The organism is Mesorhizobium sp. WSM2240 (assembly GCF_040438645.1).
In the GTDB taxonomy this organism is placed as follows: Bacteria; Pseudomonadota; Alphaproteobacteria; order Rhizobiales; family Rhizobiaceae; genus Allomesorhizobium.
This window is the reverse complement of record NZ_CP159256.1, coordinates 225,106-281,093: the sequence shown is the minus strand read 5'-3', so window position 1 is coordinate 281,093 and position 55,988 is coordinate 225,106. Positions and strand designations below refer to the sequence as shown.

At 62.4% G+C, this 55,988-nt stretch carries 54 protein-coding genes and 3 pseudogenes (2 of these 57 only partly in view); 31 read left to right on the top strand and 26 right to left on the bottom strand.

Annotation, left to right across the window (positions count from 1 at the left end; genetic code table 11):
• From ABVK50_RS31020 to ABVK50_RS30985, 8 genes are all read right to left on the bottom strand, one after another.
• A protein-coding gene (locus ABVK50_RS31020) for a DUF1398 family protein (RefSeq protein WP_353646764.1) crosses the window boundary here: on the bottom strand, nucleotides 1-438 show its 5' portion. The gene continues 39 nt to the left of window position 1, outside the view; only the first 438 of its 477 coding nucleotides appear in the window; its start codon is at nucleotides 436-438; the stop codon falls past the left edge of the window.
• Between the two features lie 37 nt (nucleotides 439-475).
• Nucleotides 476-937: a MarR family transcriptional regulator gene (locus tag ABVK50_RS31015; RefSeq protein ID WP_353646763.1), complete on the bottom strand. Its 462-nt coding sequence runs from the start codon at nucleotides 935-937 to the stop codon at nucleotides 476-478.
• A gap of 219 nt (nucleotides 938-1,156) precedes the next feature.
• Nucleotides 1,157-1,288 (bottom strand): hypothetical protein, encoded by a 132-nt coding sequence (locus ABVK50_RS31010; protein WP_353646762.1) that lies wholly within the window; start codon nucleotides 1,286-1,288, stop codon nucleotides 1,157-1,159.
• Nucleotides 1,289-1,350: 62 nt separating this feature from the next.
• A complete protein-coding gene (locus ABVK50_RS31005) occupies nucleotides 1,351-1,674 on the bottom strand; it encodes a DUF736 family protein (RefSeq protein WP_353646761.1) in 324 nt (107 codons plus the stop codon).
• A 978-nt stretch (nucleotides 1,675-2,652) separates the two neighbouring features.
• Nucleotides 2,653-3,003: a hypothetical protein gene (locus tag ABVK50_RS31000; protein ID WP_353646759.1), complete on the bottom strand. Its 351-nt coding sequence runs from the start codon at nucleotides 3,001-3,003 to the stop codon at nucleotides 2,653-2,655.
• A gap of 72 nt (nucleotides 3,004-3,075) precedes the next feature.
• On the bottom strand, nucleotides 3,076-4,014 hold the full coding sequence (locus tag ABVK50_RS30995) for a DUF2493 domain-containing protein (protein ID WP_353646758.1): 939 nt from the start codon (nucleotides 4,012-4,014) through the stop codon (nucleotides 3,076-3,078).
• A 244-nt stretch (nucleotides 4,015-4,258) separates the two neighbouring features.
• Nucleotides 4,259-5,296, bottom strand: a complete 1,038-nt coding sequence (locus tag ABVK50_RS30990; protein ID WP_353646757.1) for a toprim domain-containing protein — start codon at nucleotides 5,294-5,296, stop codon at nucleotides 4,259-4,261.
• A 14-nt stretch (nucleotides 5,297-5,310) separates the two neighbouring features.
• The gene (locus ABVK50_RS30985; protein WP_353646756.1) at nucleotides 5,311-6,756 is read right to left on the bottom strand and encodes a hypothetical protein; all 1,446 of its coding nucleotides are present in this window, start codon (nucleotides 6,754-6,756) and stop codon (nucleotides 5,311-5,313) included.
• A 397-nt stretch (nucleotides 6,757-7,153) separates the two neighbouring features.
• Here ABVK50_RS30985 and ABVK50_RS30980 point away from each other — a divergent pair, with 397 nt between their 5' ends.
• Genes ABVK50_RS30980 through ABVK50_RS30970 form a run of 3 tightly spaced genes read left to right on the top strand, consistent with a single transcriptional unit; the run spans nucleotide 7,154 to nucleotide 9,145 of the window.
• Nucleotides 7,154-8,344, top strand: coding sequence for a DUF1173 domain-containing protein (locus ABVK50_RS30980; protein WP_353646894.1), 1,191 nt, complete (start codon nucleotides 7,154-7,156; stop codon nucleotides 8,342-8,344).
• Between the two features lie 7 nt (nucleotides 8,345-8,351).
• Nucleotides 8,352-8,711, top strand: a complete 360-nt coding sequence (locus ABVK50_RS30975) for a hypothetical protein (RefSeq protein WP_353646755.1) — start codon at nucleotides 8,352-8,354, stop codon at nucleotides 8,709-8,711.
• 29 nt (nucleotides 8,712-8,740) lie between these two features.
• The gene (locus tag ABVK50_RS30970; RefSeq protein ID WP_353646754.1) at nucleotides 8,741-9,145 is read left to right on the top strand and encodes a hypothetical protein; all 405 of its coding nucleotides are present in this window, start codon (nucleotides 8,741-8,743) and stop codon (nucleotides 9,143-9,145) included.
• Between the two features lie 274 nt (nucleotides 9,146-9,419).
• On the opposite strand, the gene ABVK50_RS30965 is transcribed toward ABVK50_RS30970, so the two are convergent.
• From ABVK50_RS30965 to ABVK50_RS30940, 6 genes are all read right to left on the bottom strand, one after another.
• Entirely contained in the window at nucleotides 9,420-10,616 is a 1,197-nt protein-coding gene (locus tag ABVK50_RS30965; protein WP_353646753.1) for a DUF932 domain-containing protein, read from the bottom strand.
• 531 nt (nucleotides 10,617-11,147) lie between these two features.
• Nucleotides 11,148-13,223, bottom strand: coding sequence for a ParB/RepB/Spo0J family partition protein (locus ABVK50_RS30960; RefSeq protein WP_353646752.1), 2,076 nt, complete (start codon nucleotides 13,221-13,223; stop codon nucleotides 11,148-11,150).
• Nucleotides 13,224-13,553: 330 nt separating this feature from the next.
• Nucleotides 13,554-13,994, bottom strand: a complete 441-nt coding sequence (locus tag ABVK50_RS30955) for an AraC family transcriptional regulator (protein WP_353646751.1) — start codon at nucleotides 13,992-13,994, stop codon at nucleotides 13,554-13,556.
• Between the two features lie 273 nt (nucleotides 13,995-14,267).
• Entirely contained in the window at nucleotides 14,268-14,882 is a 615-nt protein-coding gene (locus ABVK50_RS30950) for a cold-shock protein (protein WP_353646750.1), read from the bottom strand.
• A 555-nt stretch (nucleotides 14,883-15,437) separates the two neighbouring features.
• The gene (locus ABVK50_RS30945; RefSeq protein WP_353646749.1) at nucleotides 15,438-15,680 is read right to left on the bottom strand and encodes a DUF6074 family protein; all 243 of its coding nucleotides are present in this window, start codon (nucleotides 15,678-15,680) and stop codon (nucleotides 15,438-15,440) included.
• A gap of 816 nt (nucleotides 15,681-16,496) precedes the next feature.
• Nucleotides 16,497-17,390: an AraC family transcriptional regulator gene (locus ABVK50_RS30940; protein ID WP_353647080.1), complete on the bottom strand. Its 894-nt coding sequence runs from the start codon at nucleotides 17,388-17,390 to the stop codon at nucleotides 16,497-16,499.
• A gap of 192 nt (nucleotides 17,391-17,582) precedes the next feature.
• On the opposite strand from ABVK50_RS30940, the gene ABVK50_RS30935 reads away from it, so the two are divergent.
• Entirely contained in the window at nucleotides 17,583-18,326 is a 744-nt protein-coding gene (locus ABVK50_RS30935; protein ID WP_353646747.1) for an SDR family oxidoreductase, read from the top strand.
• A 275-nt stretch (nucleotides 18,327-18,601) separates the two neighbouring features.
• Nucleotides 18,602-18,935, top strand: a pseudogene (locus ABVK50_RS30930) (DUF2391 family protein); the annotation flags it as partial.
• Nucleotides 18,936-19,011: 76 nt separating this feature from the next.
• Here the strand turns inward: ABVK50_RS30930 and ABVK50_RS30925 are convergent.
• Nucleotides 19,012-19,221 carry a hypothetical protein gene (locus tag ABVK50_RS30925; RefSeq protein WP_353646746.1) on the bottom strand — a complete coding sequence of 70 codons (210 nt, stop codon included), beginning with the start codon at nucleotides 19,219-19,221 and terminating at the stop codon, nucleotides 19,012-19,014.
• A gap of 409 nt (nucleotides 19,222-19,630) precedes the next feature.
• On the opposite strand from ABVK50_RS30925, the gene ABVK50_RS30920 reads away from it, so the two are divergent.
• The 5 genes from ABVK50_RS30920 to ABVK50_RS30900 all read left to right on the top strand — a co-directional run bounded on the left by ABVK50_RS30920 (nucleotide 19,631) and on the right by ABVK50_RS30900 (nucleotide 23,862).
• Complete coding sequence (locus tag ABVK50_RS30920) at nucleotides 19,631-19,915, top strand: hypothetical protein (protein ID WP_353646745.1); 285 nt, start codon at nucleotides 19,631-19,633, stop codon at nucleotides 19,913-19,915.
• Nucleotides 19,908-20,126: a hypothetical protein gene (locus tag ABVK50_RS30915; protein WP_353646744.1), complete on the top strand. Its 219-nt coding sequence runs from the start codon at nucleotides 19,908-19,910 to the stop codon at nucleotides 20,124-20,126. Before ABVK50_RS30920 ends, ABVK50_RS30915 begins: the two co-directional genes overlap by 8 nt.
• 331 nt (nucleotides 20,127-20,457) lie before the next feature.
• Entirely contained in the window at nucleotides 20,458-22,155 is a 1,698-nt protein-coding gene (locus ABVK50_RS30910; RefSeq protein WP_353646743.1) for a formate--tetrahydrofolate ligase, read from the top strand.
• A gap of 46 nt (nucleotides 22,156-22,201) precedes the next feature.
• Entirely contained in the window at nucleotides 22,202-23,134 is a 933-nt protein-coding gene (folD, locus tag ABVK50_RS30905; protein ID WP_353646742.1) for a bifunctional methylenetetrahydrofolate dehydrogenase/methenyltetrahydrofolate cyclohydrolase FolD, read from the top strand.
• Between the two features lie 95 nt (nucleotides 23,135-23,229).
• Nucleotides 23,230-23,862, top strand: coding sequence for a response regulator transcription factor (locus ABVK50_RS30900; RefSeq protein WP_353646741.1), 633 nt, complete (start codon nucleotides 23,230-23,232; stop codon nucleotides 23,860-23,862).
• 131 nt (nucleotides 23,863-23,993) lie between these two features.
• Here ABVK50_RS30900 and ABVK50_RS30895 read toward each other — a convergent pair whose 3' ends face one another.
• From ABVK50_RS30895 to ABVK50_RS30885, 3 genes are all read right to left on the bottom strand, one after another.
• Entirely contained in the window at nucleotides 23,994-25,079 is a 1,086-nt protein-coding gene (locus ABVK50_RS30895) for a hypothetical protein (protein ID WP_353646740.1), read from the bottom strand.
• A gap of 214 nt (nucleotides 25,080-25,293) precedes the next feature.
• Nucleotides 25,294-25,983, bottom strand: coding sequence for a GntR family transcriptional regulator (locus tag ABVK50_RS30890; protein ID WP_353646739.1), 690 nt, complete (start codon nucleotides 25,981-25,983; stop codon nucleotides 25,294-25,296).
• Nucleotides 25,980-28,937 carry an FAD-linked oxidase C-terminal domain-containing protein gene (locus ABVK50_RS30885; RefSeq protein WP_353646738.1) on the bottom strand — a complete coding sequence of 986 codons (2,958 nt, stop codon included), beginning with the start codon at nucleotides 28,935-28,937 and terminating at the stop codon, nucleotides 25,980-25,982. Before ABVK50_RS30885 ends, ABVK50_RS30890 begins: the two co-directional genes overlap by 4 nt.
• A gap of 98 nt (nucleotides 28,938-29,035) precedes the next feature.
• Between ABVK50_RS30885 and ABVK50_RS30880 the strand changes: the two genes are divergently transcribed.
• From ABVK50_RS30880 to ABVK50_RS30790, 19 genes are all read left to right on the top strand, one after another.
• Nucleotides 29,036-30,235: an aminotransferase class V-fold PLP-dependent enzyme gene (locus tag ABVK50_RS30880; RefSeq protein WP_353646737.1), complete on the top strand. Its 1,200-nt coding sequence runs from the start codon at nucleotides 29,036-29,038 to the stop codon at nucleotides 30,233-30,235.
• Nucleotides 30,236-30,293: 58 nt separating this feature from the next.
• Nucleotides 30,294-31,277: a TRAP transporter substrate-binding protein gene (locus ABVK50_RS30875; RefSeq protein WP_353646736.1), complete on the top strand. Its 984-nt coding sequence runs from the start codon at nucleotides 30,294-30,296 to the stop codon at nucleotides 31,275-31,277.
• Nucleotides 31,278-31,382: 105 nt separating this feature from the next.
• A complete protein-coding gene (locus tag ABVK50_RS30870) occupies nucleotides 31,383-31,931 on the top strand; it encodes a TRAP transporter small permease subunit (RefSeq protein ID WP_353646735.1) in 549 nt (182 codons plus the stop codon).
• Entirely contained in the window at nucleotides 31,928-33,211 is a 1,284-nt protein-coding gene (locus ABVK50_RS30865; RefSeq protein WP_353646734.1) for a TRAP transporter large permease, read from the top strand. The genes ABVK50_RS30870 and ABVK50_RS30865 overlap by 4 nt, the downstream gene beginning before the upstream one ends.
• 13 nt (nucleotides 33,212-33,224) lie before the next feature.
• On the top strand, nucleotides 33,225-33,656 hold the full coding sequence (locus ABVK50_RS30860; RefSeq protein WP_353646733.1) for a heme-binding protein: 432 nt from the start codon (nucleotides 33,225-33,227) through the stop codon (nucleotides 33,654-33,656).
• Entirely contained in the window at nucleotides 33,653-34,453 is an 801-nt protein-coding gene (locus ABVK50_RS30855; RefSeq protein ID WP_353646732.1) for an enoyl-CoA hydratase, read from the top strand. Before ABVK50_RS30860 ends, ABVK50_RS30855 begins: the two co-directional genes overlap by 4 nt.
• Before the next feature lie 4 nt (nucleotides 34,454-34,457).
• The gene (locus ABVK50_RS30850) at nucleotides 34,458-35,666 is read left to right on the top strand and encodes a CoA transferase (protein ID WP_353646731.1); all 1,209 of its coding nucleotides are present in this window, start codon (nucleotides 34,458-34,460) and stop codon (nucleotides 35,664-35,666) included.
• A gap of 431 nt (nucleotides 35,667-36,097) precedes the next feature.
• Complete coding sequence (locus ABVK50_RS30845; RefSeq protein ID WP_353646730.1) at nucleotides 36,098-36,412, top strand: hypothetical protein; 315 nt, start codon at nucleotides 36,098-36,100, stop codon at nucleotides 36,410-36,412.
• The gene (gene otsA / locus ABVK50_RS30840) at nucleotides 36,409-37,782 is read left to right on the top strand and encodes an alpha,alpha-trehalose-phosphate synthase (UDP-forming) (protein WP_353646729.1); all 1,374 of its coding nucleotides are present in this window, start codon (nucleotides 36,409-36,411) and stop codon (nucleotides 37,780-37,782) included. The genes ABVK50_RS30845 and otsA overlap by 4 nt, the downstream gene beginning before the upstream one ends.
• A gap of 485 nt (nucleotides 37,783-38,267) precedes the next feature.
• Entirely contained in the window at nucleotides 38,268-38,615 is a 348-nt protein-coding gene (locus ABVK50_RS30835; RefSeq protein WP_353646728.1) for a DUF982 domain-containing protein, read from the top strand.
• Nucleotides 38,616-39,370: 755 nt separating this feature from the next.
• Nucleotides 39,371-39,973, top strand: a complete 603-nt coding sequence (locus ABVK50_RS30830; RefSeq protein WP_353646727.1) for a GNAT family protein — start codon at nucleotides 39,371-39,373, stop codon at nucleotides 39,971-39,973.
• 119 nt (nucleotides 39,974-40,092) lie between these two features.
• The gene (locus tag ABVK50_RS30825; RefSeq protein ID WP_353646726.1) at nucleotides 40,093-43,005 is read left to right on the top strand and encodes an autotransporter domain-containing protein; all 2,913 of its coding nucleotides are present in this window, start codon (nucleotides 40,093-40,095) and stop codon (nucleotides 43,003-43,005) included.
• Nucleotides 43,006-43,603: 598 nt separating this feature from the next.
• Nucleotides 43,604-44,314 carry a GntR family transcriptional regulator gene (locus ABVK50_RS30820; RefSeq protein ID WP_353646725.1) on the top strand — a complete coding sequence of 237 codons (711 nt, stop codon included), beginning with the start codon at nucleotides 43,604-43,606 and terminating at the stop codon, nucleotides 44,312-44,314.
• A gap of 2 nt (nucleotides 44,315-44,316) precedes the next feature.
• A complete protein-coding gene (locus tag ABVK50_RS30815; RefSeq protein ID WP_353646724.1) occupies nucleotides 44,317-45,360 on the top strand; it encodes an ADP-ribosylglycohydrolase family protein in 1,044 nt (347 codons plus the stop codon).
• Nucleotides 45,357-46,331 carry a PfkB family carbohydrate kinase gene (locus ABVK50_RS30810; RefSeq protein ID WP_353646723.1) on the top strand — a complete coding sequence of 325 codons (975 nt, stop codon included), beginning with the start codon at nucleotides 45,357-45,359 and terminating at the stop codon, nucleotides 46,329-46,331. The genes ABVK50_RS30815 and ABVK50_RS30810 overlap by 4 nt, the downstream gene beginning before the upstream one ends.
• A gap of 28 nt (nucleotides 46,332-46,359) precedes the next feature.
• Nucleotides 46,360-47,421: an ABC transporter substrate-binding protein gene (locus tag ABVK50_RS30805; protein ID WP_353646722.1), complete on the top strand. Its 1,062-nt coding sequence runs from the start codon at nucleotides 46,360-46,362 to the stop codon at nucleotides 47,419-47,421.
• A 28-nt stretch (nucleotides 47,422-47,449) separates the two neighbouring features.
• Nucleotides 47,450-48,313, top strand: a complete 864-nt coding sequence (locus tag ABVK50_RS30800) for an ABC transporter permease (RefSeq protein ID WP_353646721.1) — start codon at nucleotides 47,450-47,452, stop codon at nucleotides 48,311-48,313.
• Complete coding sequence (locus ABVK50_RS30795) at nucleotides 48,313-49,101, top strand: ABC transporter permease (RefSeq protein ID WP_353646893.1); 789 nt, start codon at nucleotides 48,313-48,315, stop codon at nucleotides 49,099-49,101. The genes ABVK50_RS30800 and ABVK50_RS30795 overlap by 1 nt, the downstream gene beginning before the upstream one ends.
• On the top strand, nucleotides 49,101-50,162 hold the full coding sequence (locus ABVK50_RS30790; protein WP_353646720.1) for an ABC transporter ATP-binding protein: 1,062 nt from the start codon (nucleotides 49,101-49,103) through the stop codon (nucleotides 50,160-50,162). Before ABVK50_RS30795 ends, ABVK50_RS30790 begins: the two co-directional genes overlap by 1 nt.
• Before the next feature lie 161 nt (nucleotides 50,163-50,323).
• Here ABVK50_RS30790 and ABVK50_RS30785 read toward each other — a convergent pair whose 3' ends face one another.
• The 3 genes and pseudogenes from ABVK50_RS30785 to ABVK50_RS30775 all read right to left on the bottom strand — a co-directional run.
• Nucleotides 50,324-50,509 (bottom strand): PfkB family carbohydrate kinase, encoded by a 186-nt coding sequence (locus tag ABVK50_RS30785; protein ID WP_353646892.1) that lies wholly within the window; start codon nucleotides 50,507-50,509, stop codon nucleotides 50,324-50,326.
• Nucleotides 50,510-50,541: 32 nt separating this feature from the next.
• Nucleotides 50,542-50,919 (bottom strand): hypothetical protein, encoded by a 378-nt coding sequence (locus tag ABVK50_RS30780; RefSeq protein ID WP_353646943.1) that lies wholly within the window; start codon nucleotides 50,917-50,919, stop codon nucleotides 50,542-50,544.
• 18 nt (nucleotides 50,920-50,937) lie between these two features.
• Nucleotides 50,938-51,138 (bottom strand): annotated as a pseudogene (locus ABVK50_RS30775) (ABC transporter ATP-binding protein); the annotation flags it as partial.
• Nucleotides 51,139-51,282: 144 nt separating this feature from the next.
• On the opposite strand from ABVK50_RS30775, the gene ABVK50_RS30770 reads away from it, so the two are divergent.
• Together ABVK50_RS30770 and ABVK50_RS30765 are read left to right on the top strand one after the other, a co-directional pair.
• Entirely contained in the window at nucleotides 51,283-51,720 is a 438-nt protein-coding gene (locus ABVK50_RS30770) for a MucR family transcriptional regulator (RefSeq protein WP_353646719.1), read from the top strand.
• Between the two features lie 272 nt (nucleotides 51,721-51,992).
• Nucleotides 51,993-52,202 (top strand): hypothetical protein, encoded by a 210-nt coding sequence (locus tag ABVK50_RS30765; protein ID WP_353646718.1) that lies wholly within the window; start codon nucleotides 51,993-51,995, stop codon nucleotides 52,200-52,202.
• 569 nt (nucleotides 52,203-52,771) lie between these two features.
• Here the strand turns inward: ABVK50_RS30765 and ABVK50_RS30760 are convergent.
• The 5 genes and pseudogenes from ABVK50_RS30760 to ABVK50_RS30740 all read right to left on the bottom strand — a co-directional run.
• Nucleotides 52,772-52,885 (bottom strand): hypothetical protein, encoded by a 114-nt coding sequence (locus ABVK50_RS30760; protein ID WP_353647083.1) that lies wholly within the window; start codon nucleotides 52,883-52,885, stop codon nucleotides 52,772-52,774.
• A gap of 63 nt (nucleotides 52,886-52,948) precedes the next feature.
• A pseudogene (locus tag ABVK50_RS30755) lies at nucleotides 52,949-53,098 on the bottom strand (Tn3 family transposase); the annotation flags it as partial.
• A 376-nt stretch (nucleotides 53,099-53,474) separates the two neighbouring features.
• Nucleotides 53,475-54,569 carry an SMP-30/gluconolactonase/LRE family protein gene (locus tag ABVK50_RS30750; protein WP_353646717.1) on the bottom strand — a complete coding sequence of 365 codons (1,095 nt, stop codon included), beginning with the start codon at nucleotides 54,567-54,569 and terminating at the stop codon, nucleotides 53,475-53,477.
• Nucleotides 54,570-54,653: 84 nt separating this feature from the next.
• Complete coding sequence (locus ABVK50_RS30745) at nucleotides 54,654-55,556, bottom strand: dihydrodipicolinate synthase family protein (RefSeq protein WP_353646716.1); 903 nt, start codon at nucleotides 55,554-55,556, stop codon at nucleotides 54,654-54,656.
• 26 nt (nucleotides 55,557-55,582) lie between these two features.
• Nucleotides 55,583-55,988: the 3' portion of a ribonuclease activity regulator RraA gene (locus ABVK50_RS30740; protein ID WP_353646715.1), read on the bottom strand. 305 nt of this gene lie beyond the right edge of the window; 406 of the gene's 711 nt are visible here — the last part of the coding sequence; its start codon lies off the right edge, out of view; the stop codon is at nucleotides 55,583-55,585.

Genomic DNA, 55,988 nt, shown 5'->3' with positions numbered 1-55,988 from the left:
CAGGATCTCGGCCGTATTCACAGCTCGACCGCAGGCTGCGTTCCAGGGAAGTATTCGGTGTAGGTCTCGTGTGCGGCCATAGTAGAGCACGCGCTTGCCGACGAGTGAGACTAGGTAGCCGGCACAGCCCGCTCCCGCCACCTTGGCGCAGAAGCCCTTGTAGGTGTAGCCCGGAACCAGCACCTGGGCCTCGCGGATCGCCTCCTTGACCGCGGCAGGGTCGAAACGCTGGGCCACCGGTGCTAGCGTTTGCTCCGTCTCCAGCTCGACCGCTTCGCCGTCCGGCATGTAATAGGTGCGGGTCGAGTGACGGAAATCGACCGCGTAGCCGTCGAAGCCAGCTTCCATCAGCATACGCACGCTTTCGGGGAAGGTCATCTCGCCGGATTCGGAGCCTTGAAGCGTGGCGCGGGCGACATCTTGCCAATTCGAATTCATGTCAGTGTCCTCTTGTGGGGTTGAGGAATGTCCGCCATCAATCGATGGGCAGGGATTTGAGGCCGCGTTTGTCGACGACTTCCCGTAGGATGCGGAGCAGCGCCGCACGGTCCTTCGATGTCAGATGGTCGAAAAATTCAGCATCATTGGCATCGGCCAGCGCGGCCAGTACGGGCACCAGGTCGCGGCCAGCGGACGTGAGGGCGAGTGTCTGCGCCCGCCCATCTTTCGGGTCGGCGGCTCGCTCCAGCATGGACTTGGCTATCAGTCGGTCAGCCAGCTTGGAGATGGCGCCGCGCGTCATGCCCATGCGGTCGGCAAGGCGGCTTGGAGCGAGGACCTCCTCATCGAGGAGCTGGCGCATCAGAACCCATTCCGCCACCGTCACGCCATGCGCCTCCACCCTGCGAGCGAAGGCCTGCGAGACATGGTTGGAGACATAGCGCAACCAATAACCGAGATGGGCGGTCAGGTCGGAGGCGGGCTGGGTCGATGGCATGGGGGCTCCTTAATTGACTAGGCAACTACCACAATAAAGTTTCCTAGTCAACCAGTACGGCGACGCTCCGGCATGAAGACCGCTACCCTCCAAGCTTCAGTCCGAGATGAAGCGTTCTGGACAGCCCGGGCGTTCCCCAGCGCCGTCGTTCACGGGCAGCGGCATGAAATCGTCGTCTTGAGCGATGGCGTGTATGAAGCGGGTCGAACTCGCGAGTGTTCATTCCGAGCCAAAAGGCGAACTCGCCCGCCTCGTCAGGAACCGCTGGAAATACCTCCCAGCGGTGGTCGTAGCCGATGACGGCGTGTCGGACAGGCCGTCGCCTGCGACGATGATGGTGGAGCGGCTCATGCAGACCTCCCGTCGTATCAGGATGAGGGAGCCGGCCCCGCTTGGGGCCGGCCAGTCTCGCGTCATTCCGGGTTGTTCCAGAGGATGACCTTCCTGTTCTCCTCACCCCCTGGGGCGGGCGCGACGTTGCCGAAGATCACGCCGATCTCGGGGGCTTCGAGCTTGATCGAGAGATATTCCTCTCCCGTGCGCTGCGAGGTTCGATACCAGCCTGCGCCGATCTCGAAGCCGGAGCGCTTGTTGACGATCCGGCAATCGGGGGCGTCCTCGCGCGACTTGTTCTTGTTCGGGATGACGGCGATCGGGGCGTTGATCCGGAGCGTGGCGAAGACGCCTTCCATCGAGCCGTCGGGCTTGGTGGTCAAGTTTGCGATCGTGGTGGCCATGGGTATTTCTCCTTCGGTTACATCGGGACCATTCCCGATGGCGCCAAAGAAGAGGGCCGTCCTGCTGCGGTCATCGCGGCGAAAATTCTGGAAAATTCTATTTCGCCTTGAACCCGCGGGCCGCACTTGTCCGAACCCGCGGGGAGGAAAGTGCCTGGGCCCGCAACAAGCGATCAGAATCGAATTTTTCTGAATTTTCGCTAAGAGTACCCCTTGGGGTTGACCGCAGTAAGCAGGCGGTCCTCTACGAAGGCGACAGGACAGAGGGAATGGTCCGGATGCGGCCGCGCGAGACGCCTCACCGGCCGCCATCGCAGCCCTGGCCTGCAGAGCCGACGGCCGACGGAATTGCCTCGGGCCCCAACTGCGTCGACGCGGCGAATTGCGTGAACTCCGAACGCTGCAGGACCGCGCGGGCGCTGCAAAGGGGGCCGCCACACGAGCGCCGGCATTTGGTCCGAGCCGGTTGGTAGCGGATGTCATTGCTGTGGGAGCGACCATGTCGGCAGGCTCCAGGCACAGCTTTGCGGTTGCGCCTCGATCTTCTCGCGCCCGGCCGCGGCGGCGGGAATTCCTGGAAGTTCTTCCTCTGGCATGATCGGGCGTCCCACGATCGGCCCGCGCCGAAAGGGGGCCGCTTCCTCCCGAGACATGGCGAGAGCGTGACAGCCCAAGGCGGGAACCGGGTGAGAGCTAGGGGTTTCCGAGGCGCAGCGGCTCGCGGCCGAAAAGACGTGTGCAAGCGTGAAGGGCGTCGATAGATGGCCGAGGACATTGGTGGCCGGCTCCAGCAGCGATCACGCAGGCAACGTCAGACGCTCGTCGCGTGTCATGCGGGCCTCGACCTGCTGGCGGACACCCGCCCCCGCATTGTGAAGTATCGCCCGCCAACCGGCAATGTCGTATGTGGTCGCCACTCTGCCCCGCAGCAAGTCGTAGGTCACACATGGCTTGTTCGCGATGGCAAGCCGCAGCACGTTAAGGACGGTGCCGGGGCTCTCGCCGTCCCAGATCCTGGCCGTAGTCAGCGCGCGCCGCCATCTCGCGATCCTTCGCGACACGATCGGCGAAGCCCTGTGCACCTTCGGGCGGCGGCACAGGATAGACGGTCCAATCACCAAGATTGTTGCGTGGCTTCCCGCCGGTGCAGAACACACCCACATGCTCATAGCCATAGCCCATGAGCAGGCCCTGCACCTCGGAATCGACGCCAGGCGCATCTCCGATCAGCACGCCATGCTCGGCTGCCACAATCGAGCCGATGCGCTCGGTCGCGGGTTCTGGCAAGGCGAGAATGTCGCTCGATCCGCCTATGAATATCATCGACATAGTGGCTTTCCTTTCTGGTTGAAGCACTCCCCACCCGGCCCCGCCTCCTTCGCTTCAACCGAAGGACGGCACTCACGCGCCGTCCTCGGTGAACCGCCAGACCGGGATGCCCAGCCTGCGCGCCTTGTCGGCCAGGTTCTCATTGATGCCGGAGCCCGGAAAGACGATGATGCCGGCCGGCATGACCGAGAGCATCTGATCGTTGCGCCGGAATGGAGCCGCCTTGGCGTGCCGGTTCCAGTCCGGCTTGAAGGCGATCTGCGTCACCTTGCGGCTCTCAGCCCAGCAGGCGGCGATGCGCTCGGCGCCGCGCGGACTTCCGCCGTGGAGCAGCACCATGTCGGAATGCTTCTCGCGAGCCTTGTCGAGGGCGCCCCAGATGCGCTCGTGATCGTTGAAGTCGCCGCCGCCGGTGAACGCGATCTTGGTGCCGGCGGGAAGGAGCACCTCGGTCTCGGCGCGGCGACGGGCCGCGACGAAGTCGCGGCTGTCGATCACCGCCGCGGTCATCGCTTGATGATTGACCTTCGAGCCGGTGCGGGGGCGCCAGGCCGATCCGGTATGCGCCTCGAACAGGTCGGCCGCCTCGTCGCGCATGACCTCAAAGACGTTGCGGCGCTCGACGAAGGTAATGCCCTCGGCGGTGAGCCGTTCCAGCTCCACGGACTTGACCTCTGAGCCGTCCTGCTCGCCCTGGCTCGCGCGCTGGGCATCCTCATTGCGGTCGAGTTCGCGCGTGACCCGCTCGGCGGCGCGATGGAAGAGGTTGACGGTCGACCAGAGCAGCTCTTCGAGGTCAGGCTCCAGCCTGGTGTCGCCCACCATGCCGGCGAAGGTGTCGAAGATCCCCGCCAAACCCGCCCGGATGGCTGTCTCATCCGGCAGCGGCCGCGGGTCGGGCTCGTCCTGGTGCGGACGGTGTCCGTACATCTGAAGCTCGAGGATGACGCGGTCGGTCTGCGAGGATGCGTGGTGCTCGTAGGCGTTGTCGAAGGGAAGGTCGTAGGTCATGATGTGTCTCCGTCCGTTGCGGCCGCGCCAATCGCGGCCTGACGGCGCAACCCGGCCGCGCGCCGGCCGCGGCCGCACCGAAGGCCGGAGCGAAGCGGAGGACGGCGCAGCCGTTGCGGCCGCGGATGGTCCGTGGCAGGGGACGCTCCCAGACAGGCCGCGGGCGCGGCCTCTTCAGCTGGGACACCATCACGCCTGCCTTCCCGTGGCGACGCTTATGGTAGCACCGCGGCCCTGCCGACCCTCAGCCAGGCTGCAGAAGAAGGCCGACATCTTCCGGGACGAGCTGATCGCGCAACCACGCGGCGAGCCGGGCGGCTCCGAACTGGCGAAGATCGTCGTTGAAGTCGCCGAGCTGCGGGCGAAGCACCAGCGCGAGAATCCCGGCCTCCCCGGCTCGTTGGCCGAGCCGGTCAATGCCATGCCGGCCTGCCGCGTCCGCGTCGGCCGCAATGTACAGGCGCTTGCAGCTCGGCGGGAGGGACAGGCCCGCGAGGTGATTGGCCGAGGTGGCGGCGACCACCGGCAGTGAAGGCATTGCGATCCTGAGCGAGGCCATCGTCTCGAGGCCTTCGCCGACGGCCATGAACGCGACAGGCATCCCGGGGTCGAGTCCCAACCAGATGCCGTTTCCAAGAAGGTGTCCCATTGACCGACGCGGATCAGCGACATGAGCCTTGCCATCGCCGCCGGGATCGAGCCAGGTGCGCTGCAACCCGGTGACGCGGTCATCGTGATCGGTGACAGCGGCGATCAGCGCGGGAAGCTTCATTGTCTCGCCCGTCACGAAATCCCGATAATAGCAGCCTGGGTGGAAACGAAGGGCGCGCTCGTGATCGCCAAGCAGAATGCCTCGGCCGGCGAGGTAGCGCTCCGCAAGCGTGCCGGCAATCGGCTTCGACATTGCAAATATGCGGCGCGCAGCATCAGGCGAGCTACGCACCGCCGGAGGCTCGCGCTCGGCGTTAGCCGATTCTAGGCGCGGCATGGCGAGGAAGCGCCGGGCTTCGTCGGCGACGTCGCGAAACCCCGCCAGGCCGCAGCTGTGCCCGATGACGTCGAGAAGATCGCCGTGCTCGCCCGTCGCCTCGTCGACCCATTTGCCTGCGGATCCCTTGGCGTTCTCTTTCAGACGCACATGCATGGAGCGGCCGTGCGAATTGAGCACGTCTCCGACGATCCAGTGGTTCCCGGCGCGGCAGCCGTTGGAGAGATAGACGCGGCACACCGCCTCGGCATGCTCGGCGAGGCGGCGCGCCAGCTCGGAAGCAGAGCTGGTCATGACAACCTGCTCCCTTATGTCGCGGCGCGATCGGTGACGGCAATGAGCGCATGGCGCTTGAGGAGCCTGGCCAGAATAGCCGGTCCTTCGATACTGGTCGGGACGAACAGCCTTAGCTCCCATGAGATGATCTCAGAGATCAGCTCGAGCGCCTTCAGCCGTGGAACCATCGCGTTGGTGAAGCCGATCAGCTCGACACGATAATCGTTCATGACGCGGCTGCGGCGAAGGCTCAGCCCATCCGCGAGCTGCATCCCGATCAGGCCCTCGATAAGGCCGGTCCACGCTTCATCCATGGACACAGACGGAGCATGGTCGAGGCCTAGGTTGCGAAACAAGGTCGCCACGAGCGCAGGAGCAATGTGCCGGCCGATGATGCGCTCGCCAGAATCGGTTTGAATCCGGTAGACGCGGCAATCGTCGTCCGGCAGCCTTCGCCAGATCGGCAGAAGAAGACCCGTGACGACGTGGAAGGTGCTCGTGGTGAACTCGGGGACCGCCGCCACCTCGGCTTCCCACATTTGGGCGAAGATCTCCCGTGTCGTGGGCTGCCAATGTGTTTCGGCCGAAGCGTCGAGACCGAAGCGCAGCTCATCGGCTGGCCGCACCAGGCGCAGACGATGCTCGACGGTTCCGTCAGGGGGCCACGTCTCCGATGCGGCGTGGCGGCACCTTTCTTCCGCCTTTGCGCGACTTCGTCCCGGCGGCCGCCTGGCCGACATCACCGGGACAGTCCTTTCTCCGGAAAACCCCAAATGGTGGCAGTGCTTCACCCCACTGCAAGAGCAGGGCACGGTGAAAGGCGGATTCATCAGTATGACGGAGGGCTTAATGATGGCGTCGAGATGATCATCGATATTCGCTGCGGCGTGGCGAAAGGTCGGAACGCGCGGGAACAGCAGACGGAGCAGATCGGCACGCATCCCCGAAAATTCATTGAGCGCAAGTGAGGCTTGGGCAATTTCGGCATGGACGGCAAGAAGGCCAGTTTCGGCGGAGGGCTCGAGCACGAGGTCAGCAGAGACGATCGCGGCGGCTCGGGCGGTGATGAAAGCGAGCGGCAGAGGTGTGGAGAGCTGCTGCATGGCCCGGCTCTCGTCCGAGCGCCGCGTATGCGTTGGTATCAGTTGCGCGATTTTTCTCATCATCGCCAACACCGCCTGCGGTGATTGCGAGCGCGATATGATCGCGGGGCCGAACTTCTTGAGGAAAAGGACCTGTGCGGCTTCGAGGGCCTCGTATGCATCCTTCCAGATCCAGAATCCTTCGGCGTTCGTGCCGCCGAAGTATTCGACCATGATCGTGCGAAGGGCGTTCGTGCCAATTGGACAACCGGATTCGCGGGAAGGAACAAGGCGGCCTGCGGGTCGCAGGACCGCCTCAATGTGGTCGGCGTGCTCTGGGGCGGGTGCGGAAAGGGCGGTCGCACCGGCGGCCGATGCGGTACTGAGAACGTTCATGGGAGTTCCTGTCGAGAGCGAGAGAGGGCTGCCCGCCGGCACCCTCTCTCTGCGCCGCCGGGCCGAACTCCTCCCGGCCCCGCTCTCCCTCCGGCGTGACCTGACGCCTGGTTCAAGGTCGCCCAAAGCGAACGTTCGACGTCCTTGCGTCTGACCATCTATGATGGTCAGGGATGTCTGCTTTCCATCAAGGTTGAAATTACTCACCGCCGGCGCAAGGTAAGTTCACGCTATTGCCGACATTCGTGGCTTTCCACGGCGGGCAATGCCCCCGGCGTGATCTGTTTGACCTCCAGGTCCAAGCGAAGTTCGAGCCCTAGCAGCGATGGGTTGATTCACGGAGAATCTCGTGACTCAATCCTCAGGAATGCGGCGGCGATCTGGAGCGATGGAGGTGATGCGGCGGTTCAGGATCGGCGGAGGCGTCTATGAAGATGAAGGGCGGGATCTGCAGGCGGCGCTGGCGGGCGCATACGCGCGCAGGGAACGTCCGCTATGCCTGTGTCGAGAGCCAGGCTGCCCCATGTACATTGCGCAGATTGGCGAACTTTATGTCGTCAAGCGCATGCCACTCAGCGGCGACGGACATGATCCGGCCTGCGACTCCTATGAAACGCCTTGCGAACTCTCCGGCCTCGGCGCGCTGATGGGCAGCGCGATCCAACTCAATGCGCAAAGCGGTATGGCCGCGCTGAAGCTGGAGTTCAACTTGTCGAAGACAGGACGCCGAGCAGCGCCTGCACCGACGGGTGAACGTTCCGTCAGGGTGTCGGGAGACCCGAGGAAGTTGTCGCTGCGGGGCTTGCTGCACTATCTCTGGCACGAAGCCGAGCTGACTGTGTGGACCTCACGATGGAGCGGCAAGCGGCATTGGTGGACAGTCCGATGGCACCTTCTCGAGGCTGCAAAGCAGATGATTGTCAAGGGCGGGCTTCTCTCGGACGTGCTTTTCGTGCCCGAACCGTTTCGGGCCGACAACAAGGACGCGATCGAGCAACGCCGGAGTGCTGCCCTTGCCCCGGCACTCCCGCCGAAATCAGGACCACGCAAGCTGATGGTGCTCGTTGGTGAGGTGAAGGAGTTCGCGACGACGCGATTGGGCCAGAAGCTCGTGGTCAAACACCTGCCCGGCTTTCCCTTCCTACTGGATGATGGCCTACATCGTCGGCTGCAGGCGCGGTTCGAAGGGGAGTTTTCGCTTTGGGCGGCAGACCAGGCTTCCCACCTCGTCGCGGTGGCCACGTTCGGGCTCAACCCAGCGGGATTGGCCGTCATCGAGGAGATCGCGCTGATGGTCGTCACCGAGAACTGGATCCCTTACGAATCGATCCAGGAGAAAAGACTGGTCGATAGCCTCGCCAGAATGCGGGAAAAGAGCGTGAAGGGCTTACGTTACAACCTTCAGCCCCAACAGCCGATCGCTAATGTGCTGTTGCAGAACAGGGAGAGCCCGGTTGCGCTCTACATCGTCCCGGCAGAAACGGATGAAATATTCGAGGCCAATCTTCAGGACATGATCGCCGGGCGACCGGAGATGGATACTTGGATGTGGCGCGTAGGTGACGGCGACATGCCACCGCTGCCATGAGCGTGCAATGCGGTTTTTCGGGACAATCATCAACACTGTGAATCGGTTAGGCGAGACGGATTCGCACGATGCGTTGGACATCGAGGCAAGTGACTTCGATCATGCCGCAATGGAGAGCGGCGAACGTCGTCTGGATTTCAAGTTGAGCATGCTGCGGCTCTTGAGAGAACCGTCGCAGAGCGATGGTGTCCGGCTGTTCGTCGTGCCGGTCGAGGTTGGAATGCTGGGCGATGTGCCCGGTCTCTCGAGCGAGTTCCAGGGCGAACCCCTCGATATCTGGCTTGCTCGCCGGCGGTTGATCCTGGCGCAAAACTCCGGGATAGACGGTGAGGCGCGGCCGAAGTACACGGCCACAGAGATCCGTTGAGCGGATCGGTTCTCATCAAAGGAAAGACCATGAGGCAGAAGACCCGACCGTTTGTCGTGGAGCTCAAGCGGAAGCGCGCGGTGAGGCAGAACCGCTCGATCTGGGGCGATGTGGACTTGTCGGCTATCGCCGGCGAGGCGATAGCGACGCCTTCCACCGCTGAACCGGCAGTTGCGGCGCCACCCGGCGACAGGCGGCCCTCGGCGCTGGACGGAGGGATTGCACCGCCCGTCGCAGAAGCAGCTGGCGAAGCCGACAGGTGCCCCGAAACGCACGAAGCCGGTGTCGCAGATGAAGTTGAACGGGTCGAAACGCCGACCGATGACCGAACCCCGCGGCGAGCAGCGCGAGTTCGACGGCGGCCCGAGCGGGCCTTGCCGCGAGGAGAACGTTGGAAGCTGCGGCTGCCCAAGGTTCTGCGCGACAAGAGATAAGGTTCCGCCATACTTCCGCGCTCAATGACAGGCGCCTTGCTATTGTTAGCGGGCGCGTCTCGGAACAGATCGCGGTGCAAATTTCATGGATTGGAACGGCATGGCTTCCGCCATCAGTAGATGACCGGAACCCGGGACTGTGCGCTGAAGATACTTCAGCAGACGGTGCCCTCTACTCAGCGTGTGCTGCTCTCGCCCCGGACGACGTGGCCGTAGAGGAAGGAACAGCACGACGCCGGAGAAGCGAGTGCCCGCGTCGCCGGCGCTGCGGGGATCAGGCTGCGAGATCGAGGAGCTTCTTCGCCTTGCCCTCTATGTCCAACCGCGCATCCTGATGCGGCTTGTCTCGCGCGAAGCGCGTAATGCCTTGTACAAAGTCGAAGACGCTTTCCGGGGGACGACCTTCCTCGACCAGGACGGTCTCGATGATCTTCATGGCCTCGGCTTTCGAGAAGCCACGTTTGCGGAGGAACGCTGTTCGGTCTTCGTCATTGCGGGCGACGATCCGCTCCCGCGCCGCCCTGATGCCGTTAACAAACGGCATGGGCGAGGAGTCGGCGAACTGGATCAGGGCCGGTTCCGCCTCGGATGCGAAACGCGAGGCGGCGTATTTGGAGTGCCGAATGGTAATCTCCTCGAAATCTTCCACGCCCCAGAGATTGCGGTTCTGGCATACGGCACGGAGATAGAAGCTGGCGATTCCGAGCGTGCGGGCACCGACTTCCGAGTTCCAACAGTAGAACCCCCGGAAATAGAGGTCGGGGGAGCCATCCGCCAGCCTACCGGCTTCGATCGGATTGAGGTCGTCGACCAAAAAGAGGAAGATGTCGCGATCGGATGCATAGAGCGTCGTCGTGTCCCTCGTGATGACGGTGTGCGGGTTGTAGATCCGTGTCGACCAATCGAGAACGCCAGGCACCTTCCATCGGGTATCGCCTGTGCCGTTACCGGCAATGCGCTCCACGGCCTCGACCAATTCGTGGTCGAAAATGCGGCCATAGTCCGGGCCGGTGATGGCACGCAGCTCGACTCGGCCCTCTTCGATCTCCAAGGTCTTCACCTGTTCGACTCGGTGCGTTGTGAGTCCGTATTGGAGATTGATGCCGGCGAGCGGAGCCGGCAGCTGGCGCAGATAGGCGGCCGGAGCGCCAACCAGGCTGGCCAGTTGCCCGAAGCTCCAGTGGGTCGGCGCAACGGGTTCATCCGCGCCTGCCAGCATGAGCGTCAGCCGTTCGGCGTCGTCGCGGCTGGCTTCGACACGGATCGCTCCGCTCTCCAATATCCGGGTGCGGCTTCGCTCGGATCGGGTTTTCACCGAGTTCTGGAGTTCCGCTAAGGACAAAAAGCGTTCGTCGGCCGGGCGGTTGAACCATTCCGAGGATACGCGTCCGATCCGTTGGCCGCGTCGCACATCCACCTTGTAGCCGGTGCGCGCGCTCCGCATGGGAGCCTGAATTTCCATTTCAGTCATGAATTTCACTCCGCGACAGGTGCCGGGAGCCTCTCTCCAAGCCGTCGACCTGTCGCGGCACGCCGCTCCGCCCTCTCGCTCTTCCTGCGCTTCTCCGTGCCTGCTGAGGCGGTGACGCGGCGGCTGCGCCCTGCATCGGGAGACTGGCTGCCAGATGGAGTAATCGCCGATATTGCGCAACGCGCGAAAATGCCGATCGAGGGCGTTCGATGATTCGAAGCTAAGGTCGCCATCGACTGTGAAGGTCCGTGCTGGTCGTTTTCGCTTGCGCGCCGGGGGTAAATGCGGGGATACGAAAGCGACATATGCCGGTGTTACCGCGCCCTCCGCTCAAAGTTAGGGCCCTTCCGGATCAGGAGCCCCGACATCATTCCTCTAAGCTTTGAAAAGCAGCCGTTTTGCTCCTTCGAACTGTGCCGGCGGCCAGTGCGCCGTGTCGTAGATGTGACGCGCTGGCCTGCGTGTCTGCGTCCATGAACGGAAAGAGCCTGGCGTCACCGCCAGGCTCTTTGCGAATTTTTCGACTGAGGCTTATTCGGCGGCTGTGGCGATCGACTCTGTGACGCCTGCTTCCTCGACGAGGAAGGCGGGCAGATCGGCCTTTTCCTCTGCATCAGCAGCGGTGCCGACGGGAACATTGACATCCGATGCCGCATCGTCTGGATTGCGAAGCGGTTCCGGCAGCCAATTCGATCCTTCGAGGAGGCGAGCGGCCTCGCGGGCCATATCCTGCTTCTTCAAGTGATCGATCAGCTGTACGGATTCTTCGCCACGAGCTTCGTGAACCGCTCCGAGGATGCGCGCCTTGGTCACCTTGCCGAGATAGTTGTCGACGGTCGGTGTCCAGCCGGCGGAAACCATGTCGAAGCCAAGCGTGCCGGCGAGCACGTCAGCATGGGCGAGCGCACGCGACCGCCTGCCCCAAGGCTCAAGCACCGCGTTGAGCGATAGCGAGACGCAGTGCGCGAAAAGCGCCTTGCCGCTGGCTTCGTCGAGGTTGAGCAGAAACTGCCACAGACTGTGTTCCTCGCCGGGAAGATCGCGGTCCCAGGCTTCGTGGCGCTCGGCAATCTCCTTGGCCCAAGGCGTTTCGCCGAGTCCCAGGACCTGCGGGAAGCTGCTGTTCTTCACACTGATCTCGAGGCAGGTATCGGAGGCGAAGCGGTGGAACACCTGCAACACGAAGGCATGAAGTGCTGTGACGAAGGCCACGTCGGCATCGCCGGCGAGTGCGTTGCGCATTGCCAGCGTCCGCTGCGCGGTCAGGTCGTAGACAAGGCGGTCAGGAAGTGGCTTGATCTCCCCTTCGTCGACCTCATCACCGTCGGAGGTATCGTTTGAGATGTTTCCGTCGACGTTGGCGCCGCCGTCATTGTGGCGGAGGTGGCCACCCTCATCCTCGGCGCCTTCGGTATCGACGCGTGGTTCATCCTCGGGACGAACAAAGCCGCGCTCGAGCTGAAGCTGGCCGTTCGCTGCGAGCGTCACGAAAACGCCTGCGCGCCCTATTTGTTCGGCATCGTAGACGTAGGGCCGATCATTGAACACATCGATCTCAGCACCAAGCTGCTCCAATCTATTCTCGACCTGCTCGTCGTAATCCTCGGCCTCGGCATATTCGGCGTCAAGCTTGTCATACTCAGCCTTGAGCGTGTCATAGCGTTGGATCTCCTCGGCTCTCAGCTCCTGCGGCGCGCCATAGATCCGCCGCAGACCAGACGCGTGACCGTATGGGAAGCTGATCGCCGCCTCGACCCACTTCCAGCCTTCGCCACGGATTGTCTCCGCATCAACCTTCAGCTTGTCGAAGACGAGCTGCTCGAGAAGGGCCGCGTCTTGAAACCAGCCCCCGGCGTCCTGCTCGAACAGGTCGCGCAGGATGATGCCGCCGGCCGCCTCATACGCCTCGGACCCGACATAGACAGCCCGCCGATCGTCAGCACGAACGGTGGTCTCGGTCAGCAGCCGCTTGATGTAGTAAGGCTCCTGCATGTGCGAGCTAGAGACCCGCTCCCAAACTTGTTCCTGACGCGCGTGGTCGTCGGAAATCGAGAACGCCATGATCTGCTCGAGCTTCATCTCGTCCTGCTCGTACAAATCGAGCAGCATCGGCGAAACGGACGCGAGCTTCAGCCGCTGCTTCACCGTCGCTGGTGTCACGAAGAAGCGGGCTGCGATCTCCTCAACGTCGAGGCCCTGATCGCTCAGGGTCTTGAACGCCCGAAACTGGTCGAGCGGATGCAACTGCTCACGATGGACGTTCTCGGCCAGCGAGTCCTCTTCGGCGGAGGTTGCGCTGCTGCGATTTACGATGCAGGGAATCGGCTCGTTCTTAGCCAGGCGCTTTTGCTTGATGAGTACGCCGAGCGCGAGGTAGCGACGGCCGCCGGCGGGTACCTCAAACCTTCCGGCCTCCTCTCCACTTTCCTCGATGACGGGACGGACGTTCAGGCTCTGAAGGAGGTTTCGGCGGCCGATGTCCTCGGCGAGCTGCTCGATGGAAACGCCGTCCTTCACGCGCCGGACATTCTTCTGCGACAAAACAAGCATGTCGTAGGGAATGTTTTCTGCAGCATTCATTGCGATCTTCTGAATGGCCCTTGCCATGGTCAAGTTCTCCATGACGGGCGGTCCGGAGACTCTCCCTGGACCTCCAATCCCGTCAGGAAACCTCCCCTCCCCCTCTGCCCCTGCAGGCGCCGCGGCCGCCGGATGCATTGCCCCCGGCAGCGCGTCTTCCCGATCAATCCGGGAGCCTATCAAGTGGAGGGATGATCGCAATCAAAAGTGGGCACGGCCGCGAAATGCGGCGTAGCTTACGCATTCGGCGAGCCAGCTTTGCTGGCGAAAGTTGCAGTGGGATTCAATGCTGACGCCCACGATGACTTGATCGCCTCCAGGCATTCCCGCGACCGGCAATTATCAAGTTCACAGCGGCTATCGTTTCAGTCGCACCTGCGCTGGCATTGTGCGCTTGTACTTTTTCATCGCGGCAGTCAGGTGGCACTCGCTTGAAAATCCGCTGACATAGGCAACTTCCGCGATCGCCAAATTGCCTTTGACCAGCAGCTCCTTCGGCGAAGCGTATAGGTAGGCGAAAGAGATATTCGTGTGGCGGCTCGCAAATGTCTTGGTGAATGCCTGAATGAAACGGCGCGGCGAAAGACCGGAGACGGCCGCCAGCTCGGCGACTGCCAATTTGCCGGAGAAAATCTCGTCCAGGAACTCCTGAACCGTATTTGCGCTGTGAGCGGAGAGCCCGCCTCTAATAGTCGGAAGCTGCTTTTTCACCCCTGAATAATTGCGGAGAAGACGAACGCCGAATTCTGTGATCAGTGATTCAACGTAAAGTTCGTTTGGAGTTTCCCGTTGCGTCAATCTGCGCCTGCAGGGTTTCGTTCCATCTCTGAACCGAAGCCCCGTCACTCATCGCCGCTTCCAAAACCTGCGGAAAGAGGTGAGAAAAGAAGCCTGCGGTGAGCTTACACATATCCGGTGAACTGAGCCCGCCGTATTCGCTCCGAATGGCTTCCTCGTCCCGGACGTGGGGTTTGAAAGGTGTTCCACCGATATTTAGAGATATAGAGATATGACTGGCAGGCGACCAATCCAGATTGATACCTTGGCGCCACGAGCCCTTGGACCGCTTCGCTAGGCGGGATGAATAGTTCGCGCCTCAAGCCCCTTCTGACCCTGAGCATACCTGACAATGACTTTCTGACCCTCGTCCAGCCCTATTAGACCAGAGCCCGTCAAAGCAGTTGCATGAACGAATACATCCCTGCCGCTATCTTCAAGACTGATGAAGCCGAACCCCTTGGTGGCATTGTACCACTTGACAGCGCCGGCGCTCTCCTGCTCCGGCACCTCCGCCCGCGTGGCGCCCTTAGGCGCAACACGCCCATCGCGGCGTCCAGTGTCTGACGAACGCTTCGTGCCGCCACTGACCGTGAGCACTTGCGCAACCTGTGGGCCTTTTGGGCCTGCCTCGATTCTGACCCGAAGGTACGCCCCTTCGTGAACAGCGGCATGTCCGGAGGCCTGCAATTTCGATATATGCAAGTAGGCTTCAGACCCGTCCGCCAATTTGACGAAGCCAAAACCCTTCTGAGCGTTGAACCAAAGCACCTCGGCAGCAATGTCCGCAGAAGCTGAGTTTGCTGAAGTCTGACGTTGGAAATAGGTTGGCTCTTGAGTGTGATCGTCGGTTGCATCGTGCTGAAGGCGTTGGTGCCGCGGCTCGCGATGATTTCGGTATTTGCCCATTCTCGTACCGGCTAGAACTTGGTGGAAGGCGCAGAATACCACCGTGAAAATCCCTGATCAATGCGGGCAGGAATGCCGCTTTCCGGCCATCATTTCATTCATCGCAAACCTTCGCAATGATTCGAGCCTGGACGGCGAAAGCGCAGCTATTAGAGGTACATGACACGCCCGCTATAACCGAAACTTGAAGCACGCAGACTATTTCGTCAGCTGCTCGGACGGAATCCGATGCCGGTGGATCACTTTTCACGAGTCCCCGCCCCGCCCACTCCGCCTTTGTTGCGACTTCAGGCCCACGCTCGTTATCTGTGCAATCGGCTCACCTCGAAAGTGCGCCCCTCACATTGCTGCTGAGCATCCGTCTGCTGGCCTGGTTTCGCTGATGGGCGTCCGAAGCCCTTCCCAACCGCAATCAGGAGCGCCAGCGGCAATCCCGGCAACGCGATGCTGAACCGCGCAAAGCGTGAGCTGGTGACGGCCATCCCCACCTGCCCTGCGCAGCAAGCAACGCTACCGCCTCTTCGTACATACCCAGTTGAAACGACGCTAAAGACACTACCGATCCGCGCGCGCGCTCATTCCGGTCTGAAGCTCCGCAAGGACAACGCGCAGGAGAGTGCGAATTTCGTCCCGAGCGGCGCCGTACTCTACGCCAGCGGCGACAAGCTGCTGCGCGAGCGTCTTGGCAGTCTCGCGCCAAAACACGTTGGCCTCCTCGCCATGTATTGCCCGCAGAACACCCGCAATGCCTGTGACCAGCTTTCCCCGGCGGTACAACGGAAATGCAACCACACCCATGCCTAAGCCCCTTTTCTTAATCCGCCTCGGCAAGAAGCTATGGGCTTACGGTTAACGGAGCCTTGCGTACCAGCATCACGGAACAAGCAACTGACTGACCATAATTGTCGGCAGTGGTTGTGTGAAGCAGTTCCGATGGCGCGGAGGCGGCACGAACAGCGCGTTTCCCGGCCGCGTACCGCCGATCTTCCTTGCACACATAGAAAGAGAGAGTGCTCCTAGGGTGTGAATTGCCCCCCATTTCGATCGGACACCCGGCATAAGCAGAAAGGCTCAAGCACAGGCTTGAGGATAGGCTTATGTCCGAGGACTATCAGCGCATCGAGGTGATCACCGGCGTCGCCCGCCGTCGCATTGGTCGACGGAAGCAAAGCTGCGGATCATCGAGGAGAGTTTCGAGCCGGGGTCGTCTTACCGCTACCGGGAAGTCCCACCATCAAGTGAAGCGTTGCCCTAGAACCGACCAAAGCCGCTTAAATCCAAGGTGACCTGTTCGTCTAGCCGCAGGTGCACACTACGGCAACCGGCTCTACTCGACCCTTTAGGCGAGCAACCGCAAGATCGTGCGTTGGCGAGAGGTATAGATTCTCTTGCTGCTCGGACGTCCCCGACCGGTAGTCGATAGCTGAAATAAGGCCCGGGTGGCCCCGCCCGGCAGATTATGCACCATGGCGGCAGCCTTGATTTCTGGTCTTTTTATCCTGCGAATTTCACGTGCAAAGGTCCGCTTGTGGCGCAATTCCTCCCTGGCAAGTGTGCTAAAGTGGTTGGTCCGGTTTCGGGTCAGGTTCAGCGATAAGCTGCCGCCACGGCCCGTTACATCCACCCTGGGCTTTCATATTCCGGGGCTGGGGCGGGCGCCGGTACGCGCGCATGCCTGACCGGCGGAAGCCCGAACATCCGTGCATATTCCCGCGAGAATTGAGTGGGACTTTCGTAGCCGACACTGAACGCTGCGCTGGAGACCGATTGCCGCTCGGCCTGCATGAGCCGTTTCGCCTCGATCAGCCGCAGGCGCTTCTGGTACTGGAGCGGAGTCGCGCCGGTAATTGCCTTGAAGTGGAAATGGAAGGCTGAAACGCTCATGCCCACCGAACTGGCCAGGTCAGCCACCAAAAGCGGCTGTTCAAAATTGTTGCGGATGGTGCCGATCGCATCGGCAATCCGTGACGCATGGCTGTCGGCCTGCGCCAGCGTCCGCAGCAGCGACCCGTGGTCGGCACAAAGCAGCCAATAGTGGATTTCACGCATGAGCAGCGGATGAAGCACCGGCAGCGCCGTAGGTTTTTCGACAAGTGCGAAGAGCCGCCCCATTGCGTCGATGATCGCTTCGTCCGCCTCCGCCGCCGATATTGCCGCCACCTCCCGGCCCGTTCCCTCATCCGCTCCCGCTTCGGCTGACAGTTCCCGAATGAGGCCCATGTCGAGCTTGAGCGCCAATGCAACGTAGGGCCGCTCTGGCGACGCCTCGACGACGCGGGCGTCCGTGGGAAGGTCGATGCCCACGATGACCGAGTGCCCCTTCGGAAAATCCACCATCCGCCGTCCCTGAAGTGCCTGTTTTGCACCCTGCAGGACCAGACAGAAAATGGGCTCGTAAAGGACCGGGGACAGCTCGGTAGCACGTCTCTGGCGCGACACGTTCAAACCCGGAACATCCGTCGCGCTCGGCTCGTCGCCAATGTTCCGAGTATCGGCATAGGCGAGCACCTTGCGGGAGAGGTCGTCGAGCATCATCGGTTCCCCATAGAAACAGGCACTCAATAGCGCCCGCGTGGGCTGATTCCACAGTAGCGCAGATATGAAGTTTGGAGAAATAGGCAGATTCTTTCGAGGATGGGGCAGGCACGGGACCGTGAGGGGCTTTATCTCCGTGCTGCTCGCATACCCAAGGAGACCGACATGAACATCACTGGCAACACGATACTCATCACCGGCGGCGGAAGCGGCATCGGGCGCGCCCTTGCCGAAGCCTTGCTGGCAAGAGGCAACAATGTCATCGTCACAGGACGCAACCGGGACAAGCTCAAGGATCTAGAAGCCGCCAATCCCGGCATCCATACTTTTCAGCTCGATGTGGACGATCCGGACGAGATCACTGCCTTTTCCCGGCAGGTGGTCGAGGATTTTCCCTCGCTCAACGTCCTGATTAACAACGCCGGCATCATGCGTGCCGAAGCGGTCCGGGATGGGTCCACGGCCACGGCAGAAGCAACGATCACCACCAATCTGCTCGGCCCGATTCGTCTGACCACCGCGCTGCTTCCTCACCTCATCTCGATGCCGGATGCCGCCTTGCTAACGGTGTCCTCGGGGCTGGCGTTCCTGCCACGCGGGGGCTTTCCCACTTATTGCGCGACCAAGGCGGCTATTCACTCGTACAGCCAGACACTGCGCGTGCAGTTGCGCGGCACGTCTGTCCAGGTCATCGAACTGGTGCCGCCTTACGTCCAGACCGAACTGACGGGCCCGCAGCAGGCCAGCGACCCCAACGCCATGCCTCTCGAGGACTATATTTCGCAGACCATGGTGCTGCTCCAAGAGCAGCCTGACGCCGAGGAAATTCTCGTCGAGCGCGTCCACTTCCAGCGCTTCGCCGAACGCGAGGGCCGCTATCAAGAGTCGTTTGCGCGCCTGAACGGTTAAATCCCGAAAATGGTCATACGGACACCAAATGGAGATCCAAAGTGTCTACTGCCATTAAGAAAGTGCCTCAGGCGTTGCTGGTTGACCTTGCGTCACGGCGCATGGCAGCCACGCAGCCATAGCTCAGAAAACGGGACTCTGTCCCGGGGAAGTGACGGAAGTCGTCTCCGGGCCGGACAACCGCACCGAGGGCCGTATTGTTGCGGTTGACGCCTTCGCTGCCTCCAGCTTCAAATACAACCGCCGTAACCCCTTGGCTGGCACATTTAAGGGCGAGCGCACCAACGGAAGAGATCGTCCTGATCGCGTACAAGAGGGACCCTTGGCAGGAAATCGCCCTGGTGTTGATAACCATCGCTCTCATGCACGCATTCGTCTATGAATTCGAATTTCGCGACACACACAGTTCGGAGCCAGGCGCTGTGTTCCTCAGCATCCTCTTTCGTTATTCTATAGTAGGCTATGTCCTGGTGATGCTTGTGAACCTCTATATTCCTTGGGACCTTCGGCAGGACCGATGGCGCCAGCTTTTCGGAGACACTTAGTGCGGTCGTGGTTCTCTCGTTCCCAGGCGCACTCGGGGCGGCGGTGGCAACGCTCATCCTGTGACAAAAATGTCCGCAAAGAGCAACAAGCAACAGAGCAGCAATCCGAAAAAGATGGCATAACACGGAAACCGGGGACTTCAGTCACAGAGTGGATCGTGGCGGGAATAAGCTGCGTAGCTCTGCTCGCAGTGCTCAGCTATCTTGTGATCGACGGCTTGAGTGGGCGCAACGGGACCGCCGAGATCATTGTGTGGCCGCTCGAGATCGCGGCCACACAGGGCGTTTACGTGGTCGAGTTCGCCGCCCGCAAACAGCGCGGGAAAGTCGGTTGCTTCTGTCGAGATCAAAGGTGAGCTCCGCAACAGCGGCGATGTCGTCGAGGAGAGCAGTAGCTACGCTCGACTATATCCCACAGAAATCCGAACGCTGGGCGCGTTGATTTCCGTAGGGATCCTGAGGCTTACGACCTGCGTCTCTTTGCCAGTGGATTTATTGAACCCTGATCGGCGGCGTACCGGCGATAGCGGTGTGGTCTTCTGCAGCCTTGCCATGAGATTTTGGCGGACAGGGCACGGCGTGATTGACGTTGATGCTCTGCAGGCGTTGCTTGAGGCTCACCGAGGAGACGGTGCCGGGTAGTTAATTAAATTTAGCACAACGGTAAATGTATTAAACTTTACTTATCACAGATTGATCCACATTCTCCCATCGATAAAGAAGGGCCGAGTCAACCGGCCCGGCAAAGGAGCGCCTGGGATGAATGCCTTCATGCCACCAACCCGCCTCTCGATAGGCTCTAGCCCCTCCAAAGTCGCGCCGGAGTTCGCCGCACAGACGCGGTCCACGATTGGTGATCTCGATCCGGAATCCACCCAGTTAAGGGAACTGATCAAGGCGCAGATCCGGCTCGCCTTCGGGACCGCCAACCGGATCACCTTCCCCCTGCCAGCGCCGGCCTTGCTCGCAATGGTGATGGAGCCGGCGACGCTGCTCGAAACGGGTGATACAGCCAGAACCACCGCGGCCCGCTGGAATGGCTGATGGCGGTAAACGACATGAAGGCACCCTCCTTGGCGTGGGCTTTTACTACAAGACGGTCATGTGGCCTGCCAAGTTCTGGGAAAGCTTTATGCAGAGGCACGAACGGATGCGCGCCCTGCGCTCGTCGTCCGACCAGATGATGCCGGTCCTCCCACATGTCACGCCGGATGCCGACACCTTGGTGCAGGCTGCGTTCGAAAATGCCGGCTAAACCGCCGATCAGACCGATGTCTGGGCAATCCTGGAGATCTCCGGCTCAGAAATCCTCCCCGCACTGGAGCGACTCTGCTCGCTTGACCTGTCTAGGTCTCTCCGTCAGGCGCCTTCGCACGCACCCTGATGGAAAATATGGGCGCGATCGTACTGCGCACCGGCGACGAGATCTTCCTTCTCATGTCTGGGAGTTCCTCCGCAGATTTGTCTCTGGGTGTGGTGGAACCGCTTGCGGATCATCGCGGAACCAGTGTGACAGCTGCCCGCGCATGGAACATCCGAAAAAGGACGACAGGACTTGAATTTTTGCCTTTTGCAAGGGACTCCATATGTCATTCAACCTAGCGAAGCCCGTCGGTCTCTCGGATATCGAAATTGCGCGCGCGGCTGACAAGAAACCGATCCAGGAGGTCGGCACAAAGCTCAACATCCCGCCGGAGCATCTGCTGCCCTACGGGCATGACAAGGCGAAGGTCTCGGCCGAATTCATCGCCAATGCGCGCAAGCGCTCCGACGGAAAGCTCATCCTCGTCACCGCCATCAACCCGACGCCGGCCGGCGAAGGCAAGACGACCACCACGGTCGGGCTCGGCGACGGCCTCAACCGCATTGGCAAAAAGGCGATCGTCTGCATCCGCGAGGCCTCGCTCGGCCCATGCTTCGGCATGAAGGGCGGCGCGGCCGGCGGCGGCTATGCGCAGGTCGTGCCTATGGAGGACATGAACCTCCACTTCACCGGCGATTTCCACGCCATCACCACCGCCCACAATCTGCTGTCGGCGCTGATCGACAACCACATCTACTGGGGCAACGATCTCGGCATCGACATCCGCCGCGTCGCCTGGCGGCGCGTCATGGACATGAACGACCGGGCGCTGCGCGAAATCCTCTGCTCGCTGGGCGGCGTCGCCAACGGCTTTCCGCGCGAGGCCGGCTTCGACATCACCGTCGCCTCCGAGGTGATGGCGATCCTGTGCCTGGCCACCGACCTGAAGGACCTGGAAAAGCGCCTGGGCGACATCATCGTCGCCTACCGCCGCGACAAGACGCCGGTCTATGCCCGCGATCTGAAGGCGGACGGCGCGATGGCGGTGCTCCTGAAGGACGCCATGCAGCCCAACCTGGTGCAGACGCTGGAGAACAACCCGGCCTTCGTGCATGGCGGCCCGTTCGCCAACATCGCGCATGGCTGCAACTCCGTCGTGGCGACCACGACGGCGCTGAAGCTCGCCGATTATGTGGTGACGGAAGCCGGCTTCGGCGCCGATCTCGGCGCGGAAAAATTCTTCGACATCAAGTGCCGCAAAGCCGGCCTGAAACCGGCGGCGGCGGTGATCGTCGCCACGGTGCGGGCGCTCAAGATGAATGGCGGCGTCAAGAAGGAAGACCTCGGCGCGGAGAATGTCGCGGCGGTGAAGAAGGGCTGCGCCAATCTCGGCCGCCACATCGAGAATGTGAAGCAGTTCGGCGTGCCGGCGGTGGTCGCCATCAACCACTTCCACTCCGACACCGAGGCCGAGATCCAGGCGGTCAAGGAGTTCGTCGCCTCGATGGGCGAGGAAGCGATCCTGTGCAAGCACTGGGCGCACGGCTCGGCAGGCATCGAAGAGTTGGCGCACAAGGTGGCGGCACTCGCCGAAGGCGGCGGCTCCCAGTTCGCGCCTCTTTACCACGACGACATGCCGCTCTTCGAGAAGATCGATACGATCGTCAAGCGCATCTATCGCGGCTCGGAGGCGATCGCCGATAAAAGCGTGCGCAACCAGCTCAAGCAGTGGGAAGACCAGGGCTACGGCAAGCTGCCGGTGTGCATGGCCAAGACGCAGTATTCCTTCTCCACCGATCCCAATCTGCGCGGCGCGCCGACGGGCCACGCGGTGCCGGTGCGGGAGGTACGGCTGGCGGCCGGCGCCGGCTTCATCGTCGCCATCTGCGGCGAGATCATGTCCATGCCCGGCCTGCCGCGCACGCCTTCGGCGGAGCGGATCTTCCTCAATGAGGAAGGCCGCATCCAGGGCTTGTTCTAGGGGAGTAAGCCTGGATGGCAATTATCTGACTTTGATGGTGCGAAGCATGGAACACAAGCAACAGAGGCCGAGCATGCAGATCGCTGAGACGAGGACAGGGGCCGCGATCATTGATGGCAAGGCCTTCGCGGCCGACATACGGGGCCGCGTGGCGGAGCAGGTCGCAAATCTGAAGGTCGAGCACGGCATTACGCCCGGTCTCGCCGTGGTGCTGGTGGGCGAAGACCCGGCGTCCCAGGTCTATGTCCGCTCCAAGGGAAAGCAAACGGTGGAGGCCGGTATGGCTTCCTTCGAGCACAAACTCGACGCCGGTACGTCGGAAGCAGCGCTATTGGATCTCGTCGGGCAGCTCAATGCCGATCCGGCGGTGCATGGAATCCTGGTACAACTGCCCCTCCCCGGCCACATGGATGCGGCCAGGATCATTAACGCCATCGACCCGGCAAAGGACGTCGATGGCTTCCACATTTCGAATGTCGGCCAGCTCGCAACAGGACAAGGGGCCATGGTGCCCTGCACGCCGCTCGGCTGCCTGATGCTGCTCAGGGCGCATCTCGGCAACCTCTCGGGCCTTGAAGCAGTGGTGGTCGGACGCTCCAACATCGTTGGAAAGCCCCTGGCGCAGCTCCTGTTGCGCGAAAATTGCACCGTCACGATTGCTCATTCACGCACCCGCGATTTGGAGGACATCGTGCGGCGTGCCGACATAGTGGTGGCCGCGGTAGGGCGGCCGGGAATGATCCAGGGCAGCTGGATCCGGCCAGGCGCAACGGTGATCGACGTGGGTATCAACCGCGTAGAGGGGCCGGACGGGAAGCCGCGTCTCGTGGGAGACGTGGATTTCGCCAGCACTGCCGAAACCGCCGGGGCGATCACCCCGGTGCCCGGCGGCGTCGGCCCGATGACGATTGCCTGTCTGCTTGCCAACACCCTGACCGCGGCCTGCCGCGCAAACGGTCTTGACGAACCGGAAGCCTGATATGCGGCACGGGCGATCGCAGCGGCGCGATCCCGGCAGCGGCCCGGGACCCCTATTCTGGTATCTGTGGACCGATCACCGCTGGAGGAAACATGATGCTGGATAAGTCCGCAGCCATCATTGGGACAATACGGATATTTCTGATCGACGCCAATCCGCTGGTAATTTCGGCGATCGTCGAGGTCATCACAGCCCAGCCCGATCTCGCCATAGCGCGAACCAGCGATCGCGGCGATGATCTGCTCAAGGCCGAGGAGACGGCGTTCGATCTCGCCGTCCTGGCCTGGGATCTTGCCGATGTGAAGGCTCCTGAAATCTTGCGCAAGCTCAAGGCCAATGGAAGCACCGTCAAGACGGTCATCTTCAGCAACAACCGCGACCCGTCCGCATTGCGCCAGGCTGTGCGTCTCGGCGCACGCGGTTTCTGTTTCCAGCACGAACCCGCGGGCATCCTGGTGAACACCGTCAGGGCCGTTGCAGCGGGCCATTTCTGCATTCCCTATATCGACATCGGCGAGATCAACGACAGCCCGCTCTCCAGTCTCACCGTGCGCGAACGCGAGTTGCTCGAGGTCCTCGCACGCGGCTGGACCAACCAGCAGATCGCGAACCGCACGGGCATTTCAGAAAACACCGTGAAATATCACCTGAAAAATCTCTACGAGAAGCTGGGTGCCCGCAGCCGATCCATGGCCGTCGCGGTTTGGCTGCGGGAATCCGAAGCCTGAATTCGCCAAACGGATAGGCCATTTCCCTCCTACGGCTGCAAATTCCAATCTGGCCGAGTGTGGTCCGAACCGCGATCTGGCTACGACTGCTTTCCACCTTTATAACAGGCCATTGGCGCTGTGCGCGGGATTTAGGCTGCCGCGGATCGGACGCCGCCGGCACCGGCGAGTCGTCCAACGATCTTGCTCAGCGTTAGCAGCGTCCAGGCCAGCGGCGCCAGAACCATCCTCAGCAGAAAAGCGAGGACAAGACAGAATATAAGGTAGGCGGCAAAGGCGCCGAGCCAGGCCGGGAGACCTGCTTGTTCGGCTATCCAACCTGCCGCGCTTGTCAGAAGGTGAGGTCGCGTGATCGCCACATAGGGAAGTGCGACGACAGCGGCGACACCGGCTGCCGTGCCGACGGTCGAAAGCGATCGGAACGCACCTTTGCCTGCAGCCCTCAGATGTGCTGTCCGCACCGTTCCGCGGCCGGCTGCGGCCACCGGTGCCCTCGCAACGCGAAGTGCCTTGGCGGCGCCCATGCCCCCGACGACGATGACCGCATCGAAGGCCGCCCAGCCCATCTCGCCCCAGGTCGGAAGCCGCTCGCCGCGGGCGATCACCCCTTCCAGATCAGAAATACCGCCCAGGAGTATGTTCTTCGCACCAAGCAGCGTGCGGGTGAACTGTCTGCGGACTGCTGTTCCGTCAATAATCTCGAACTCCGACAGCATCTCATGGCCGCGATCCTTGAGCTCGTGAATGGCAATGAGCCCATATTGCTCCGGCGAAATCTTCGCGAGGCCGAATCCCACCTGCCGGTCGTCCCACAGGCGCGACAGGCCCTGATCGACGGTTTCCTGCAACAAGTACTGCGAGGATCCATTCTTCACGAAATAAGCAATCACCGGCACGACCGGATGGCCGAGGCGGTCGAAAACCTCCACGAAATCCGCGTCCTCGCCATAGACGATGAACACTCTGGCTGCATCGTCGCCATATTTCGCCGCTGCCTCATGCCAGCCGAGCCCGCCTGCCGCGCAGGCGGCAAGAACCCATGGCCGAGCCTGCTCCACAGCTTTGCTGCTGAGCGGGCAACGGGTGTCGTCCCGGCGAACTCTCTCCGCCAGGGCGGCTCGCATGATCTCATCTTCGAAGTGATGGCGCTCCCGCCATTCCCATCGGAGCGTCAGGACGATTGCCACAAGGAGTGAGGCTGCTAGCAGATATCTCATTCTCAAGGGCATCCTCCCGCAGTCATGTCATGCCAAGACGTGCCGAAGCTATCAGACAATCCCGGTGAAGCGATCGTTAGTTCTGGGATGTGGTGGAAGTTTGCCGGAGGGTGCGCCGACAGCAGTCGTTCCGTTTTCCACCAGTTGACGCCAACAGCTTGTGCAGTCTTGGGGCCGAGAGCCGCCGGTCCGCTATTCGCGCATGGCGATGCAATTAGGATCGTTCGGTGTCCTGGCTCCTCAGCCAGTCCTTTACTGTTTCCAGTTTGTGGGCCAGATGCCGCTTCAAGATATCCGCGAGCTTCTTGCCGTCCCGGTTGGAGAGGCACTGCAAGATTGCCTCATGTTCCGCAACGGCCGCCGCCCAGCGCACGGCCGACATATTGGCGATGTAGCGCGCCGTCATCACGCGGCCGGCAAGGCTTCTGTAGAGCGCCTTCAGCGTCTCGTTGCGCGTTCCTTCGAGGATAGCTTCGTGGATCTGCTGGTTGAGCCGGAAATAGGGTTGCAACTCACCGGCGCGCCAATGACCCACCATCGTCTCGTGCAGCGACCGGATAGCGGTGACCTCCTCGTCGGTGATGTGGCGGCACGCTATTTCCCCTGAAAGCGCTTCCAACGCCCCCATGATGGGAAAGACTTCGTCCAATTCCTCCAGCGTCAGCGCGCTCACGATAGCGCCGCGGTTAGGCCTTAAGGTGACAACGCCTTCATTGGCCAGGACCTTCAGCGCCTCGCGGAGCGGTGTGCGGGAGACGCCGAACCGTTCGCACAGCCGCTGCTCGGGTATCTTTTCGCCAGGCGCGAGTTCGCCCGCGGCGATGAGCCCCCTGAGCAGTTCCGTCAGCTCATCGTGCAGCGAGCGCCTTTGGATAGCTTGCGATTCCGCGAGTCCGATCGTCATGACCAATCCTGATTCACTTGTCCGGAGATAGACCGTTCCAGAACGCGGGCGAGGTGAACGGCGCGGCGCCCGGCTCCGTCTCTGATCTGCTGTCGGCAGGAAGTTCCAGCGGCCACGGTGATGGCGTTGGCTTCGGCCTTGCGCAAGGCGGGCAGGAGCGACAATTCGGCCATGGCCATCGAAACGTCGTAGGTTTCCGCCTGATAGCCGAAGCCGCCCGCCATTCCGCAGCACGACGAGCCGATCGTCTTCACCGTCAGGCCCGGCACGAGCTTCAGCGCTGTTTCCACCGCCCCCATCGCGCCAAACGCCTTCTGATGGCAGTGGCCGTGTAGATAGGCCGGGCAGCCGAGCGGCAGCAGCGGCAGCTTCAGTCGGCCCGCCTCCCTCTCGCGCGCCAAAAACTCCTCGAACAGGAGCGCATGGGCGGCGATCCGCTCCGATTCAGGCCCGGGCAGCATGGAGGCGAACTCGTCCCTGAGCGTGAAGAGGCAACTCGGCTCCAGCCCGACCACCGGGACGCCACGGGCGACGAAGGGTTTTAGCGCCGCTGCGAGGCGCTCGGCTTCGAAGCGGGCATCGGCCACAAGGCCTGCGGAAAGGAAGGTCCGCCCGCAGCACAGAGGCCTGCCGCCGTCGACCGGTTGGGCCAGATGCACGCGGTAGCCCCCGGCCTCGAGCACCGTGACGGCGGCCCGAAGATTTTCCGGTTCGAAATAGGTATTGAAGGTATCCGCCAGGAGCACGACTTCGTGTCCTGTCCCGGAACCTCCGGTGGCCTCAGCGCGGAATGGATCGGAACGCCAAATAGGCAGCTTCCGCCGTGCGCTGAAACCGGCGATCCTGTCCGACAGCCAGGCCGCGCCGGGCAATCGGTCGCGAAGATTCATCAGCCAGGGGACGCGGGCGGCGTAGGGCGCATAGCGCGGCAGATAGGCGATGAGGCGGTCGCGGAGCGTGAGCTTGCCCTGGGCCGCGCGTGCCGCCTGCACCTCAATCTTCATTTTGGCCATGTCGACGCCGGTCGGGCATTCGCGCTTGCAGCCCTTGCACGAGACGCAGAGTTTCAGCGTTTCCATCATCTCGTCGGAGGCGAGCGCGTCGGGGCCGAGCTGGCCGGAGAGTGCGAGGCGAAGCGAATTGGCACGACCGCGCGTCACGTCGCGCTCATTGCGCGTCGCCCGATAGGACGGGCACATGACGCCGGCTTCGAGCTTCCGGCACGCGCCGTTGTTGTTGCACATTTCCACGGCGCCCTGGAAACCGCCGCCCGCGCCAGACCAGCCCGACCAGTCGAGCGTGGGCTGGAAGGTGGCCGGCTTATAGTCGGGCCCGTAGCGGAAAAGCCGGCGGTCATCCATCTTCGGCGGACGGACGATCTTACCCGGATTGAAGAGACCGCCCGGATCGAAGCGGTCCTTCACAGTCTCGAACGCACGAACCATGCGAGATCCGAACATCTCCTCGTGGAACTCGGAACGCACGATCCCGTCGCCGTGCTCCCCGGAATGAGAGCCCTTGTAGGCGCGCACCATGGCGAACGCCTCTTCGGCAATGGCACGCATCGCCTTCACGTCGTTGTCGAGCTTGAGGTTAAGAACGGGCCGGACATGCAGGCAACCGACCGACGCATGGGCATACCAGGTGCCGCGGGTTCCACGCTTTTCAAAGATCTGGGTGAGCCGGTCGGTGAACTCCGCCAGATGCTCCAGCGGTACCGCGCAATCCTCGACGAAGGAGACCGGCTTGCCTGCCTCCCGCATCGACATCATAATGTTGAGGCCGGATTGGCGGACATCGGTGATCGCCGCCTGAAGCGCCGGATCCTCGACCTCCAGCACGCCACCCCAATGGCGGCCCTCGCGGTCCCAGCCGAAGCCGAGATCGCCCATCAACTCCACGAGCTGCTTTAAGCGCCGGCGGTTCTCGCCCGCATCCTCTTCCGCGAACTCCACCAGGAGCAGCGCATCCGGCTCGCCGCGCACGAAGCGCTCCACAGTCGGGCGGAAGATGGCGATATCACGGGCGAGCGCGATCATCGTCCGGTCGACGAGCTCGACCGAAACTGGATCCAGCCTGACGAGGTGCTGCGCCGCGTCCATCGCGTCGTAGAAGCGGGCAAAGTGGCAGACGCCGACCGCCTTCTTTGTCCCGAGCAGCGGCGAAAGTTTCAGCTCCAGTCGAGTGGAAAGGGCGAGCGTGCCTTCAGAGCCTACAAGAAGATGGGCAAGGTTATTCGTCTGTCCGTCCGGAACGAGCGCGTCGATATTATAGCCGCCGACGCGGCGCAGCACCTTCGGAAATCTGGCGTCGATTTCCGCCGCTTCGCGCTCACCGAGCGCCAGCAGGTCACGGAAGAGCTCGCTGTCCGGCCCGTCGATGTTGCGCATTGCCTCCGAGCGGATCACCGGGCCGAAATGCAGCGCGCGCCCGTCCGGCATCAGCGCGTCGATGGCGATCACATTATCGCGCATCGTGCCGTAGCGGATGGAGCGCGTTCCGCAGGAATTGTTTCCCGCCATTCCGCCGATCGTGGCCCGCGACGCGGTCGAGACGTCGACGGGAAACCACAGGCCGTACGGCTTCAGAACGCGATTGAGTTCGTCGAGGACGACGCCCGGTTCGACGACGCAGCGCCGGTTCTCCGGGTCGATGTCGATGATCCGGTTCAGATACTTGGTCGTGTCGAGGACCAGCGCCTCGTTGATCGCCTGGCCTGATTGCGACGTGCCGCCGCCGCGCGCCAGCACGCTGATTTCTTCCTCCCGCGCGACCGACAGCGCCGCCGAAAGATCGTCGCCATCGCGCGGCGCCAGAATACCGAGCGGCATCATCTGATAGAAGGAGGCGTCCGTCGCATACCGCCCGCGTGAAAAGCGGTCGAACAGAACATCGCCCTTGGTTGCCCCTCGCAGGCGGTTCTCCAGCGCGGGGCGCAGGGACATGGCAACCATCAGGCTCTCCCAATCGGAGCTTGACTGGATAATGAATTTATAATTCAGTTGCAACGATCTTCGCGAGAAACGAAGGCGGCTTCAGGGTTAGAGACCAAATGCGCAAAGCCGGACGCCACTTCCTTCAGATTCCCGGGCCGACCAACGTTCCTGACCGCATTCTGCGTGCGATGGACATGCCGACCATGGACCATCGCAGCTCCGAATTCGCTGAGCTTGGCCGCAACGTGCTTGACGGCGTGAAGACCATCTTCAAGACCAACGGGCCGGTGGTGATCTATCCGGCGTCGGGGACCGGGGCCTGGGAAGCGGCGCTGGTCAATACCCTTTCCCCCGGCGATCAGGTCCTCATGTACGAGACGGGCCACTTCGCGACGCTGTGGAAGGGGATGGCGACCCGGCTTGGCCTGGAAGCGGAGTTCATGCAGGGCGACTGGCGCGCCGGCGTCGATCCCGATGCAATAGAGAGCCGGTTGCGCGAGGACAGGACGCAATCCATCAAGGCTGTCTGCGTCGTCCACAACGAAACGTCGACCGGATGCGCCTCGCGGATTGACGAGGTGCGGCAGGCGATCGATGCTGCCGGTCATTCCGCCCTGCTGATGGTCGACACGATATCGTCCCTTGGCTCTATCGAGTACCGGCACGACGAATGGGGCGTCGACGTCACCGTGGGAGGATCGCAGAAGGGGCTGATGCTGCCGCCCGGCCTCTCCTTCAATGCAATAAGCGACAAGGCGCTGGCGGCGTCGAAATCGGCCGCGCTGCCGAATTCCTTCTGGTCATGGAGCGAGATGCTGCCGGCCAACGCGAAGGGCTTCTTTCCCTATACGCCGGCGACCAATCTCCTCTACGGCCTCGCCGAAGCGATCGACATGCTGCACGAGGAAGGTCTCGATCACGTCTTTGCCCGCCACCAGCGTCACGCTGAGGCCACGCGCCGGGCCGTCAAGACCTGGGAACTGGAGGTGTTCTGCCGTGATCCGCGCCATTATTCCGGGTCGCTGACGGCCGTCCTGATGCCTGACGGCCATAGTGCCGACGGATTCCGCCGCACCGTTTCCAATGCGTTCGATATGTCGCTCGGCAGCGGCCTTTCCAAGATAGCTGACCGCGTCTTCCGCATCGGCCACCTTGGCGATTTCAACGACCTGATGCTCGCCGGCACGCTCGCGGGCGTGGAAATGGGACTCGAGCGGGCCGGAGTGCCCCACCAGAAGGGCGGCGTGCAGGCGGCGCTCGACTTCCTTGCATCGGAAGCCGGCATGGCCGGCGCTGGGAGGGCAGCAGCAGAGTAGCGCATCCAACGAGACCGGCGCCAAGCCGGCGGTCGAAACAACAACGGGAGGATTTGCAATGAAATACGGATTCATCTTCGGAGCGACGCTGTTTGCCGCCGCGCTCATCCAGCCGGCCGCCGCGCAGACCGAGATCAAGCTCGGACATGTCGGCGAGCCCGGTTCGCTGTTCGCCCTGTCGGCGGAGGAATTCGCCCGCGCCGCCAACGGGAAGCTCGGCGACAAGGCGAAGGTCGTCGTGTTCGGCTCCAGCCAGCTCGGCACCGACGAGGAACTCATGCAGAAACTGAGGCTCGGCACGGCCGACATGGCGCTGCCGTCGAGCGTCATGTCGAGCGTGGTGCCCGAGTTCGGTTTGTTCGAGATGCCATATCTCGTCAAGGACCGCGAGCACATGAAGAAGATCGAGGAGGCGGTCGTGTGGCCAACGCTCGCGCCGGCAGCGGAAGAACAGGGCTACAAGATGCTGGCGGTGTGGGAGAACGGCTTCCGCCACATCACCAATAATGTGCGGCCGATCGTGACGCCCGAGGATCTCTCCGGCATTAAGCTAAGGACGCCCTCCGGCGAATGGCGCGTGAAGATGTTCCAGGCCTACGGCGCCAATCCGACGCCGATGTCCTTCTCTGAAGTGTTCACGGCGCTGCAGACGGGCGTGGTCGACGGCCAAGAGAATCCGCTCACCCAGATCGCCAGCGGCAAGTTCCAGGAAGTGCAGGATTATCTGTCGATGACCGGCCACGTCTATACCCCTGCCTATCTTCTGGTCGGACTGAACCGCTGGAACGGCCTGCCCGAGGATGTCCGCCAGATCTTGGAGGAGACGGCGAAGGAGACGCAGGCTTTCGTCTACGAGAGCGCCGCGCGGCTGGAGGGGGAACTTCTCACGCAGATGCAAGAGGAGAGCGACATCCAGGTCAACGAGGCTGATAAGGACGCCTTCATCGCCGCCAGCGATGCGATTTACAAGGAATTCGGCGCACAGGTGGAAGGCGGCGCCGACATGATCGAAAAGGCGATCCGCCTCGGCAAGAGCCAGTAAGCCGGTCTGTACCGGACCACTCCGGAACTCCGGGATGGTCCGGCGCTCCCGCCGTGACCGCCAACCGCCGGGACGCGTTCATGCAACCCTGAAAGCAACGAGGTCGTGCCTGTGACTGGTCTCACGCGCTTCCGAACCGTGCTTGAACGCACGCTCGAAGCCTGGCTTGTCTTCCTGATCGTCGCAATGACGACGGTCGTGGTGCTCGCCGCGATCTGGCGCAAGGCCGGAGCGTCCTTCGTCTGGTACGACGAAGTCGGCTCAATCATGCTGGCCTGGATCACCTACTACGGTGCGGCGCTTGCCGCATTGAAGCGTGGTCACATCGGCTTCGACGGAATCCTCTTGGCGATGCCCTATCGTTGGCGCATCGGCGCTGCGGCGATCGCCGAGATTGTCGTCTTCGCCTTCTTCATCGTCCTGGCCTGGACCGGCTGGCAGGTTCTCCAGGTTCTGCAAGGCATGAGGCTTATCAGCCTGCCATGGGTCCCGATCCAGATAACCCAGTCCGTCATACCGGTCGGCGCGATTCTGTTCATCATCTGCGAGGCGCTCAGTCTCCCGGAATATTGGCATCGTCTGCGCGAGAAGATTTCCGCCGACGAGGCGGAACTCGCCGAACATCTAGAGGCGCAGGAGACGCTGCGGCCATGATCCTTTTCCTGATGCTTGTGGGGCTTGTCGTTCTCGTCTTCATCAATGTTCCGATCGCCGTCTCGCTTGCGGCGGTGGCGACGGTTGCGATTCTGGTGACGCAGGGCGCCTACATGCTGCCGAACGTGGCGCTGACCATGTACGAAGGCGCCCAGAGCTTCCCGCTGCTCGCCATCCCGATGTTTATCCTGGCGGGCGCGATCATGAATTCCTCCGGCATTTCACGCCGGCTGATCGCATTTGCCTCGGCGCTGGTCGGCTTTATTCGGGGCGGCCTCGCGATGGTCAACATCACGACCTCGATGTTCTTTGCCGAAATCTCCGGTTCCGCGGTCGCGGACGTGGCGGCGATGGGTCCGATCCTCATTCCGGCGATGGAGAAGAAAGGCTATCCGCGCGCCTTCGCCGCGGCGGTCACGTCTTCCTCGGCCAGCCTCGCCATCATCATACCGCCCTCCATCCCGATGATCCTTTATGGCGTGATGTCGGGAAGCTCGATCGTTCAGCTTTTCGTGGCCGGCATCGTTCCGGGCATCCTCGGCGGGGTCGGGCTAATGATCGTCTCCTACTTGATGGCGCGCCAGCGTGGCTGGCCGGTCGAGGAGATCTTTCAGCTCAGTCGGGTCTGGGCCACCTTCAGGGACGCCGCCTGGGCCTTCATCATTCCCGTCATCATTCTCGGCTCGATCTTCGGCGGTTTCGTCACGGCGACGGAAGGGGCCGGGATCGCCGTGGTCGCAGCTCTGTTTGTCGGCGGCGTCATCTATCGCGAGCTGAATGTCAGCTTTCTGTACAAAGCTGCGATCGAGGGTGCGATCCAGACTGCGGTGGTCATGCTTCTGGTTGCCGCTTCGGCCCTGCTCGGCATCTATCTGACCGAGGCGCAGGTCCCGCAGAGACTTGCCCAGGGCATTCTCGACTTCACCGAGAACCGTTATGCGGTGCTCGCGCTCCTGAACATCTTCTTCCTTGTCATCGGGCTCTTCCTCCACTCCGCAGCCGCCATCATACTGGTGGTGCCCATCGTCATGCCGTTGGTCAGTTCCGTCGGAATCGACCCGGTCCAATTCGGCCTGATCGTGACGTTAAATCTCGCCATCGGCCAGCAGACCCCGCCGGTGGCGAGCGTGCTCATCGCCGCCTGCTCGGTCGCCAAGGTGGGCATCTGGGAGGTGACGAAATTCAATGTTTGGTTTGTCGCCGTTCTCATCGCCGTGCTCATGCTCGTGACCTATGTGCCGCCGATACCGATGGCGCTTGTCGATTATTTCTACGGATGAGGGTGTAGCGACGATGACCGATCTCCCGCTTTCCGCCGCACAGACGATTCTGAACGCCGCGCTCACTGAGGCCCGGCGCCTGGACCTGAAGCCGGTGGCGGTCGTGGTGCTCGATGGCAGGGGCGCGGTCAAGGCTACGGCGGCTGAAGACGGGACGAGTCTCAAGCGCTTCGAGGTCGCGCATGGCAAGGCTTATGGGGCGCTGGCGCTCGGCATGGGAAGCCGCGCCATCGGCAATAGGGCGGTCGAGCAGCCGACCTTCGTCGCCGCCGTGTCGCATGTGGTTGGCGGCGCGCTGGTGCCGGCGCCTGGCGGTGTGCTCGCCAAGGCGAAGGACGGACGCACCGTCGCTGCGATCGGCATTTCCGGCGATACGTCTGATAATGACGAGACTTGCGCCAAGGTCGGTATCGAGACGGCCGGCTTAACGGCGGAAACCGGATGACATCGCAAGAAGCCGCCGGCGGCGACAGCGCCGAGATCCTGATCGACACCGCTGGCGCGGTCGCCACCGTCACGCTGAACCGTCCCAAGGCGCGCAACGCTTTGACGTTCGAGATGTATGACGGCCTCGCCGCCTTCTGCCGGGGCGTTGATCCCGACGGCCCAATCAAGGCGGTCATCGTCACCGGCGCTGGCGAACGCGCCTTTGCCGCCGGCACCGATATTGCCCAGTTCCGCGACTTCCGCTCAGAGAAGGATGCCCTTGCCTATGAGGAGCGTGTTGAGGGCGTACTGAGCGCAATCGAAACCTGCCCCGTGCCGACGATCGCGGCGATCGCCGGCGCATGCACCGGCGGCGGTGCTGGGATCGCCACCGCCTGCGATCTTCGCATCGCGGCGCGCAACGCGAAATTCGGCTTCCCGATCGCGAAGACGCTCGGCAACTGCCTGTCGATCGAGAATTACGCGCGCCTGGCTGCGTTGATTGGGGCAGGACGGGTGATAGAGATGATCTTCACCGCTCGCCTCCTGGAGGCGGAGGAGGCACGTGCGGCCGGATTGGTCTCCGAGGTGCTGGACGATCACCAGGCGCTGATGGCCCGCGCGTCGGAGCTGGCGCGAACCCTTGCCGGTCATGCGCCGCTGACGCTACGCGCCACCAAGGAGGCATTGCGGCGCATCAGGCACGGCCGCGCCGACGGCGATGATCTGGTTGCCATGTGCTATACGAGCGCCGATTTCCGCGAAGGGGTTGAGGCCTTCCTGGAGAAACGGCCGGCCGAATGGAAGGGGCGCTGACCCGATGGCCGAAGCTGCCAAAGGGCCGCTCGCCGGCATGCGGGTGATCGAACTGGCGCACATCATGGCCGGCCCGGTCTGCGGCCTGATGCTAGCCGACATGGGCGCCGATGTCATCAAGGTGGAGAAGCCAGAGGGAGACGACAGCCGCCGCTTCCTGCCGCCCGACATCAACGGCGAATCCGCCGCCTTCATGATGATGAACCGCAACAAGCGCGGCATCGTCCTGGATCTGAAGCGCGACGAGGGCAAGGCGGCGCTGCGCCGCCTGCTGCTCGAAGCGGATGTGGTGATCGAGAATTACCGCAAAGGGACGATGGCGAAGCTCGGGCTCGGCTTCGAGGCCATTCGCAAGGAAAATCCAAGCCTGATCTATTGCGAGATCTCCGGCTTCGGACGCACCGGCCCCTACGCTGATCGGGGCGGCTTTGACCTGATCGCGCAGGGCATGTCCGGGCTGATGTCGATCACCGGCGAGGGGCCGGGCCGGCCGCCCGTCAAGGTCGGAGCGCCGGTCACCGACATCACCGCCGGCATTCTGGCAGCTCTCGGCGTCGCTGCGGCTTACGCCAAGCGGCTGCAGACCGGCGAAGGACAGCGCGTTGATACCTCGCTTTTCGAGGCCGGCATCGTTCACACCTACTGGCAGTCTGCCATTGCCGCCGCCACTGGCGTCTCGCCGGGGCCGATGGGCTCCGCCCATCCGCTCAACGCCCCCTATCAGGCCTTCCAGACGTCGGACGGCTGGATCAATGTCGGGGCAGCGAACCAGCGCAACTGGGAGCGGCTCACGACGCTGATCGAGGCGCCGGAACTGGTTGCCGATCCGCGCTTCCAGTCCAACCGCCATCGCATGCAGAACCTCGCCGCGCTCGAGCAACAGCTAGCGCCGATCTTCAGGAGCCGCTCCACGGACGAATGGCTCAAAACCTTCGCCGCCGCCAATGTGCCTGCCGGGCCGGTCCTCTCGATCGACGCCATGCACCGGGATCCGCAGGCGCTCGCCCGCAAAATGGTGCTTGACATGCAGCATCCGGTAGCAGGCATGACGAAGGCGATCGGCTTTCCGATCAAGTTTTCCGCAACGCCGGGCGAAGCAGGCAGGCCGGCCCCCATCCTCGGCGAGCATACTCGCGAAATCCTGAACGAGGCGGGCTATGCCGCGGAGGAGATCGACGTGCTATTCTCGTCCGGAGCCGCCCAGGGACGCTGATCCGTCGCGCCAACCGACTGGCAATCCCAGATATTCCGCAAGCCTTTAGAAAGGTTGGGGCGAAGGCCCGCAGTCTTGTGCCAAAACCAGGATTTGACACCGGTCGAATTGCCGGACGCTGTGCCTCCGGAAATCGCCGTAAGACTGCTTTTGGAGAGGGTGCGCACCTCGACGCGACACGGCGTGACGGCCGGTGTTCTGAGAAGCAGTGAAAGTGCGGTCATGTGCGCGCCCGCGACGTCCGTTTCCGCTTCAGCGAGGCTTGCGGGGGGCACGCCTGCGGACACAACAGAAATGCACCATGATTCCCAGCCGTTTGCATGCTGATCCAGGGCGCATTCCGGACCGATTGACATTAACGTCCGAACTGGCCGCACCTTTGGGCGTTTTTTGGCGTGATTGGGAGGTGGTGTGTTAGGTAACTGTGCTCGATGTATTCGCATACGATTAGCGCCGTAAATTACAACGCGCCGATATCAACCAATACGAAATGCGCGTCGCAGGCGGAGGAGTTGCTAATTCGGTATCTTAACGTCTGGGGAGGCGGAGGCATATTCCTCCATCATGTCTACCGCGATCGGGCGCAGGACGATTTCCACGAACCGGAAATCGCATTAACCGCGCGTATCACCCGATGGCAGATCGAGACCGCCGAATTCTGGGGCAACTTCCCCCAGGCTTGTTCGATGCTCTGCCAGACCAATGCCGCGATCCATCTGTCGCGCCAAAAGGATGACTTGCTGTGAGCCGCCTCGTGGTAATTTCGAATCGCGTGTCCTCTCCAAGCAAGCGCGCAGTCCAAGCCGGCGGGCTCGCCGTCGCCATGCAGGCCGCGCTCTCCCAGCATGGCGGCCTCTGGATGGGCTGGTCTGGCAAGTCGAGCGGCGCCCGCGAGCCGGGCAAACCCGTCTTTGGCGAGGAAGGCCGCGTCACCTATGCCCTGACCGACCTTCGCCGAGCCGATATCGATGAATACTATGCCGGGTTTGCCAACAGCGTGCTCTGGCCGCTCTGCCATTACCGGCTGGACCTGACAGACTATGCCCGCAAGGACATGGCCGGCTATTTTCGGGTGAACCGCTTCTTCGCTCAGCAGCTCGCACCCCTTCTCAGACCCGACGATCTCGTCTGGGTCCAGGATTACCACCTGATCCCCATGGGGTCCGAACTGCGCCACATGGACGTGAAGAATCGCATCGGCTTCTTCCTCCACATTCCATGGCCGCCGCCGGACGTGTTTTTCGCGCTTCCGGTTCACGAGACAATCGTGCGCGGCCTGACTGCCTATGATCTGGTCGGCTTCCAGACCCAGTTCGACGCCGATAATTTCGCAAGCTGCCTCGAGCGTGAGGGCATCGGCCGGAGGCTTGAGGATGGCTGGTTCGAGGCTTATGGCCACCGCTTTCGCGTCGGCGTGTTTCCGATCGGAATTGACACGGCGGGTTTTGCGCAGCTTGCCCAGAACGCGGTGCGAAGCGGTTCGGTACGCAAGATCGAGGAGAGCTTGCGCAATCGCGACCTGATCGTGGGTGTCGACCGACTCGACTATTCAAAAGGCCTGACGCATAAGATAGAAGCCTTCGATAAGTTCATCGCCGCCAATCCCGCCTCTCAGGGGCGCGCGACACTCCTGCAGATCACGCCGAAGTCGCGTTCGGAAGTTCTCCAATATGCCGCCATGCAACGGCAGGTGGCCGAGTTCGCTGGCCGGGTCAACGGGCAACACGGAACGCCGGACTGGGTGCCAATCCGTTACGTGAACCGGTCGTTGGGGCAAGCGACGCTTGCCGGGATTTACCGCGTGGCGCGGGTCGGCCTTGTCACACCGATCCGCGACGGCATGAACCTCGTCGCGAAGGAATATGTTGCTGCCCAGCGCTCTGAGGATCCGGGCGTGCTCGTGCTGTCGCGCTTCGCCGGCGCGGCTCGCGAACTCGACGGGGCGATCCTTGTCAACCCTTACGATTCAGAAGCCGTCGCCAACGCGATCGCCCAGGCGTTGTCCATGTCGATGGAAGAGCGCCGCCAACGCTGGAACCAGATGATGCAGCACCTCCTGAAGCATGACATCTCAAAATGGTGTCGGGATTTCCTGGAAGCATTGCGATCGCCGTGAGCAGAACAGGTTGCAGCGCTGCAACGGTTGCGAACCTCCGCAAATCCGTCAACTGAAATGGTCGGTCGTCGCGGCAATCTTGTTGTTAGCTGCGAGAGCTCATCGGTAGGAAACGCGGTCCTTGGCGCATCACCAGGTTGCTGCTCAACGCTCCCGTCATCGTCCAATGAGGGCCGCGTGTCGTGGTTTTACCCTTTGACACGGTCCGCCAGCTGCTCGGCCTTCTTCCCGCTGGATAGCAGGATCCCCTCCCCGCTTGACGCCTGCTTCGTGTGAGGTCCGGACTTCAGAACCGCTGCGACCTCGTCGATTGCAGCCGAGATAGGCGGCTATCGACTTTGACTCGAAACCGGCCTGCCGCTACGCGTCGACGCGCTGCGTGATCATCCGAGAAATAGAGTAATGCGTGTCCGCTTCGTTCGTTCGTTCAAACATCGCAGATGCGTTGCGAGCTGAAGGGTTCAACGCGGCGGATCGGCGGCTGCTTGCTGAAGATCGGAAAGATGGGAGCACCCTTCGGGCAGCGCCGGGAACGTCTGCTGAGCAACCAACCGCGATCCGCCGCGTTGAATATTGTTATGGATCGCGTCTGGTTTCATCCGCCTGTGCCGATCTGCTTCCCCGATTGGGTGGGAACTACGATCCATGTCGGCAATGTTGCCCAAGCCACCGATATCCTGTTGCGCCATTGGCCGGTTAAGCCCGGTCAAAAACATGGTGTCGCAAGAGAGGTTTGCCTTGCCGCCTTGAAAGATCCGGCGAAGGCCGGGATTGCGCGACAAGCTTTTCATGAGGCTGCGGAGGAGGCGGGGATGTTGGTGGGTGATCGGTGACATGCTCACGCCGCACCTTGTGCTTCAGCAGAGCCAGGCATCGTCTATGAAACCGAGGAGATCGGCCGGCGCCCCCTGCTCCTGCCGCCACCGCCGCGTGTACGCCTGGACCTTTCGTGCTGTCGCACGAACAGGCGTTACGCAGCGTCGCCATTCAAGCTGGCCTCAAGCCGGTGGAGGCCTTCGACGTCGACAGCCCCTTATGTATCCGGATGATGCCAATGCGGTAAGGTAAAGCATCTCCTGAAGACCGGGCTCGCCGGGCTGGTCAGGGAACTCGCGAAAGAGGCTGAGAAGGTAAGCCGTCTTACATCAGGCGCCACGTCCGTCCTTGTCACATCGGTGTCCCTGTCCGCGGTCGAGGACGCGACAAATTTCTCTGTTCGGTGCCGACGTGCTGAAGCCGAGCGATGTGATCGGCCGGGACGACCATAACAACTTGTTGTGCCAGCACCTCACCATTGTTCCACTAGCCTCCTTGGTGAATGGCGTGTACTAAAGGACTCAAGAAAATGAACGCCAGGACTGGGCTATTTTCCTCCGGAACAGCAAACCGTTGGCCGATTTCGTTCCCGGCGAGCCGCTGAATCAGGTGGTTACGATATCGGGGTAGCGCTGCGCCGCCTTTCCGGTCATAGCGGATTGCCTTAAGTTGTGTGGGCTGGCCAACTACCCTACGTGCAAGGGTGGGGCGGCCGCCGGTAGCCTCTGTGCATTCCACGGCGCGGGTTGCTGTCTCTGAGATGGGGAGCCGAGTGCCCGCTGTAGAATCCGAAACCTATCGCATTGCTGGTATTGGCGAAGCCGATCTCACGCTGCTGCAGACTTGGCTGGCCGACGAGCAACTGGCGCGCGGTCTGAACATTGCAGCCCGGCGCTACAGCGAAGAGGAGGTTCGGCGCTATGCGTCCAGTTTCGACGGCCGGAACTCGATCCTTGTCGGCATCTATACATCCGACCCCCGGACGCTGATCGGGATAGCAACTTTCGACGCCAATCCACGACATCGCACCGCGAGCTGGACCCTCGTCATCGGTGATCGGCGGCATCGCAAGGAGGCCACGGTGATGGGAGTTTGCGTCACGCTTTTCGATTGGGCCTTCACAACGGCAAAGTTCGAGAAAATCTCCAGCCGAGTCGCCGCCCACAAGCTCGTGCTCATCCATCTGCTCGAGCGCGTCGGCGTGCCACGGGAAGGCTATCTGCGCAGCGAGATCCTCTCCGCCGATGGCCTGCGCCGGCATGACGAGGTTCTCCACGGGCTGCTGCGCGGCGAATGGCCCGAGGTGCGCCGCGTCGCCATGGAAAGGCGGGCCAAGGCGCTTCTGCGCGAACAGGCAGCGATAGGGCTCCGCTAAGCACCTGTTGCATAAGGGAAACAGGCGGAGAGAACTGGCGCTGCCGCCTGACTTGCCGCTTGTGAAGCTCGGCAACTCCCGGTTACGAAAAGGCGGGGATTTGTCGGGGGAGTGCTAGCGTGCCCAGCCATCAACGTTCGTTTTGGTCGAAGGCGCGTCGGACCACTTCGGTTCTCGCGATTGCCGCCGTCTTGGGCGGATGGGCGCTGGATCGCGCCCTGGCCGCCTGCTCGGACAACACGCCCGATAGCGGCGATACCGTCCTTTGTAGCCCGGCAGGCGGACCGGATACGACTGGGGTAAACGCGCCTGCCGCGTCCAACGTGACGGTCGAGGTGAGCGGGCCGGGCGGCGGCATCCAGACCGGATCGGCCCAGGCCATTTATCTCGGCGACTCCGCAACGATACGCACCGACAACGACGCTCCGGTGGAGTCCGGCTACTACGCCGTTCAGGTAGGCGACGATGCCAATATCACCGCCGGCAACATCCTAAGTTCGGGCAAGGGCGTCAACGCGTTGCGAGCAGGCGACCGCTTGACCCTGCTGCTGCAAGAAGGCGGCTCGATCGTTGCGAGCGGTAGCGGCGGGACCGGCATCTTCGCGGGAGACGATGCCGACCTTACGATTTCCGGCGCTGTCCGCACCACCGGCATCCGCGACCCGGACGAGATCGGGATTATCGGAGCCACGATCTTCACCCGCGACCGCGCCCGGATTGTGGTGACGGAGACGGGATCGGTTGAGGGGTCCGGGAGTGGCGCGCCGGGCATCACTGCCTGGCGTGATTCGTCCATAAGGGTGGACGGCAGCGTTGTCACGCGCGGTGATTCCGATGTCGGTGAGGAATTTGCGTCCTATTCCAACGCCATCGAGGTCAGCCAGGGATCCACTGTGGTCATCGGCGAAAGCGGGGTGGTTCAGGCCTTTGGAGCGCAGGCCAACGCCGTCGCACTGCAGGGCAACGTCGATTCCTACAGCTCATCGCTGCTTGGCCGGATGATGGTTGCCGGTCGTGTCGAAGCCTTCGGCGACATGGGAGCCGGCATTTTTGTCAGCGCGGCGCAATCTTTCTTCGGTCCGCCCCCGGGCGTCGATCACCCGCAAGCCTTTATCGATGTCGGCGAGGGAGGCGTCGTCTCTTCCGAACGCTTCATCGGCATCTACGAGGAGCCGACCTCCTTGCGCCGGCTTCCGGTCGACACCACAGTCCGCCTTGCCGGAACCGTTAGCGGGTCTGCTTCCGACGGCATCGCGGTCTTTTTGGGGGCCGGCGACGACCAGCTGATCCTTCTGCCGACCTATTCGCTCATTGGCGTTTCTATCGGAAGCGAACTGGATACCGAGGGCAATGTGACCAACGGTCCCGACGAGATCGATCGTTTCGTCCTCGACGGTGCCGCCGGCACGGAAGGCCGCTTCGCCTTCAACCAGGACGAGGAACAGATCCTCGGCTTCGAGGAGTTCAGGAAGACGGGCGCGGGCCGCTGGATCCTCGACGGCAACAGCTCGGATTTTACCGCGTCCGGCGAAGTGACGGCGGGCGAACTTGTCGTCGACGCCGACATTGCCGGGCTCGACATTTACGTCGCGCCGGATGCGGTCCTTTCCGGCACGGGACGGGTGGGCAGCCTGTATGCCGACGAGGACGGCATCGTTGCGCCGGGCGACAACGGCCGCGGCACGCTTCGGGTCGCCGGCGACGTCGATGTTTCGCAAGGCTCGATCCTCGTGATCGGCCTCGACGGCGACGGCACCCCGGCGCGGCTCGATGCGGAGGGGATCGCCTGGATCGAGGACGGCGTGCTGGAGGTGAGCGTTTCGCCGCAGGGCCTGTCGCAGGTTCCGAGTGGCGTCTTTCTTTCCGCTGGCGGCGGCGTCGACGGCCGCTTCGGTAGCGTGTGGGACGACATTCCCGACCTCGACGTCGTTCCGATCCATACGCCCAACGACGTCTCCTTGGGGATCACCAAAGGCGCCGCTAATGGGACGTTTTCGAATAAGGATGTCTATCCCGAAACGCTCTCGGCCCTGCTGGAGACGGACCTGTCTTTCATCCGCTCGCTGCGCTCACACGGGCGACAGGACCTCGCCGGCGCGACGGCCGCGGCAGTGGCGCCGCTGGCCTTCGCCAAGGAGGCCGGCGCATCAGGCTCGGGTGCGGAGGTTGGCTCAGCAAACCTGGCGAATGCACCGCGGGCCTGGATCGATGGAATGGCCAGCGGCATCGAGGTCGACGCTTCCGATGATTCCAACGGTTTCGATGCCCGCACCCGCGGGCTGGTCGCCGGCCTCGACATCGCATCGGCCGTAGGCGGCGGCGTTCTCGTGCTCGGCATCGCCGGCGGCTACACGCATGTCGATGTCGATGTCGGCGCCTCGGGCGCCGATGTCGATATCGGGCGGATCGGCCTCTATGCCGGATGGGAGGGCGGACCCTGGGGCCTGACGGGCGCGCTCGCCTATGGCCGCGCCGGCATCGACACCTCCCGCGCCTTCGATATATCGGGTTGGGCGGCCACCTCCGACACCAGCGCAGACCTGTTTTCCGGCTCGCTTGCGGCATCCTACAACCTTGCGCCAGGGCTCGGCCTCGGCCCGCAAACCGTGCTGGCGCCGCAGGCGACGCTCGATCTCGCCAGCATCCACCGCGACGGCTTCGACGAGAGCGGTGCAGGGATTCTCGGCCTGTCGGGCGACGACGAAAGCGCGAGCCGCGGCCTTGCCGGCATCGGCGTGCTGTTGCGCACGCGGTTCGAAACGGGTGCCGGCTGGTCAGCTTCGCCGGAAGCCTCGATCGCCTACCAGCGCGGTTTCGGCGACCGCAGCGTGGAGAGCCAACTGGCGATCGCCCTGGCGGGTGCAAGCTTCAACGAGACTGCGGCGGCGACCGCGCGCGACCGCCTCGCGGTTGGCGCGGGCGTCTCGTTCAAGTCGGGCGGCGCTCTTTTGGCCACTGTCCGATATGATGGCGCCTTCGGCTCTGGCCTGAACAGCCAGACCGGCTCCGTCGGATTGATGTATCGGTTCTAAGGCAGCGGCCCAAGGGCCGTTCGCCCGGATCGCGGGGCGGGATGCTGCGGGCGCCCGGCCCCTAGGCACGAGGGCGGTCGGCTCTTTGCTTCGAGAAGTCGGGTGAAATAGGAAAGGGCTCATCCTTTCTGATACATACCGGAAGCGTGCTCGACGCATTTGAAGCCGGCGCAACCCAACTCCTCAAGCGAGGAAATGGTACGGCAACGTCAAGAGACTTGGGCGCTCCGACTCACGCGTTTGCTACACGTCGGGCCAGAAACGCAGCCGACCACGGGCGCGCGCCGGTTGGGGTAATCCAACATTGCCCTCGGTCGGCATGGGCGATCCATTCGCGACGAAGTTCAACCCATGCAAGACCCCTCCGATCTCGCGCCTGATAAGGTGGGATGGGAAATCGGCTTTGGATTTCGCTCTGGAGGGCCGGTTCTCAAGGGGTGAGAGATGATCGTTTTAAGCAAGAGTCCCCTCGACCCTCTCAACGGCAAGCCCCTTCGGGTCTCAAGCTCGCTTAAGCATTTGACCTGTTGCGCACCCGCATGTATTGAACAGGATTAGACAGGTATACTGAACAGGGGCGGATATGGTGCGAGGTGCTATGGGTACGCTGCCTGGCGCAGGCAAGCCGGAGCAGATCGCCACAGCGCTGGAAAACGACATCCGGTCAGGCGTACTCGGCTTCGGCGCACGGCTGCAAAGCGAGAGCGAACTCGTCCAACGCTTTTCGGTCAGCCGCAACACGGTTCGCAAGGGCTTGGAAGAACTTTCCAGTCGCGGGCTCATCACCACCAAAGTCGGCATCGGTTCCTTCGTCACCTTCGACGGCAAGACGGTCGACGACGCGATCGGCTGGTCGCGTGCGCTGGCAGACGCCGGGGCCAACGCCGAAACCCGCACATTGCGGCTGGAAATAATCGAGGACGCGGAGCTCGCGGCGACGCTGGGCATCGAAAACCCGGTCTTCATCGCCGTCGACCGCGTCCGCACCAATGCCAATGACGGACATGCCATCTCAATCGAGCGCAGTCGCCTGCCGCTCTTGCGAGAGCTGGAGGAGGTGCCGCTGAAAGGACTGCGAGAGGGCTCGCTGCACCAGACGCTGCGCGGCGCGGGGCTCGTGCCCGACCATGGCGAGGAATGGGCCGACATCGAGATGCTAAGCGCCGGCGATGCCGCCATTCTGGGTTGCGCACCCGGTACGCCCTTCCTGCGTGCGAGGCGGTTGACCCGTGCCGCGGACGGGCGCCCGATCGAATACGTGACCAGCCTACTCAATCCGGCGCATTTCGCGCTGCATCTGGAATTCTGAGCATGGCGGCAGCGCTCCCCTTCGAAATGATCGACCGGGCGGCTGGCGCGCTGATCGGTGGCGCGCTGGGGGATGCGCTTGGCATGCCGACGCAGCTTCTGTCGCCCCAGCAGATCGAAACGAACTACGGCTTTGTCGACCGCTTCGTCGAACCGGCGGCCGACCATCCTGTGTCGCGCGGACTGGCAGCCGGCACCATCACGGACGATACCGAACAGACGCTGCTGCTCGGCCGCATTCTGCTCGCTTCCCTGAATGGGTTCGACCACAGGGGCTGGGTCGACGCCCTGCTCGGCTGGGAGCGCGACATTAAAGCGCGCGGCAGCTACGATCTGCTCGGCCCCTCGACCAAGCGCGCGCTCGACGCAATTAATGACGGCATCCCGCCGGACGAGGCCGGCCGTTCAGGCGACACCAACGGCGCGGCGATGCGTATCGCACCAATCGGCATTCTGATGCCGGCCGAACCGGTCGGCGCGCTAGTCGAAAAGGTCGCCGAAACGTGCCGCGCCACGCACAATACGTCGATCGCAATCGCTTCAGCCTCGGCAGTCGCGGCTGCAGTTAGTGTCGGCGTTGCCGGCGGCGACTGGCAGTTGGCGTCGCAGCACGCAGTCTCGGCCGCGCGCGAAGGCGCGAAACTCGGTTATTGGGCAACGGGCGGCGACATCGCCTCGCGCATTCAATGGGCACAGCAGCTCGTGCGCGGCAAGACCACGCCCGATGGCATCCGGCTGGTCGTCGACCTTGTCGGCACCGGTGTCGCGTCGCAGGAATCGGTCCCGGCCGCCTTCGCGGTGCTGGAGATCGCCGGCGGCGACCCTTGGCAGGCAGCGGTCATCAGCGCCAATCTCGGCGGCGACACCGACACCATCGGCGCCATCGCCGCGGGGATGGCGGGCGCCTGCACCGGCCTGTCGCGCCTGCCGCAGAACTGCGTCGCCCAGTTGCGCGGCATCGGCCTCGCAGGCGTGCAGGCACTCGCGGGCGACCTCGTCGCGGCGCGGATGGCCACCCCGAATGGCGGCACAGAGGCCGCGGCATGAACGCGACCCGGCTCGTCCATGTCGGCAGCGCGGTGGTGGACTATGTGTACCGGATCGACGCCTTACCGACGCCGGGCGAGGACAAGATCGCTGATGCCTATGACCAAGTCATCGGCGGCGGCTTCAACATGATGGCGGCGGCCGCGCGCACCGGAGCGAAGGTGGTGTTCGGCGGCCAGCACGGCACCGGCCCGATCGGCGATTTCCTGCGGCAGGCGCTCGCCACCGAAGGCATCGAAGTCCTAGTGCCTCAGGCGCCGGACAGGGATACGGGCAATTGCGTCGTTCTCGTCACGGCAGATGCCGAGCGCACCTTCGTGTCCATAGCCGGCGCAGAGGGGTTTTTGACCCCCGCCTCGCTCGCGCCGGTAAAGCCGAAAGCCGGGGACTGGGTATTCACGTCCGGATACACGCTGACCTATCCGGGCAGCCGCGAAGTTCTCACCGACTGGATCGCCGCGCTTCCGGCCGACGTCCACTTCGTCCTCGACCCGACTTCGGTCGTCGCGGGAATTCCGCGCAACCTGCTCGCCCGCGTGCTGAAGCGCACCAACTGGTTGTCCTGCAACACCTATGAAGCCGGCGTCATCGCCGGACAAGCGACGGTCGAGGAGAACACCGCCAGCCTCCTGTCGGATTATTGCCCGAACGCAGCCGGGGTCGTCATCCGCCAGGGCGAGCGCGGATGCCACGTCCGCCTCGCCGATGGCGCGGCCCGGCATATACCCGCTTTCACTGTGTCGGCCATCGACACCAACGGCGCGGGCGACACTCATGTCGGCACCTTTGTAAGCGCGCTATCGCGCGGCGCCGATCCCTTCGAGGCAGCGCGTTATGCCAACGCGGCGGCGGCCATTTCGGTCACCCGCCATGGCGGCTCGTCAGCGCCGACGCATGCTGAGATCGAGACGTTTCTGAGCCGCGTAGGCGCACCGGCGCCGGGAATCCGCAACGAGAAGGCCAATGCCTGACAAGGGCGAACAAAGAGAGGAACGAACCATGCGCAAGCCGAAACTTTTCGCAATACTGGCGGCCGCCGCCACCTTCACATCTGCATTCGCCTTCGCCGTGCAGGCCGACGAGCTGCACGTCCTCAACTGGAAGGGTTATGGCGCCGACGAGCCATGGGCGGTCGAAGCTTTCGAGAAGGCCACGGGCCACAAGGTCGTCAACGACTTCTTCAACTCCGAACAGGAAATGCTGACCAAGATCCGGACCAATCCCGGCCTCTATGACGTCGTCATGATCAACGCCGCTTTCAACGATCAGGCGATGGGCGAGAGGCTGCTGCAGCCGATCGACCTTTCGAAAATCCCGAACGCCGCCAACATCAGCGCGGAAAAAGCCGGCTCGCCGATGCTTAACCATGATGGCAAGGTTTATGGCGTGCCGTGGGTTTGGGGCCTGACGGCTCTGGCGATCAACGAAAAGGCCTTCGACACGCCGCCGACCAGCATCAACGTGATGTGGGATGAGGCGCGCAAGGGCCGCGTGACGATCCGCGACGACGCCGTCGAGGCAATCCAGTTCGGCGCCATCGCGTCGGGCCAGAACATCAACGACATCACGGACATGGGTGCGGTTAAGGCGAAACTCACCTCGCTGATGCCGCAGATCCGCACATTCTGGAGTTCAGAGAACGACTGGAACCAGATGGTCGCGTCGAACCAGATCGACGTCGGCACCTACTGGAGCGGCTCCGCCGACCGCGCGAAAACCCATTTCAAGTTGCCGGTCGCCCTCGTCATCCCTGAAGAAGGCGCGGTCGCCTGGCTCGACGCGTGGTCGATCCCGGTCGGCGCCAAGAATGTCGCTGGCGCCGAGGCTTTCATCAACTACATGCTCGATCCCGGCTTCTATGTCGAATGGGTCACCAAGGTCGGCGCGCCGGTCTCCGCCAACGACACGGCGCTTGCCGGCCTGCCGGAAGATTCATTCAACCGCAAGGTCATGGGCGATCCGGCCGTCGCCGAGCGCATCCAGTTCCAGGCGCCGATCACCGACGCGCAGCGTGAGCAGTATCTGGCGCTCTGGCAGGAGCTGAAGGTCAACGTGAAATAGGTCTGACGTCTCGGGGAAGAGGAACGTCATGGCTGTTTTGGCCGCAAATAGGTCAGGATTTGGCTCCGCGCTACCGTGGCTCGCGCCCGCTTATCTTTGGCTGACGGTGGCCATCTTCCTGCCACTGTCGGCCATGGCGTTCTTCTCCTTCATGAGCGACTTGCCGGTGGCCGGCCGAGAATGGGCCTTCAGCCTCGAAAATTACGCGGCCTTCTTCTCGCAGAGGCTCTATGCGACGCTGCTTCTGGCATCGCTGCGGCTCGGCCTCGAAGTGACGCTCTGGTGCGTCATCGTCGGCTTTCCCGCCGCTTACGTTCTGGCGAAGGTGCTGAAGGGCCGCAGCCGCGAGGCGATTTTTCTGCTCGTCATCCTGCCCTTCTGGTCGAACGGACTGGTTCGCATCTTCTCCTGGGCAATGGTGCTGCGCGAGGGCGGCATATTGGACACGGCGCTCAACGCTGTGTTGCCGTTCCGGATCAGCATCGACCTAATGTATTCCTATCCAGCGGTCGTGATTGGGTTGGTGCACTCTTACGTGCCCTATATGGTGCTGACCTGCTACCTCACCTTGCAGGCGATCGACGATTCGCTTGTCGAGGCTGCCCGCTCGCTGGGCGCTTCGCGGCTGACGATCTTGCGCCGGTTGATCATTCCGCTGTCGATGCCGGGTCTGGTCGCGGGCGCAGCGCTGATCTTTATCCCCGTCGTCGGCTCCTTTATGGAGCCCCGTATTCTCGGCGGCCGCACTGGGACCTTCTATGGCACGATCATTGAGGACCAGTTCGTCGCCGTCTTCAACTGGCCGCTTGGTGCGGCGCTCTCCTTCATCCTGCTCGCGGTCGTGCTGATCATCCTCGCCCTGGCGTCACCCGTCCTGCGGAGGACCGCGTGATGGGTACGACACGCATCCTCAACGGCCTCGGCCGCGCCTATGTCGGCCTGCTTCTCGTTTTCCTGTACCTGCCGATCCTGATTATGGCGCTGATGTCGTACAACGTCTCGCCCTTTTACCAGCTACCATTCGAATGGACGACCGAGTGGTATCGGGCACTGTGGAGCAACGATCAATTAATCGCCTCCACCTGGAACAGTGTTGAGATCGCCGTCATCACCACGGTCATCTCGACCGTTCTCGGCACGGCAGCGTCGCTCGCGCTCTACCGCTACGAGTTCCATGGCAAGAGATTCCTTCAGGCGCTGCTCTTCCCCCCGATCGCAATCCCTTGGCTGATCACCGGCACGGCAATGCTGATTTTCTTCTTCGGTGTTGGTATCGGCCGTGGCCTGCACGCGATCCTGCTCGGCCATGTGGCGCTTGCGCTACCCTATGTCATCGTCGTTGTCTCGGCGCGGCTACAGACCTTCGCGCCCGAGCTTGAGGAGGCGGCGCGCTCGCTCGGCGCGAACCAGTGGCAGGTCACGACCCGCGTCACGCTGCCATGGATCCTGCCCGGTGTCATCGCCGGCGCACTGTTCGCCTTCGCCGTCTCCTTCGACCAGTTCGTCGTGTCGTATTTCCTGTCGACGCCCGGCGAGGCGACGCTGCCTGTCGAAATCTACGCGGCGATCCGCAAGGGGTTCACGCCCGAGATCAACGCGGTCTCGACCATCATCATTGCGGTGTCGATGGCGCTGATGCTGCTCACCGCGCGCTTCTTCCGCTTCGGAGGAGAGAAATAATGGCCGAAGTGCAGGTCCGGAACGTCTCCCGCAGTTTTGGCACTATGAAGGCACTGGACAACGTCTCGATCAATTTCCCGGATGGCGGCTTCTATGCCCTGCTCGGGCCGTCCGGCAGCGGCAAGACGACCCTGCTGCGGCAAATCGCCGGATTCGATTTTCCAGACAGCGGCCGCATCGTCATCGGCGGCGAAGGCGTCGAGCGCGTGCCGGTCGAGAAGCGCCGCATCGGCATGGTGTTCCAGAACTACGCGCTGTTTCCCAATATGAGCGTTGCCGACAATGTCGCTTTCGGCCTGTCGGTGCGCAGGGAGGCCAAGGCGACTATCGCCGCCGAGGTGCAGCGCGTCCTCGATCTTGTCCAACTCGGCAAGCTCGGCGGCCGGCGCCCGCATCAGCTTTCTGGCGGTCAGCGTCAGCGCGTTGCGCTCGCCCGCGCCATCGTGACGAAGCCGCGCGTGCTGCTGCTCGACGAGCCGCTTTCGGCACTCGACAAGGCATTGCGCGTCGATATGCAGGTTGAACTGAAGCGCATCCAGCGCGAGGTCGGCATCACGACCATCTTCGTAACCCATGATCAGGAAGAGGCGCTGACTATGAGCGACCGAATCGGCATCTTGCGCGACGGACGGCTGGTGCAGGAAGGGCCGCCGGAGGAAATCTACGACAGCCCGAAAAGCGAGTTTGCCGCGACCTTCCTCGGTGACGCCAATATTCTGCGCGGCGAAGCCACCGGAACCGGCATTCGCCTCGCCGACGGCACCTCGATCATCGCCGGCACGGGTGCCGGAACGGCACGGAGCGGCACGGCGAGCTGCGCGGTACGGCCCGAACGCATCCGCATCGCTGCCTCCCCATCCCCGGACCAAGACCTAAGCAACACGCTGACCGGCCGGATCACCAAGCGGATGTTTGCTGGCAACAGCAGCACCTACTTCGTCGAACGCCAGGGCGACACGCTGAAGGTCCTGGTTCAGAACGATGGAGACGAGAGGCTCACAGAAGGACAGGACGTGGTGCTGCGCTGGGCGGCTGAGAGTACGGTTCTTTTGCGCGCTTGATGAAAGAAGCCATTTCCAAGGCGGACGCCACCTGAGGCCCACGCTGCAAATCATTGATTTGATCGTCTGAGAGATGGATTCTAAATGGCCGCGTACAGCCTAGCCGTCTCATCGATGGGCGGGACGAGTCCGCTCGTCAGGGCCATGATTCCGTCAGTTTCCTAGATTGAGTTGTTCGGAGCCTTGGCCACATCGATCGGCACCCCATAACCGACCGCTCCGAGGTAGGTGCATGTGTGGGCCGCCGCGTCGGCAGCGGCTTGAAGTAAGCTTTGCGGGGCCTCGCCTTCAAGCAAACCGACAAGGACGCGGGCGATGAACGTGTCCCCTGCCCCAAGCGTATCCACGATAGGCAAGCTCGCTTGGCTCTGGTTCTTCGTCAGGGTCCGGACGGCGCGAAATGTCGGGCGAAAAGCGTGCTGTGTTGGGAACGGAAGCGGCAATCGGCAAGCCGCGTGCGCCGGTCAAGATCGCATCGGGATCGGGAACCGAACCAATCAGTTAGCGCGTATATGGGTGTGTCGGGCGGCTGAAAATCGAATGCCAGTCGCCCTCCTCCACCACGCCGGCCGAAATACGTGACGGCGACCCGGTCGTTTATATGCTCGACCACGCTCAGGTCGTGAGAGATCATGATGTAGCTCAGGCCGAGCGTTTCCTGCAGATCCATCAGCAGGTTGATGATCTGCGCCTGGATCGACACGTCCAGAGCCGACACCGGCTTGCCAAGCACCAGAATCTTCGGATCGAGCATCAACGGCCGCGCGATCCCGATCCGCTGACGCTGCCCGCCCGAGAATTCATGCGAGTAACGCCTGGCGTGATACGGCGTCAGGCCAACGCGGGTCAGCATTTCGGCAACGCGGTGGCTGGCCTCGCTTCCGTGGCGATTCCGTGCAGGACAAGCTGCGAGGACAGCATGCGGCCGATGGTCTGGCGAGGGTTCAGCCGACGCGTAGGGATCCTGGAACACCATCTGGGCGATGCGCGTGCGATCCTTCCGAGCGGGAGCGCCGGTTCCCGTCAAGGGTTTCCCTGCAACTATTGGCCAACGGGCAATCAATTGCCCTTCCTTCACATCCCGGCTAAGTACACGCTTCGAGTTTGAGGGGAATATCCAATGACCGAGAAGAACGAGCTTCAAATCGAGCTGACTGCCGACGTTGTGGCCGCGTACGTGAGCAAGAATTCGGTCCCAATCGGAGAACTGCCTAACCTGATCGCCGATGTTTACACAGCACTTGGCAAGGTTAATGGCGCCGCTCGTGCAGAGACAATTGAACCGCAGAAACCAGCCGTGCCGATCAAGAAGTCGGTGACGCCCGACTACATCATCTCGCTCGAAGATGGCAAAGGGTTCAGGTCGCTCAAGCGCCCCCTGATGGTCCGATACGGCATGACGCCGGACGAGTACCGCACTAAATGGAACCTGCCGAGCGATTATCCTATGGTAGCGCCGAACTATGCTGCGACCCGCTCGGCGCTGGCGAAGAAATTGGGCTTGGGAAAAAAGCCGGCCGAGACGCCCAAGACGCGCGGGCGCAGGAAGACTGCCTAAGCGCGCCTGCGGCATTGCCCCCTCCTGCCGGCAGCGGGCTTCTTTTTTCTGGCCCTACGTATAGTTTCCTTGCCAGATGTAAGAACCCGTGTTGCGCTTTGCCGCGCGGCGGACATTGTGTGCCCCGCATCGACCCGTCTGGCGTCCCGCCCCCTAACGAAACGCCGGACGGGTCTTTTGCTACCAAGCCGCCGCTCACTCGTAGTGCTCGCGCCCCTTCCCACACAGCAGTAGGTCAGCCAATCGAGCGCGCCGCGGCCTGCGTTGCAGGCATGGCAAGCCAACGCGATGTCGTCCCGATCATTGCCGCCACCTTCGCCGCGCCTGTTAAGATGCTCGATCGTCTCGGAATCGTGTTGCATGCGATTTGGAAAGCTGATGCGCGTCTTAATGCGGCAGTAGCAGCGGCGGCCACATTGCTTGTGACGAAGGATGGCGCGCAACTCGGGACGGTGACCGCCCTTGCCCATTTCAGGCGCTGACTTAGTCGTAGACTGTGACTAGATATTGCTCGATCCAGACCTTACCTGCCTGTTTCCAGCAGACGCACCACAATCCGTCAGCGTCGTACCAGGCTGCAATTGGCGTTTTGGGTTCGCTCTTGCGGGCAGTGGTGTTAACTATGGCTGCGGCGCACGGGTGTTATCGATCTTGGTATGCCCAAGTAGGAGCGGTACAGCGCGCAGGTTGCCAGTCGCCTTGTAGATCATTGAAGCTTTCATTCGTCGCAGCGAGTGCGTGCCATATTCCGCTCGTCGCAGACCTGTTCGGAAACACTGCACCTGCGCACCACGTGACCGCTTAAGCATGGCGAGTGAAACGATCCGAGCCAGTTCGCCCGAGCCGCAAACCTTCTAAACCGCCGCTTCTGGCAGACCGATCTGCTCCATCGCGGCTGACCAGCCTCTAACCACCGCGAGGCAGTGCTCGACCTCGCTTGCCTGTGGACGTCCACAAATTGAGCTGGCCGATTCTTCGCACGGGAAAGCGGCCAGAGCGGCTTTCCGCGGGCGAGCCTTGCAGTTGTGGTTCTTGGTTCTGGGCGACTCTGCTATCGGCAGACTTTCTCGAACAACTCGGTCAGCTCCCGAAACTTCTGTTGTTGTGCGTCCGGGTCGCTTGCGGCGATTGCATCCTCTATGCAATCGTCCGCGTGGTCCTGCACGATCAACACCTCCACTTGAGCCAACGCAGAACGAACAGCCAAAGTCTGATGCAGGACGTCCTAGCGCAGGATCTGGCCAGGCGCGACACTTCCGGCACCGATGGTGGCCGCGATGTGTAGGATGTCAGGCCAGTCGCGCGTGATGATGGTTTGGTTGGTTTTCCCGCCGATCACGGCTCGAAAGTGCGCTGGCGCGGCCGAAGGATTGAACGCGGAGTTGCACATGTCCATGTACCATCTGGCGGACATGCCTCGCACCCAGCAGATCATGGCCTCTCTTCTCAAGACGGATGACCGGTATACCTGCATACGGCTTCCAACACGGCGGCCATGCAGCGTTCAATGGAAGAACACGCCGAACTCATCCATCTCTGCCGGTCGGGCCGCTTTGACTGGCCGCTCGCTTCCTTGCCGAGCGTCGCAGCGGTCCGTGACGACCTGATAAACGTCCTCAAGGTTCCATGAATGGAACAGCTCCGCTCCGGTAGAATGACTCCACAGGAGCAGAGCCACCTGACATAGGCGGATTCACCTCATTTTGTGAAGCAGTCTACCGCAGCCGGGCCGCCGGCTCGCTTATGGGCTTGTCTCATACGGCGCCCTGCGCGCCGACATAGAGTGCATAGAGCGAATGGCTGCTCGCCATATAAAGGCGATCGCCCTTCGGTCCGCCGAAGGTCAGGTTTGCGCAACGCTCAGGCAGGAGGATGAAGCCGATCGGCTTGCCTTCGGGGTTGAAGATCATGACCCCGTCCAGATCTTCCGATTTGCCCTTGAGTTCATAGATCTTGCGCCCGGCAATACCGGTGGCGGTAGGCTCGTCTTTGAGGGCGCCGTTGCTGCCATAGCCGCACCACAAATTGCCGTCGCGATCGACCTTGAAGCCGTCGAGTGCGCCGAAATCGGCGGCATCGATCAGCTTGGTCTTGTTGGATACGGTGCTGTCTGCTCCAACATCATAGCTCCAGATGCTGCGGTTGGGCGTGCCCTTCCATTCCACCACATAGAGCTTGCTTTCATCCGGCGAGAAGGCGAGCCCGTTCGGATTCATGAGATCGGTGATGACAGCGTTGAGCTTGCCATCGGCGCCGATGCGATAGACATTCGTCGTCGCCTGCTCCGGCTTTGCCTTCTCGCCCTCATAATTGCCGTTGATGCCGAAGAGCGGATCGGTGAACCAGATCGTTCCGTCCGATTTGGCGACTACATCGTTTGGCGCGTTGAGCTGCTTGCCTTCGAACCCGTCAGCCAGAACGGTGATCGAGCCGTTCTTCTCCGTGCGCGTGACGCGACGTGTGACCGAATGCTCGCAGGTGATCAGCCGCCCTTCCCGGTCCCTGGCATTGCCGTTGGCGAAATTGGCAGGAGCGCGAAAGACGGTGAAGGTGTCATTCACCTCATCATATTTCATGATCCGGTTGTTGGGGATGTCGGACAAAAGAACACACCGCTCTTCCGGGAAATAGGCTGGCCCCTCGGCCCAGCGCATTCCGGTAGCGAGCTTCTCCACCGAGGCGGAATAGATACGATATTTGGCGAAGCTCGGATCCAGGATCTGAACCGAAGGATCCGGATAGCGCTGGTTCAATACATAAGGGAGGGATTGCCCCCAGGCTTTACCGGCAGCGGCGGCAACAAGCCCCGCACCGCCGATGGACAGAATATTTCGACGTGTCATTGCCATGGCAATCTCCTCCTCTGTTTGCCAATATAAAAGTTCTCACCGCCGCATGGCCTCGCTCTGCGGGCCAAACCCGCTCGAAACCGTTCAGAAGCGCGGTAGCCTCTGCGCGGCAATGAAGGTATCGAGCTGATTTTGTTGCGCGTCGGTTAGTGGCCAGGCCGAAGGCGGGCGCGCATGGCCGCAATCATGGCCGAGCGCTTTCAGCGCGGCCTTCACACCGGTCACATTCGTGCCGTTCAGTTCTTCGCTGCGAATATCCTCGAACACCTTCATGCCGGCGATCAGGGACGCGGCTTCCGTGTAATCGCCACCGGCAAGTGCTGCGTGAATGGCGACGGAACGTTCCGGCCAGACATTGATGAGGCCAGAGGTGAACCCCCGTGCGCCAACGGCATAAAGCGGCGGCGCCCAAGTCTCCGCAAGCCCGCCAACCCAGATGATAGAGGCATCAGTTGCGTTGATGGCTTCTGAAAGCTTCAAAACATTTGGAGTCGCCCATTTGACGCCTGCGACACCCTCGATCGCACAGAGTTCGGCAATCCCCTTGGCGCCGATCGCATCATTGCGAAGATAAAGCATCAGGGGCAGGCCATCGGCGGCCTCAGCGACACGGCGTACATATTCGATGAAGCCGCGCGGCGCAGAGAACGGATCCGGCGGTTGGTGCACCATCAAAGCGTCCGCACCGGCTTTCTTTGATATTCTGGCCAAATGGCATGCATCATGGACGCTGCGCCCCACCCCGCCCAGAAGCGGTATGCGCCCGTTGATGTGTTCGCCAGCGGAATGAACCATCCGCTCGGCCTCATCCATGGTCAGTCCGTAGAACTCGCCGGTATTGCCATTGGCGACCAATATGTGGACGCCGGCTGCAATGGCGCGCTCGACGACAGGCGCCTGCAGGGCGGGCGCTATCCGGTCATTGCTATCATACGGCGTGACGAGGATGCCGGAAATCCCGGTAAGGGCTTCAGCGAGTTTTGCCATGGTCGTTGTCCCATTGTTCCGGCCGATCATCGTCCGTTGGCGGCGCGCCACTTTGCGAAATCCTGTTTCGATTCTTCCCGTGTAGCGGGATAAAGGCCGATAATGCTGCGGCCCCTGCTCACCTCCTCCATGACGAAGTCCTCATAGGCGGTCATTTCCACCGCCTCGTCGGCGATTTCGTCCGCAAGATGCGCCGGCAGCACGATGACGCCCTCACCATCCCCCACCACGATATCGCCCGGAAAGACCGGAACATCGCCGCAGCCGATCGGCACATTGATATCTATCGCCTGATGCAGGGTGAGATTTGTCGGCGCGGACGGCCGCGTGTGATAGGCGGGGATTGCCATCTCGGCGATCTCCGGGCTGTCGCGAAAACCGCCATCAGTCACAACACCGGCGACACCACGCACCATCAGCCGCGTAACGAGA

Bases quoted from the DNA above. Each gene is read 5' to 3' on its own strand.
- ABVK50_RS30995 (WP_353646758.1), bottom strand. From the start codon at position 4,014: ATGACCTACGACCTTCCCTTCGACAACGCCTACGAGCACCACGCATCC.
- ABVK50_RS30855 (WP_353646732.1), top strand. From the start codon at position 33,653: ATGACATCGCAAGAAGCCGCCGGCGGCGACAGCGCCGAGATCCTGATC.
- ABVK50_RS31010 (WP_353646762.1), bottom strand. From the start codon at position 1,288: ATGAGCCGCTCCACCATCATCGTCGCAGGCGACGGCCTGTCCGACACG.
- ABVK50_RS30800 (WP_353646721.1), top strand. From the start codon at position 47,450: ATGGCTGTTTTGGCCGCAAATAGGTCAGGATTTGGCTCCGCGCTACCG.
- ABVK50_RS30845 (WP_353646730.1), top strand. From the start codon at position 36,098: ATGTATTCGCATACGATTAGCGCCGTAAATTACAACGCGCCGATATCA.
- ABVK50_RS30790 (WP_353646720.1), top strand. From the start codon at position 49,101: ATGGCCGAAGTGCAGGTCCGGAACGTCTCCCGCAGTTTTGGCACTATG.
- ABVK50_RS30890 (WP_353646739.1), bottom strand. From the start codon at position 25,983: ATGACGATCGGACTCGCGGAATCGCAAGCTATCCAAAGGCGCTCGCTG.
- ABVK50_RS30805 (WP_353646722.1), top strand. From the start codon at position 46,360: ATGCGCAAGCCGAAACTTTTCGCAATACTGGCGGCCGCCGCCACCTTC.
- ABVK50_RS30765 (WP_353646718.1), top strand. From the start codon at position 51,993: ATGGCAAGCCAACGCGATGTCGTCCCGATCATTGCCGCCACCTTCGCC.
- ABVK50_RS30880 (WP_353646737.1), top strand. From the start codon at position 29,036: ATGCGCAAAGCCGGACGCCACTTCCTTCAGATTCCCGGGCCGACCAAC.
- ABVK50_RS30935 (WP_353646747.1), top strand. From the start codon at position 17,583: ATGAACATCACTGGCAACACGATACTCATCACCGGCGGCGGAAGCGGC.
- ABVK50_RS30810 (WP_353646723.1), top strand. From the start codon at position 45,357: ATGAACGCGACCCGGCTCGTCCATGTCGGCAGCGCGGTGGTGGACTAT.
- ABVK50_RS30745 (WP_353646716.1), bottom strand. From the start codon at position 55,556: ATGGCAAAACTCGCTGAAGCCCTTACCGGGATTTCCGGCATCCTCGTC.
- ABVK50_RS30960 (WP_353646752.1), bottom strand. From the start codon at position 13,223: ATGGCAAGGGCCATTCAGAAGATCGCAATGAATGCTGCAGAAAACATT.
- ABVK50_RS30900 (WP_353646741.1), top strand. From the start codon at position 23,230: ATGCTGGATAAGTCCGCAGCCATCATTGGGACAATACGGATATTTCTG.
- ABVK50_RS30895 (WP_353646740.1), bottom strand. From the start codon at position 25,079: ATGAGATATCTGCTAGCAGCCTCACTCCTTGTGGCAATCGTCCTGACG.
- ABVK50_RS30865 (WP_353646734.1), top strand. From the start codon at position 31,928: ATGATCCTTTTCCTGATGCTTGTGGGGCTTGTCGTTCTCGTCTTCATC.
- ABVK50_RS31000 (WP_353646759.1), bottom strand. From the start codon at position 3,003: ATGTCGATGATATTCATAGGCGGATCGAGCGACATTCTCGCCTTGCCA.
- ABVK50_RS30815 (WP_353646724.1), top strand. From the start codon at position 44,317: ATGGCGGCAGCGCTCCCCTTCGAAATGATCGACCGGGCGGCTGGCGCG.
- ABVK50_RS30950 (WP_353646750.1), bottom strand. From the start codon at position 14,882: ATGGGCAAATACCGAAATCATCGCGAGCCGCGGCACCAACGCCTTCAG.
- ABVK50_RS30875 (WP_353646736.1), top strand. From the start codon at position 30,294: ATGAAATACGGATTCATCTTCGGAGCGACGCTGTTTGCCGCCGCGCTC.
- ABVK50_RS30970 (WP_353646754.1), top strand. From the start codon at position 8,741: ATGAGGCAGAAGACCCGACCGTTTGTCGTGGAGCTCAAGCGGAAGCGC.
- ABVK50_RS30965 (WP_353646753.1), bottom strand. From the start codon at position 10,616: ATGACTGAAATGGAAATTCAGGCTCCCATGCGGAGCGCGCGCACCGGC.
- ABVK50_RS30945 (WP_353646749.1), bottom strand. From the start codon at position 15,680: ATGGGTGTGGTTGCATTTCCGTTGTACCGCCGGGGAAAGCTGGTCACA.
- ABVK50_RS30850 (WP_353646731.1), top strand. From the start codon at position 34,458: ATGGCCGAAGCTGCCAAAGGGCCGCTCGCCGGCATGCGGGTGATCGAA.
- ABVK50_RS30985 (WP_353646756.1), bottom strand. From the start codon at position 6,756: ATGAACGTTCTCAGTACCGCATCGGCCGCCGGTGCGACCGCCCTTTCC.
- ABVK50_RS30990 (WP_353646757.1), bottom strand. From the start codon at position 5,296: ATGACCAGCTCTGCTTCCGAGCTGGCGCGCCGCCTCGCCGAGCATGCC.
- ABVK50_RS30915 (WP_353646744.1), top strand. From the start codon at position 19,908: ATGGCTGATGGCGGTAAACGACATGAAGGCACCCTCCTTGGCGTGGGC.
- ABVK50_RS31015 (WP_353646763.1), bottom strand. From the start codon at position 937: ATGCCATCGACCCAGCCCGCCTCCGACCTGACCGCCCATCTCGGTTAT.
- ABVK50_RS30910 (WP_353646743.1), top strand. From the start codon at position 20,458: ATGTCATTCAACCTAGCGAAGCCCGTCGGTCTCTCGGATATCGAAATT.
- ABVK50_RS30975 (WP_353646755.1), top strand. From the start codon at position 8,352: ATGCGGTTTTTCGGGACAATCATCAACACTGTGAATCGGTTAGGCGAG.
- ABVK50_RS30795 (WP_353646893.1), top strand. From the start codon at position 48,313: ATGGGTACGACACGCATCCTCAACGGCCTCGGCCGCGCCTATGTCGGC.
- ABVK50_RS30920 (WP_353646745.1), top strand. From the start codon at position 19,631: ATGAATGCCTTCATGCCACCAACCCGCCTCTCGATAGGCTCTAGCCCC.
- ABVK50_RS30750 (WP_353646717.1), bottom strand. From the start codon at position 54,569: ATGGCAATGACACGTCGAAATATTCTGTCCATCGGCGGTGCGGGGCTT.
- ABVK50_RS30860 (WP_353646733.1), top strand. From the start codon at position 33,225: ATGACCGATCTCCCGCTTTCCGCCGCACAGACGATTCTGAACGCCGCG.
- ABVK50_RS30980 (WP_353646894.1), top strand. From the start codon at position 7,154: ATGCGGCGGTTCAGGATCGGCGGAGGCGTCTATGAAGATGAAGGGCGG.
- ABVK50_RS31005 (WP_353646761.1), bottom strand. From the start codon at position 1,674: ATGGCCACCACGATCGCAAACTTGACCACCAAGCCCGACGGCTCGATG.
- ABVK50_RS30885 (WP_353646738.1), bottom strand. From the start codon at position 28,937: ATGGTTGCCATGTCCCTGCGCCCCGCGCTGGAGAACCGCCTGCGAGGG.
- folD (WP_353646742.1), top strand. From the start codon at position 22,202: ATGGAACACAAGCAACAGAGGCCGAGCATGCAGATCGCTGAGACGAGG.
- ABVK50_RS30820 (WP_353646725.1), top strand. From the start codon at position 43,604: ATGGGTACGCTGCCTGGCGCAGGCAAGCCGGAGCAGATCGCCACAGCG.
- ABVK50_RS30770 (WP_353646719.1), top strand. From the start codon at position 51,283: ATGACCGAGAAGAACGAGCTTCAAATCGAGCTGACTGCCGACGTTGTG.